The organism is Kocuria sp. LHG3120, assembly GCF_049897445.1.
Classification (GTDB): Bacteria; Actinomycetota; Actinomycetes; order Actinomycetales; family Micrococcaceae; genus Kocuria; species Kocuria rosea.
This window is the reverse complement of the sequence record NZ_JAFCWG010000003.1, coordinates 55,709-104,011: the sequence shown is the minus strand read 5'-3', so window position 1 is coordinate 104,011 and position 48,303 is coordinate 55,709. Positions and strand designations below refer to the sequence as shown.

The 48,303-nt window shown below is 73.2% G+C and carries 44 protein-coding genes, 1 tRNA gene and 1 riboswitch (1 of these 46 running past the window's edge); of the genes, 28 read left to right on the top strand and 17 right to left on the bottom strand.

The annotated features are described in order from the left end of the window. Positions 1 to 126 precede the first annotated feature (126 nt). The 5 genes from ACP7CD_RS07395 to benA all read right to left on the bottom strand — a co-directional run bounded on the left by ACP7CD_RS07395 (position 127) and on the right by benA (position 7,505). Positions 127 to 2,958, bottom strand: coding sequence for an AAA family ATPase (locus ACP7CD_RS07395; protein WP_426119735.1), 2,832 nt, complete (start codon positions 2,956 to 2,958; stop codon positions 127 to 129). A gap of 62 nt (positions 2,959 to 3,020) precedes the next feature. After that, entirely contained in the window at positions 3,021 to 3,848 is an 828-nt protein-coding gene (locus tag ACP7CD_RS07390; protein ID WP_017832657.1) for a 1,6-dihydroxycyclohexa-2,4-diene-1-carboxylate dehydrogenase, read from the bottom strand. After that, positions 3,848 to 5,422, bottom strand: a complete 1,575-nt coding sequence (gene benC / locus ACP7CD_RS07385; protein ID WP_426119733.1) for a benzoate 1,2-dioxygenase electron transfer component BenC — start codon at positions 5,420 to 5,422, stop codon at positions 3,848 to 3,850. Before benC ends, ACP7CD_RS07390 begins: the two co-directional genes overlap by 1 nt. 124 nt (positions 5,423 to 5,546) lie before the next feature. After that, positions 5,547 to 6,083, bottom strand: coding sequence for a benzoate 1,2-dioxygenase small subunit (gene benB, locus ACP7CD_RS07380; protein ID WP_017832655.1), 537 nt, complete (start codon positions 6,081 to 6,083; stop codon positions 5,547 to 5,549). Between the two features lie 39 nt (positions 6,084 to 6,122). Continuing rightward, positions 6,123 to 7,505 (bottom strand): benzoate 1,2-dioxygenase large subunit, encoded by a 1,383-nt coding sequence (benA, locus tag ACP7CD_RS07375; RefSeq protein ID WP_426119728.1) that lies wholly within the window; start codon positions 7,503 to 7,505, stop codon positions 6,123 to 6,125. Between the two features lie 380 nt (positions 7,506 to 7,885). Between benA and catA the strand changes: the two genes are divergently transcribed. Then, entirely contained in the window at positions 7,886 to 8,770 is an 885-nt protein-coding gene (gene catA / locus ACP7CD_RS07370) for a catechol 1,2-dioxygenase (RefSeq protein WP_035928370.1), read from the top strand. Positions 8,771 to 9,170: 400 nt separating this feature from the next. On the opposite strand, the gene ACP7CD_RS07365 is transcribed toward catA, so the two are convergent. Both ACP7CD_RS07365 and ACP7CD_RS07360 read right to left on the bottom strand, forming a co-directional pair. Next, positions 9,171 to 9,653 carry a MarR family winged helix-turn-helix transcriptional regulator gene (locus ACP7CD_RS07365; protein WP_017832652.1) on the bottom strand — a complete coding sequence of 161 codons (483 nt, stop codon included), beginning with the start codon at positions 9,651 to 9,653 and terminating at the stop codon, positions 9,171 to 9,173. 59 nt (positions 9,654 to 9,712) lie between these two features. Next, entirely contained in the window at positions 9,713 to 10,396 is a 684-nt protein-coding gene (locus ACP7CD_RS07360; RefSeq protein WP_426119726.1) for a hypothetical protein, read from the bottom strand. 194 nt (positions 10,397 to 10,590) lie between these two features. Between ACP7CD_RS07360 and ACP7CD_RS07355 the strand changes: the two genes are divergently transcribed. Together ACP7CD_RS07355 and ACP7CD_RS07350 are read left to right on the top strand one after the other, a co-directional pair. Continuing rightward, positions 10,591 to 11,667 (top strand): glutathione S-transferase family protein, encoded by a 1,077-nt coding sequence (locus tag ACP7CD_RS07355; RefSeq protein ID WP_017832650.1) that lies wholly within the window; start codon positions 10,591 to 10,593, stop codon positions 11,665 to 11,667. 122 nt (positions 11,668 to 11,789) lie between these two features. Further along, a complete protein-coding gene (locus ACP7CD_RS07350) occupies positions 11,790 to 12,635 on the top strand; it encodes an HpcH/HpaI aldolase/citrate lyase family protein (protein WP_017832649.1) in 846 nt (281 codons plus the stop codon). Between the two features lie 18 nt (positions 12,636 to 12,653). Here the strand turns inward: ACP7CD_RS07350 and ACP7CD_RS07345 are convergent, their stop codons facing one another. Further along, entirely contained in the window at positions 12,654 to 13,370 is a 717-nt protein-coding gene (locus ACP7CD_RS07345; RefSeq protein ID WP_017832648.1) for an HAD family hydrolase, read from the bottom strand. Positions 13,371 to 13,517: 147 nt separating this feature from the next. Between ACP7CD_RS07345 and ACP7CD_RS07340 the strand changes: the two genes are divergently transcribed. The 14 genes from ACP7CD_RS07340 (at position 13,518) to ACP7CD_RS07275 (ending at position 28,220) form a co-directional block, all read left to right on the top strand. Further along, entirely contained in the window at positions 13,518 to 14,510 is a 993-nt protein-coding gene (locus tag ACP7CD_RS07340) for an LLM class flavin-dependent oxidoreductase (protein ID WP_426119722.1), read from the top strand. Positions 14,511 to 14,619: 109 nt separating this feature from the next. After that, positions 14,620 to 15,666 carry an NAD(P)-dependent alcohol dehydrogenase gene (locus tag ACP7CD_RS07335; RefSeq protein WP_115163015.1) on the top strand — a complete coding sequence of 349 codons (1,047 nt, stop codon included), beginning with the start codon at positions 14,620 to 14,622 and terminating at the stop codon, positions 15,664 to 15,666. Positions 15,667 to 15,724: 58 nt separating this feature from the next. Continuing rightward, complete coding sequence (gene malQ / locus ACP7CD_RS07330) at positions 15,725 to 17,935, top strand: 4-alpha-glucanotransferase (protein ID WP_426119720.1); 2,211 nt, start codon at positions 15,725 to 15,727, stop codon at positions 17,933 to 17,935. 58 nt (positions 17,936 to 17,993) lie between these two features. After that, positions 17,994 to 18,863: an SGNH/GDSL hydrolase family protein gene (locus ACP7CD_RS07325; RefSeq protein ID WP_052133007.1), complete on the top strand. Its 870-nt coding sequence runs from the start codon at positions 17,994 to 17,996 to the stop codon at positions 18,861 to 18,863. A gap of 325 nt (positions 18,864 to 19,188) precedes the next feature. Then, positions 19,189 to 19,425, top strand: a complete 237-nt coding sequence (gene rpmB / locus ACP7CD_RS07320; RefSeq protein WP_017832643.1) for a 50S ribosomal protein L28 — start codon at positions 19,189 to 19,191, stop codon at positions 19,423 to 19,425. 1 nt (position 19,426) lies between these two features. Continuing rightward, positions 19,427 to 19,594, top strand: a complete 168-nt coding sequence (rpmG, locus tag ACP7CD_RS07315) for a 50S ribosomal protein L33 (RefSeq protein WP_017832642.1) — start codon at positions 19,427 to 19,429, stop codon at positions 19,592 to 19,594. A gap of 4 nt (positions 19,595 to 19,598) precedes the next feature. Next, positions 19,599 to 19,904, top strand: a complete 306-nt coding sequence (gene rpsN, locus ACP7CD_RS07310; protein WP_017832641.1) for a 30S ribosomal protein S14 — start codon at positions 19,599 to 19,601, stop codon at positions 19,902 to 19,904. 73 nt (positions 19,905 to 19,977) lie between these two features. Next, positions 19,978 to 20,262 (top strand): HU family DNA-binding protein, encoded by a 285-nt coding sequence (locus ACP7CD_RS07305; RefSeq protein ID WP_031282576.1) that lies wholly within the window; start codon positions 19,978 to 19,980, stop codon positions 20,260 to 20,262. A 212-nt stretch (positions 20,263 to 20,474) separates the two neighbouring features. Then, entirely contained in the window at positions 20,475 to 21,149 is a 675-nt protein-coding gene (locus ACP7CD_RS07300; protein ID WP_017832639.1) for a hypothetical protein, read from the top strand. A gap of 127 nt (positions 21,150 to 21,276) precedes the next feature. Beyond that, positions 21,277 to 21,837, top strand: a complete 561-nt coding sequence (locus ACP7CD_RS07295) for a copper resistance CopC family protein (protein WP_109268227.1) — start codon at positions 21,277 to 21,279, stop codon at positions 21,835 to 21,837. A 147-nt stretch (positions 21,838 to 21,984) separates the two neighbouring features. Beyond that, complete coding sequence (locus tag ACP7CD_RS07290) at positions 21,985 to 22,725, top strand: copper chaperone PCu(A)C (protein ID WP_426119714.1); 741 nt, start codon at positions 21,985 to 21,987, stop codon at positions 22,723 to 22,725. Continuing rightward, a complete protein-coding gene (locus tag ACP7CD_RS07285; RefSeq protein ID WP_251356486.1) occupies positions 22,718 to 23,986 on the top strand; it encodes a Dyp-type peroxidase in 1,269 nt (422 codons plus the stop codon). The genes ACP7CD_RS07290 and ACP7CD_RS07285 overlap by 8 nt, the downstream gene beginning before the upstream one ends. Before the next feature lie 107 nt (positions 23,987 to 24,093). Then, entirely contained in the window at positions 24,094 to 26,250 is a 2,157-nt protein-coding gene (locus tag ACP7CD_RS07280) for a cytochrome c oxidase assembly protein (protein WP_426119712.1), read from the top strand. A gap of 77 nt (positions 26,251 to 26,327) precedes the next feature. Beyond that, positions 26,328 to 28,220 carry an NHL domain-containing thioredoxin family protein gene (locus ACP7CD_RS07275; RefSeq protein ID WP_272026142.1) on the top strand — a complete coding sequence of 631 codons (1,893 nt, stop codon included), beginning with the start codon at positions 26,328 to 26,330 and terminating at the stop codon, positions 28,218 to 28,220. Between the two features lie 6 nt (positions 28,221 to 28,226). Here the strand turns inward: ACP7CD_RS07275 and ACP7CD_RS07270 are convergent, their stop codons facing one another. Then, entirely contained in the window at positions 28,227 to 29,210 is a 984-nt protein-coding gene (locus ACP7CD_RS07270; protein WP_426119710.1) for a hypothetical protein, read from the bottom strand. A gap of 147 nt (positions 29,211 to 29,357) precedes the next feature. Between ACP7CD_RS07270 and ACP7CD_RS07265 the strand changes: the two genes are divergently transcribed. Next, the gene (locus ACP7CD_RS07265) at positions 29,358 to 30,008 is read left to right on the top strand and encodes a hypothetical protein (protein ID WP_426119708.1); all 651 of its coding nucleotides are present in this window, start codon (positions 29,358 to 29,360) and stop codon (positions 30,006 to 30,008) included. 130 nt (positions 30,009 to 30,138) lie between these two features. Here ACP7CD_RS07265 and ACP7CD_RS07260 read toward each other — a convergent pair whose 3' ends face one another. The 7 genes from ACP7CD_RS07260 to ACP7CD_RS07230 all read right to left on the bottom strand — a co-directional run bounded on the left by ACP7CD_RS07260 (position 30,139) and on the right by ACP7CD_RS07230 (position 36,582). Beyond that, a complete protein-coding gene (locus ACP7CD_RS07260; RefSeq protein WP_017832631.1) occupies positions 30,139 to 31,398 on the bottom strand; it encodes an ABC transporter ATP-binding protein in 1,260 nt (419 codons plus the stop codon). 51 nt (positions 31,399 to 31,449) lie between these two features. Further along, positions 31,450 to 32,283: a carbohydrate ABC transporter permease gene (locus tag ACP7CD_RS07255; RefSeq protein ID WP_095650364.1), complete on the bottom strand. Its 834-nt coding sequence runs from the start codon at positions 32,281 to 32,283 to the stop codon at positions 31,450 to 31,452. A 3-nt stretch (positions 32,284 to 32,286) separates the two neighbouring features. Continuing rightward, on the bottom strand, positions 32,287 to 33,279 hold the full coding sequence (locus ACP7CD_RS07250) for a carbohydrate ABC transporter permease (RefSeq protein ID WP_095650365.1): 993 nt from the start codon (positions 33,277 to 33,279) through the stop codon (positions 32,287 to 32,289). Continuing rightward, entirely contained in the window at positions 33,276 to 34,598 is a 1,323-nt protein-coding gene (locus ACP7CD_RS07245; protein WP_426119705.1) for an extracellular solute-binding protein, read from the bottom strand. Before ACP7CD_RS07245 ends, ACP7CD_RS07250 begins: the two co-directional genes overlap by 4 nt. A 283-nt stretch (positions 34,599 to 34,881) precedes the next feature. Further along, a complete protein-coding gene (locus ACP7CD_RS07240; RefSeq protein WP_035928232.1) occupies positions 34,882 to 35,808 on the bottom strand; it encodes an AEC family transporter in 927 nt (308 codons plus the stop codon). Between the two features lie 92 nt (positions 35,809 to 35,900). After that, positions 35,901 to 36,347: an aspartate 1-decarboxylase gene (panD, locus tag ACP7CD_RS07235; RefSeq protein ID WP_017832626.1), complete on the bottom strand. Its 447-nt coding sequence runs from the start codon at positions 36,345 to 36,347 to the stop codon at positions 35,901 to 35,903. Between the two features lie 164 nt (positions 36,348 to 36,511). Next, a tRNA-Gly gene (locus ACP7CD_RS07230) sits at positions 36,512 to 36,582 on the bottom strand. Between the two features lie 133 nt (positions 36,583 to 36,715). On the opposite strand from ACP7CD_RS07230, the gene dcd reads away from it, so the two are divergent. Next, positions 36,716 to 37,291: a dCTP deaminase gene (gene dcd / locus ACP7CD_RS07225; RefSeq protein ID WP_017832625.1), complete on the top strand. Its 576-nt coding sequence runs from the start codon at positions 36,716 to 36,718 to the stop codon at positions 37,289 to 37,291. A 79-nt stretch (positions 37,292 to 37,370) separates the two neighbouring features. Here dcd and ACP7CD_RS07220 read toward each other — a convergent pair whose 3' ends face one another. After that, positions 37,371 to 38,714, bottom strand: a complete 1,344-nt coding sequence (locus tag ACP7CD_RS07220) for an MFS transporter (RefSeq protein WP_426119702.1) — start codon at positions 38,712 to 38,714, stop codon at positions 37,371 to 37,373. 265 nt (positions 38,715 to 38,979) lie between these two features. On the opposite strand from ACP7CD_RS07220, the gene ACP7CD_RS07215 reads away from it, so the two are divergent. The 9 genes from ACP7CD_RS07215 to ACP7CD_RS07175 form a co-directional block, all read left to right on the top strand. Next, complete coding sequence (locus tag ACP7CD_RS07215) at positions 38,980 to 42,090, top strand: Na+/H+ antiporter subunit A (RefSeq protein ID WP_272026139.1); 3,111 nt, start codon at positions 38,980 to 38,982, stop codon at positions 42,088 to 42,090. Further along, on the top strand, positions 42,087 to 42,581 hold the full coding sequence (locus ACP7CD_RS07210; protein ID WP_017832622.1) for a Na(+)/H(+) antiporter subunit C: 495 nt from the start codon (positions 42,087 to 42,089) through the stop codon (positions 42,579 to 42,581). The genes ACP7CD_RS07215 and ACP7CD_RS07210 overlap by 4 nt, the downstream gene beginning before the upstream one ends. Further along, a complete protein-coding gene (locus tag ACP7CD_RS07205; RefSeq protein WP_035928242.1) occupies positions 42,578 to 44,218 on the top strand; it encodes a Na+/H+ antiporter subunit D in 1,641 nt (546 codons plus the stop codon). The genes ACP7CD_RS07210 and ACP7CD_RS07205 overlap by 4 nt, the downstream gene beginning before the upstream one ends. Continuing rightward, positions 44,215 to 44,922, top strand: a complete 708-nt coding sequence (locus ACP7CD_RS07200) for a Na+/H+ antiporter subunit E (RefSeq protein ID WP_035928246.1) — start codon at positions 44,215 to 44,217, stop codon at positions 44,920 to 44,922. The genes ACP7CD_RS07205 and ACP7CD_RS07200 overlap by 4 nt, the downstream gene beginning before the upstream one ends. After that, positions 44,922 to 45,191 (top strand): monovalent cation/H+ antiporter complex subunit F, encoded by a 270-nt coding sequence (locus ACP7CD_RS07195; RefSeq protein WP_172604427.1) that lies wholly within the window; start codon positions 44,922 to 44,924, stop codon positions 45,189 to 45,191. Before ACP7CD_RS07200 ends, ACP7CD_RS07195 begins: the two co-directional genes overlap by 1 nt. Further along, positions 45,188 to 45,655, top strand: a complete 468-nt coding sequence (mnhG, locus tag ACP7CD_RS07190; RefSeq protein ID WP_017832615.1) for a monovalent cation/H(+) antiporter subunit G — start codon at positions 45,188 to 45,190, stop codon at positions 45,653 to 45,655. The genes ACP7CD_RS07195 and mnhG overlap by 4 nt, the downstream gene beginning before the upstream one ends. 60 nt (positions 45,656 to 45,715) lie before the next feature. Further along, positions 45,716 to 45,994 carry a DUF4235 domain-containing protein gene (locus tag ACP7CD_RS07185; RefSeq protein WP_109244103.1) on the top strand — a complete coding sequence of 93 codons (279 nt, stop codon included), beginning with the start codon at positions 45,716 to 45,718 and terminating at the stop codon, positions 45,992 to 45,994. Between the two features lie 137 nt (positions 45,995 to 46,131). After that, a riboswitch (TPP riboswitch) is annotated at positions 46,132 to 46,251 on the top strand. Positions 46,252 to 46,341: 90 nt separating this feature from the next. Continuing rightward, positions 46,342 to 46,962, top strand: a complete 621-nt coding sequence (locus ACP7CD_RS07180) for an ECF transporter S component (RefSeq protein WP_426119698.1) — start codon at positions 46,342 to 46,344, stop codon at positions 46,960 to 46,962. Then, positions 46,959 to 48,303 carry the 5' portion of an ABC transporter ATP-binding protein gene (locus ACP7CD_RS07175; RefSeq protein WP_426119696.1) on the top strand. The gene runs 455 nt beyond the window's last position, so 1,345 of the gene's 1,800 nt are visible here — the first part of the coding sequence; its start codon is at positions 46,959 to 46,961; its stop codon lies beyond the right edge, outside the window. The genes ACP7CD_RS07180 and ACP7CD_RS07175 overlap by 4 nt, the downstream gene beginning before the upstream one ends.

The following is a 48,303-nucleotide window of genomic DNA, read 5'->3' as shown; positions in this document are numbered from 1 at the left end:
GGGCCCCCGGGCCACCCCCCCCCCCGACGTGACGTCCCCCCGCCCCGCCCCGCGCGGGGGCGGACGCCGGCCACCCGGCCACCGGCCGTCGCCGTCGTCCGCCACCTCGCGGTCGTCCCGGGACGGTCAGTCGGGGGTGCGGTAGCGGGCGGCGAGCTCGCTGCGGGAGCGGATCCCCAGCTTCCCGTAGATGCGCGTCAGGTGGTACTGGACGGTCTTCTCCGCGAGGAACAGGGCCCGCGCGGTCTCCTTGTTGGTGGCCCCGCCCGAGACCAGCTCCGCCACCGCCTGCTCCTGGGCGGTGAGCTGCACGGCGGTGCGGCCCACGGCCGCGAGCACCGGGTCGGAGGGGTCCGGAAGGTTCCCGACGTCGAGACCGGTCGCCTTCAGCTCGCGGTCGCAGCGCTCCACGTACGTGGCGGCGCCCAGCGAGTCGTAGAGGTCCCGCGCGGTCCGCAGCACGGTGGACGCCAGGCGCCGCTTGCCCGCACGGCGCATGCTCTGCCCGAAGGCGAAGCTGATCCGGGCGCGCAGGTACGGGCGGTTGAGCCCGCGCAGGTGGCCCAGGGCCGCCTCGAAGTGCTCCCGCGCCGTGTCCGGGTCCCCCTGCGCGGCGAGGATCCGGCCCCGGGCCCAGGAGATGCGGGCGTCGTCGGAGGGGATCCGCCGCTCGCGGCGCACGCGCTCGAACACGGTGAGGAACGCGTCCGCGTCCTCGAGCCGGTCGGTCATCACGAGGGCGTTGACGTAGGTGTCCTGCCACGGCCAGAAGGAGACCCGCTCGTCGGTCCACGGGTCGAGGTCCGTCAGCGGCTGCAGCACCCCCAGCGCGCTCTCGTAGTCGGCGCGGGCCTCGTGGAAGCGGGCCCGCGCGAGACTGGCCGGGACCTGCATGGCCCGGTAGGTGCCCGGCTGCACGGCGGCCTGGGAGACGTAGTGGCGGGCCCGGTCCCAGTCCCCGCGCATCGACCACAGCTCCGCGGCGGTCCAGTACAGGAGCGGGCGGATGAGCGGCATCTGCGAGGTCTCGAGGCGCACCGAGGCGCGGGAGACGGTGGCCGCCGCGGCGTCCCAGTCGCCCAGCACCAGCTGGGTGCGGGCCAGCCAGGCCTCCGCCCACAGGGAGATCCGCAGGGACCCGCCCCGGTACTCGGTGGGGGCGGCCGCCTGGAAGTTGACGAGCGCCGTCTCGACGTCGTCGGCGCGCAGCGCGAGCCACCCGGCGCCCATCTGGACGCGCTGCTTCTGGGCGTTCTCCGCCGCGTGCTCGAAGGCGCGCTCGTAGGAGGCCTCGGCCTCCCGCAGCCGCCCCTGGGCGAAGAGGCCCAGGCCGTAGATCGCCTCGGACTCGATGTGGGCGGGGGTGCCGGGGGCGGTGAGGGACATCGCGGTCTCCGCCCACCGGGTGATGACGGGCCCGTCCCAGGAGGCCACGCCGTGCAGCACGAAGCGCTGGGCGATCTGCGCGGCGGCCGCGGGGTCCCGCTGCCGGTTGCTCGTGCGCCATGCCATCTCGAGCTGGGTCTGCGCGCTGCGGTTCTGCCCGGACACCGTGGACAGGTAGCCGAGCACCGACGAGCGCAGCGGGGAGGAGGGCATGGCGTCCACGGCGGCCGCCCACATGCCGGCCTGGGCGATGTTGCCCGAGCCGACCAGGGCGTCCACGGCCCGGAGCAGACGGTCGTTGCGGGCGCGCGTGTCCGCGGAGAGCCGGGACGCCGAGAACAGCGCCGTGGCGACGTCCTGCCAGGCGCCCACCATCGCCTGCCGCGCGGCGAAGGCCTCGAGCTCCACGGCCAGCGGCTCGTCGGGCCCCGGGGTGGCCGAGACGCGGTGGCCGAGCCGCTCGCCCTCCTCGTGCACCACGGTCGCGGACCGCCGGTGCAGCGCGATCCGCCGGCTCGGCACGATCAGCCCGTAGACGGCCTCCGCGGCGCCCGGCTCGAAGAACTGCACGACCGAGCGGGCCTGGTCCACGGAGAGGTCCAGCAGCCCGGCGCGGTGGCCCTCGTCGAGGGCGTCCATCAGGGCGTCCACCCCGCTGACGTGGGCCACCTCGGACAGGCCCGCGCTGCGCCCCAGCACGGAGACGGCCTCGGCCGTGCGGATCAGGCCGGGCGAGGCCCCGGTGAGGACGCTGTGCACGCGGGCGCGCACCCGGGAGCTCGCCGGCAGGTCCGCGAACCAGGAGTGCCAGGTGTCCTCGGGGAGCTCGCGCAGCAGCTCGAGCACCTGCTGGGGGAGCCCGCCGGTGTGCCGGACGAGCCGGTGCGCGGCGGTCGCGCCGAGGTCGAGGCCGAAGAACTGCCGGGCCGCGGCCCGGACCTCCTCCGCCCCGAGGGGCTCGAGGGGGAGGCGCTGGACCTGGTGGCCGGTGAGGAAGTCGAGCACCCCGGCCGGGACGTGCCACGCCTGCGCCGGGTCGAGGGTCAGCACGAACATGACCCGCTTGCCGTGCAGTCGGCGCATCACGAACACCAGGATCCGCAGGGTCTGCTCGTCCAGCCGGTGGGCGTCGTCGACGGTGACCACCACGCTGCCGCGGGTCTGCAGGCTCTCGAGGTGGGTGCTCAGGGTGGCGGCGTAGTTCACGGCCTGCGCGGGGCTCAGCTCCGCGACCGGGGCCGAGGGCGGCGCGGGCTCGCCGTCGAAGCCCCGGGAGGAGCGCAGGGGCGTGGCCAGCATGAGCTGGCTGTACCCGGCCAGGGCGAGCTGGGACTCCCACTCGTCGCCGGTGGCGCTGAGCACGCGGACGCCGCGCACGGCGGAGCGGCAGTGGTCGAGGAACAGCTCGAGCAGGGCCGTCTTGCCCGAGCCCAGCGGGCCCTCGAGCACCACGGTGTGGACGTGGCCCTTGCGCACGGTCCGCAGGACCTCGAGGAGCTCCTCGAGCGCGGCGGCCCGCCCGACCAGCGGGAGCTCCTCGCCGGGTTCTCCGTGGTGCAGGCCCGCCGTCATGGCCGCGAGTCTACCCGTGGAGGGGGCGCGGCCACGGCGGCGGGCGTCCGCCCGGAGGCGGCTCAGCCGAGGTCCCCGCCGGCGACCGGCAGGACGCTGCCGGTGACGTAGGAGGCCTCGTCGGAGGCGAGGAACACGATGGGCGCGGCCTGCTCGTCGAGCGTGCCGTAGCGCTTCACGAACGAGGAGTCCACGGTCTGGTCGACGATCACCTGGTACCAGGCCCGCTCCTGGGCGCTCTCGGCCTCGGGCCCGCGCTTGACCCTGCGGGGCGGGGCCTCCGTGCCGCCGGGGGCGGTGGCGACCACGCGGATCCCGCGGCCGGCGACCTCCATGGCCAGGGACTGGGTCAGCGCGTTCACCCCGCCCTTCGCCGCGGCGTAGGGCACCCGGTGCATGCCGCGGGTGGCCACCGAGGAGACGTTGACGATCGTGCCCGAGCCCTGCTCGAGCATGGCCGGGAGCACCGCGCGGCAGGACCACAGGGTCGGGAAGAGCGAGCGGCGGATCTCCTTCTCGATCTTCTCCTCGTCGTACTCCTCGTAGGGGCGGGCCCAGATGGTGCCGCCCACGTTGTTGACGAGCACGTCCACCCGGCCGTGGGCCGCGAGCGCGGCCTCGACGGCCTGCTGGGCCCCGGCCCAGGTCTCGAGGTCGGCGGTCACGGACGTGGCGGCACCGCCCGAGCCCGAGGCCTCGGCGGCGCGGACGATGCCCTGCGCCACGTCGTGCACCAGCTCGGCGCGGTCCACGAGGACGACGGCGCCGCCCTCGGCGCCGATCCGCTCGGCCACCTTCTGCCCGATGCCCTGCGCGGCGCCGGTCACGACCGCCACCCTGCCGGCGAAGCGGCCCGGAGTGAGGAACTGTCCCGCGTACGGTGCGCCCATCAGCGGCCGGCCTCCTTGGCGTCGATCGCCGTGGACATGGTCTGCTTGGCGTCGCGGGCGTGGGCCATGATGACCTCGCGGGCGCGCTCCTTGTCGTTGCGCTCGAAGGCCTCGACGACGTCCAGGTGGTCCTGGGCGACCCGGGCGAAGATCTCCGTGCCCCGCTCGAAGGTCGCGGCCATCTGCTCGCGCACGTCGAGCCGGCGGTAGGACTCCAGCAGCGTGGGGTTGTCGCAGACCATGAAGAGGTACTCGTGGTACTCCTCGTTGGTCCGCACGTACTCCTCGGGGTCCTGCACGGTGCCCGCGCCCACGGAGCGCGTGGTGGCCTCGGCGAGGCGCCGGAACTGCTCCAGCTGCTCCTCGGTCAGCCGGCCCATCACGAGCTCGGTGACGGCGAGCTCGAGGCCCATGCGGGCGTCGAGGTGGGCGAAGCTGTCCTCCTTGCGGAACTCCAGCCGGCCGGTCTCCAGCGAGGAGAGCGCCTCGGAGCGGGTCATGGTGTCCCCCTCGGCGGCGATCGTCTCGGGGGAGGGCGGCGCGCCGGTCTCGGCGTCGCCGCCGGTGGTCTCCTTCGGCGCGAAGCGCTCGAAGTAGAAGTTGGCGGGCTCGATCCCCTCGCGGTCCAGCCACGCGGAGACGGCGTTGACCATGGGGGGCGGGCCGCACAGGTAGATGTCGACGTCGCCGTCGTTGAGGTGGGCCGGCTCGATGATCTGGGTGACGTAGCCGGTGTGGGGGGCGGAGGTGCCCTCCTCCGAGGCGATGTGGTCCCAGGTGAAGTCCGGCAGCTTCGCCTCGTAGGCGCGGAGCCGGTCCAGGCCCACGATGTCGGCCTCGCGGGTCACGCCGTAGATCAGGTGCACGGGGGTGCTGGGCGGGTTCTCGGCGAGCTTCTCCAGGATCGACAGGAGCGGGGCCAGGCCGGTGCCCCCGGCGAGCAGCAGCAGAGGGCGCTTGGGCTCGCGCAGGAAGAACGAGCCGTAGGGGCCGCTGAACTCGACGGTGTCGCCGACCCGGGCGCGGTCGCGCAGGTACTCGGACATCGCGCCCTGCGGGGTGATGCGGACCATGAAGGCCGCGCCCTCCACCTCGGGGCCGCTGCTGAAGGAGTAGGAGCGCTCGGCGTCGGTGCCGGGCACCTTGATGTTGACGTACTGGCCGGGCAGGAACGCCAGGTCGTCCCGTTTCTCGACGTCGAGGGTGAAGGAGATCGTCGTCTCGGAGTGCTTGTCCAGCTCCTGGAGCGTGGAGGTGTAGGTGGCCGCGGAGGTCTTCGCGGACTCGGCGGTCGCCGGGATCTGGATGGCCATGTCGGACTCGGGGACGGCCTGGCAGGTCAGCAGGTAGCCCTTCTCGAGCTCCTCCTCGGTCATGGCGTCGTCGATGAAGTCCCCGGGGTCGAAGGAGCCGGAGTCGCAGAAGGCCTTGCAGGTGCCGCAGGCGCCGTCCCGGCAGTCCGCGGGGATGTTGATGCGCGCCTTGTAGGCGGCGTCGAGGACGGTCTCGTAGTCGCCGACCTTGACGACCTTCGTGACGCCGTCCTCGAAGCTGAGGGCTACCTGGTGGCCCATGATTTCCTCCTGGGTGGGGGGCCGCGTCGTCGCGGCCCGTGGGAAGTGCGGGGGTGCTCGGTGAGCACGGGGTGCCGACGGTCCGTCGTGGCCGGCCCCGGTGCGGGACCGGCCACGGCCGGCGTCAGATCATGTAGACGTCCACGACGTGGTGGATGTAGTCGTTCTTCAGGACGACCTTCTTCTTCAGGATCAGCGGCTCGTCGCCCGAGAGGTCGATCGTGTAGAAGCTGGTGCCGAAGTACGTGTCCGTCGTGTTGTAGCGGAAGTACAGCGTGAACCAGTTGAAGCGGACCTGCACCCGGTCGCCGTCGTGCTCGAGGACCTCCACGTCGGTGATGTTGTGCCCGGTGCGGGGGTCCGGCAGGGACGTGGCGGAGGAGCGGTCCGTCTTGATGCGGAACACGCGGTCCTCGATGCCGCCGCGGTTGTCGTAGTAGATCAGGGAGATCTCGTTCTGGGGGTCCTCCGTCAGCCGGTCGTCGTCGTCCCAGGACGGCATCCAGAACTCGGAGTCCGGGTGGTAGCACTCGAGCCACTCGTCGAACTGCCGGTCGTCCAGCAGGCGTGCCTCCTTGTAGAGGAACGCGCGCACGGTCTCGAGGGTCGCGATCTCCTCGGCGGTCTTCAGCGCCGCCAGGGGGTTCAGCAGGTTGGTCATGGTGTTCTGCGCTCTTTCTGTGGTTCGGGGGAGTCCGGGTCAGGCGGTCACGGGGGCGGACTGCGCGGCGGCGCGCTCCTCCGCGGCCAGGCCCTTGTCCATGACGTCCTTCCAGAAGCCGTGCTGGACGGGGTACAGGCCCTCGTCCTCGGTGCGCACACCGGAGGCGATGACCCTGGTCATGCCGAGGGCCTGGGCCTGCTCGTCCGGGCCCTGGATCTCGTGCGCGGCGCCGCGGGACATGTCGTTCCACGGGGCGGAGGTGGCCCAGTAGGTCTTGTTGCAGGAGCGGAACTCCTCGAGGTCGTCCGGGGTCGCCATGCCCGTCGCGTTGAAGAAGTCCTCGTACTGGCGGATGCGCTTGGAGCGGTTCTCCTGGGACTCGCCCTTGGGAGCGATGCAGTAGATGGTGACCTCGGTCTGGTCCGCGGAGATCGGCCGGAAGTGGCGGATCTGCGAGGAGAACTGGTCCATGATGTACACGTTCGGGTACAGGCACAGGTTGCGCGAGATGTTGATCATGAAGTTCGCCATCTCCTCGCCGTACTTGTCGACGAGCTCCTCGCGGCGGTCCCACAGCGGGCGGTCCTGCGGGTTCGTCCACTCCTGCCACAGCAGCAGGTGGCCGTGCTCGTAGGAGTAGAACCCGCCCTTGACCTTGCCCCACTTGCCGGCGTCCATGGCCTTGGTCTTGTTGGCGGAGTCGCCGGCGGTGCGGCGGGCGGTGGTCGCGGCGTAGTTCCAGTGCACCGAGGTCACGTGGTAGCCGTCGGCGCCGTTCTCCGCCTGGACCTTCCAGTTGCCGTCGTAGGTGTAGGTCGAGGCGCCGCGCAGCACCTCGAGGCCCTCGGGGGACTGGTCCACAATCGAGTCGATCACCGTGGTGGCGTCGCCCAGGTGCTCCTCGAGGGGCAGCACGTCCGGGTTGAGGGAGCCGAACAGGAAGCCGCGGTAGGACTCGAAGCGGGCGACCTTCGTCAGGTCGTGCGAGCCCTCCTTGTTGAAGTTCTCCGGGTAGCCGCCGTTGCGGCCGTCCTTGACCTTGAGCAGCTCGCCGGAGTTCTTGAACGTCCACCCGTGGAAGGGGCAGGTGAAGGTGGTGCGGTTGTCCGTCTTGCGCCGGCAGAGCATCGCACCGCGGTGGGAGCACGCGTTGACGATGCAGTTCAGCTTCTCCTCCTTGTCACGGGTGATGACCACCGGGGTGCGGCCGATGTAGGTGGTGAAGTAGTCGCCCACGTTGGGGATCTGCGACTCGTGGGCCAGGTACACCCAGTTGCCCTCGAAGATGTACTTCATCTCCAGCTCGAAGATCTCCTGGTCGGTGAAGATCTCCCGCTTGGCCCGGATGAGCCCGTTCTCGCGGTCGTCCACCACGGCGTCGGAGAGGACCTCGCGGACGTGGGTCAGGTTCTCGGTCATGACGTGCTCCTTCTGGTCGGGCTGCCTGGTCGGGCCGCCTGCTCGGGATGTCTGGGCGGGACGTCTGCTCGGGACGTGCGGGCCGAAGTCTGCGACCGGCTCCTGCCGGACGGTACGGAGCCAGTCTGGTGGACCGTGACTGCGCTCACATCAGGCAAACCCCTAGGAGTAGCCCAGGGGGTGTTTATGCCGTATTGGGTGCAGAAAAGACGCCCAATTGATATTTGTCGCGTCCTGATCGCGCCCCTAGGCTGATGGAGACGTCGACGTGTCTGGTGTCACAGCCGGAGGGCCCGAGCCGGCGGCCGTGAGCCGCGCCGGGAGCGGCGGGCACGAGGGGCGTCCCTGATCACTGTTCAACGAGGAATGTGGAGCACACCATGACGGAGACCCACGCGGCAACGCGCAAGGAGAACGAGGGCACCGCGGTCGAGGCCGGGTCCAAGGCGACCGAGCGGTTCACCGCCTCGGGCAAGCTGGCGAAGCTGGACGTGCCGAAGGAGCGGGTGTCCCTGCTGGCCGGTGCGGCGATCAAGGCGATCAACGACATCGCGGTCGAGCACCAGGTCACCTACGAGGAGTACAACGCGCTGAAGGCGTGGCTGATCAAGGTCGGCACCGACGGGGAGTGGCCGCTGTTCCTGGACGTGTGGCTGGAGCACACCATCGAGGACGTCAACTCCCAGGAGCGCCCCGGCGCCGTCGGCACCATCGAGGGCCCCTACTACGTGCCGGACTCCCCGGTGCTGCCCACTCCCGCGACCCTTCAGATGCGCGAGGACGAGCCCGGCACCCCGCTGCTGTTCAAGGGCCGGTTCACCGACACCGACGGCAACCCGCTGCAGGGCGCCCAGGTGGAGATCTGGCACGCCGACGCCAACGGCTTCTACTCCCAGTACGCCCCGGAGCTGCCCGAGTGGCTCTTCCGCGGCACGGTGAAGGCCGACGAGAACGGGTACTTCGAGATCAACACCAAGCGCCCGGCCCCGTACCAGATCCCCACTGACGGGGCCTGCGGGCAGCTCATCGGTGCGGCCGGCTGGCACGCCTGGCGCCCGGCGCACATCCACATCAAGGTCTCGGCCCCGGGCCACCAGCTGGTCACCCAGCAGCTGTACTTCCCCGGCGACCCGCACAACGCGGACGACATCGCCTCGGCGGTCAAGCCCGAGCTGATGCTGGACCCGAAGCCGCGCACCGACGGCGGCGCGGGCGAAGAGGTCGTCTACGACTACGTCCTCGCCAAGGAGGGCCAGACCAAGTAGGACGCCGGCCGCGGGCGCACCGCCCGCGGCGCACAGGAGCACCCCCGCAGGCCTCGGCCCGCGGGGGTGCTCCCGTGTCCCGGCCGGGCCGTCCGGCCACGGCGCCGAGCGCGCCCGAAGTCGCCTCCCGGGCCGCCGCGGCCGTCGAGGACACAAAACGCACAGGCGGCTTGCTCATGCAGATCACTGGGTCTAAGGTAAATCTGTCGTCGGCGATGGCCCGGAGGTGATCCCCCCATCTGCCTCCGGATGGTTCCTGCCGGCGACTGGTGTCCCATTCCCCCGATCGGGATGCCTGACAGGCCCTGCCGATCCCCCCATGCGGCAGGGCCTGTCCCCTGCTCGGGGCGGTTCCGGGCCGCGGACGGCCTCGGCCGGTGGGCGGCTCAGGCGCCCGGCGTCAGCACAGCCCCAGCTCCTCGAGCCGGGGGAGCACCTTGCCGGAGACGGAGAGCAGCGCGTCCATCTCCTCCCGGGTCAGGTGGTCGATCAGCGCCGCCCGCACGAGCTCCAGGTGACCGGGGGCGGAGGCCTCGATGGCACGCCGCCCCTCCGGGGTGATCCGCACGTCGAGGCCGCGGGCGTCGCTGTCGCACGGCAGGCGTTCGAGCAGCCCGCGCCGGGCCATGCGGGAGAGCAGGTGGGAGAGGCGGCTGCGCTCCCAGCCGAGCTCGTGGAGCAGGTCGCGGGAGCGGATCACGCCGGTGCTGCTCTCGGACAGCTGGACGAGGACCTCGTACTCCGAGCCGGACAGCGCGCTGTCCCGGGACAGCTGGCGGTCCACCGCGGTCTGCATGCCGCGGCTCAGGGCCAGGAAGCCGCGCCAGACGCGCTGCTCCTCGTCGGACAGCCAGTTGACCTCGTCGGTCTCCGGGTGGCTCATGCGGCGGTCCTCTCGTGGCACGGGAAAACCCCCACTATAAATTGACGTGTCAACAAATGTCAACCGCCGACCGGGTCCTCCGGTGGGTCCGGGCGGTCACCGGCGTCGCGGCCGTACCGTGCCGGGCGGCGGTGGATCCACTCCGAGTCGTAGAGGTCGCCGGGTCCGCGCGCGGGCCGCCGGAGCCGCTCGGCGTAGCCGGTGGGGCGCAGCGGGGAGTCGTCGTCGTCGACCGGGGTGAACGAGGACATGGCGACGAGTCCGAAGCCCAGGCCGGCCGCGACGACCAGCGTCATCCCCGAGACGACCAGGACGCTGACGTACTCGTCGGCCAGGTGCGCACCCGTGGTGCCCGCCAGCAGCGGCTGGACCGCGAACACCCCGGCGAGGGGCAGGAGGCCCAGCAGCAGCAGGGCGGCGGGGACGAGCCACAGCTTCGAGCGGCTCCGCAGCGGGGGCACCGAGGCGTCCCGGAGGGCCGGGTGCAGCTGGGCCTGGACGACGACGAAGCCCGCGAGCCCGGGCAGCCCGAGCAGCGCTCCGACCGCCCACCCCCACGCGTGGCCCAGGGCGGCGAGTCCGCCGCCGAGCAGGAGGCCCAGCAGGACGAGGGTGAAGGAGAGCCCGCGCGCCATCCGCCGGGCGGCCCGGGGCGAGGCCGCAGGCCCGCGGGCCGCCCGGGGCGGGACGTGCTGCGGGGGAAGGCGCTGGCCGTACTCGGGCTCGTTGCCGTGGGTGCTCATGGGCGGGCTGTTTCCGTGGTGGGAGGGTGCCGGACGCCTCCACTGTAGACCTCGCCTCCGACGGGAGCTCCCGCTGGCGCCCTCCCTGTGATTGACATATCATCAAAACTGAGGGGCGGGAGGTGCGGCCGTCCCGTCGCCGACCGTCGTCCCGGCCGGTGGCGCCCCGTCCCGCCGCACCGCGAGGAGCCACCATGTCACAGCGCAGCACCCAGCGGTCCGAGCACAGCACCGCCGGCGCCTACGTGCATCCCGGCGAGGAGTTCACCCGGGACACCGCCTACATCGAGGACCGGATCGTCCGCGACCCGGCGCGCGCCGACGTGCCCGAGGGGGCGCGGGCCTGGCCCGTCGAAGCCGGCCGCTACCGGCTCGTCGCCGCGCGGGCCTGCCCCTGGGCCAACCGCACCCTCATCGTGCGACGGCTCCTGGGGCTCGAGGACGCCCTCTCCGTGGGGCTGCCCGGTCCCGTCCACGACGTCCGGTCGTGGACCTTCGACCTCGACGCGGACGGCAGGGACCCGGTGCTGGGCATCGAGCGGCTCCAGGAGGCGTACTTCGCCCGCTACCCCGACTACCCGCGGGGCATCACCGTGCCGGCGGTCGTGGAGATCGCGAGCGGCCAGGTGGTGACCAACGACTTCCCGCAGATCACGGAGGACCTCGCCAAGGAGTGGGGCGCCTTCCACCGCGAGGGCGCCCCCGACCTCTGGCCGGCCGATCTCGAGGACGAGATGCGCGAGGTCATGCAGCGGGTCTACACCGAGGTCAACAACGGGGTCTACCGGTGCGGCTTCGCCGGCTCCCAGCGCGCCCACGAGAAGGCCTACGAGCGGCTGTGGGTCGCCATGGACTGGCTCGAGGACCGCCTCTCGACCCGCCGCTACCTCATGGGGGAGCACATCACCGAGGCGGACGTGCGGCTGTTCACCACCCTGGTGCGCTTCGACCCGGTCTACCACTCGCACTTCAAGTGCTCGCGCAACAAGCTCACCGAGATGCCCCACCTGTGGGGCTACGCCCGGGACCTCTTCCAGACGCCGGGCTTCGGCGACACCGTGGACTTCGAGCAGATCAAGCAGCACTACTTCGTGGTCCACGAGGACATCAACCCGAACCAGATCGTGCCCGTGGGCCCGGACCTGGCCAACTGGGTGTCCGCGCACGGCCGGGAGGCCCTCGGCGGCTCGCCCTTCGGGGCGGGGACCGCGCCGGGCCCCGTCCGGCCGGAGGAGCGGGTTGACGGACGTCACACGCCCCTGACCGTCTGAGCGTTCCGCCGGATCGGCGCGCGGCCTAGACTGGACAGCTCCTACGGCCCGGGCCCGTTCACGGGGACGGGTGCCCAGGGGTCTCCCGTCCCCGCTGACCTCATCCCGGAAAGGACCCTCACGTGGCCCCCTACCGCAACCAGCGCGCCGCCGCGCTGCCCGCCCGCCTGTCCCGCTCCTGGCTGCTCACCTCGGCCGCCGACCCGTCCGTCTTCCCCGCGGCCCTCGCCTCCGAGGCGGACTCCGTGGTCTTCGACATCGAGGACGCCATTCCCGCCGAGGGCAAGGACCAGGCCCGGCAGAACGTCGTCGAGGCCTTCGAGGCCGGGGCGAGCGCGTGGGTGCGGATCAACGACATCACCACGCCGTACTGGGAGCAGGACCTCGCCGCGCTCAGCCGGGTCGGCCACCTGCGCGGGATCATGCTGGCCAAGACGGAGCACCCCGACCACATCACCAAGACGGCCATGATGGCCCCGGCCGGCACCCCCGTGGTGGCGCTCATCGAGTCGGCGGTGGGGATCATGAACGCCAACGACATCGCCCGCGCCCCGGGCGTGTTCCGGCTCGCCTTCGGGGTCGGCGACTTCCGCCGGGACACCGGCGTCAGCGCGGACCCCCTGGCGCTCGCGTTCGCGCGCTCGAGCCTCGTGGTGGCCTCCCGGGTGGGGGAGCTGCCCGGTCCCATCGACGGGCCGACCCTGGGCGCCTCCGAGGAGGGCCTCGCCGAGGCGTGCGCCGTGACGCAGTCCATGGGCATGACGGGCAAGCTGTGCCTGGACCCGCAGCAGACCGACGGGATCAACCGCCACCTCGCTCCGAGCGAGCAGGAGATCACCTGGGCCCGCGAGCTCATCACGCAGCACGACTCCGGGCACGTGGTGGGCGACGGCAGCTATCTGCCCCGCCTGGCCCGGGCCCGCAAGGTCTCCGAGCTGGCGCAGACCTACGGTCTCTGGAACCGCTGAGCGCTCCGGGCGCCCGGCTCAGCCCAGCCAGCGGGTCATGAGCTCCCGGAACACGGGGTCCGTCAGCGTCGCGGCCCGGTGGTGGGCGGGCACGGGGTCCCCGTCCGGGACGGACGGCACGGCCACGACCACCAGTCCCGCCGCCACGGCCGAGGTCGCGCCCACCACGGAGTCCTCCACGGCCAGGGCCTCACCCGGGGCGAAGCCCAGCCGCCGCACCGCCTCGGTGTAGATGTCCGGGGCCGGCTTGCCGCGCGGCACGTCCTCGGAGGAAACCCAGGTGCTGAGGTGGGGGGCGAAGCCGGCCTCCTCCAGCTTCACGCCGAGGATCGTGCTCGTGGAGTTGCTGGCCACGGCCACGGGCAGCCGCTCGGCGAACGCGCGCACCGTCTCGAGCGCGCCCGGCAGGGGCACGATGTGCCCGGTCAGCGTCTCCTCCTCGGTGCGCAGCACGTCTGCGTGGACCGCGGCGCGGTCGGCCCGGGCGGCCTCGGCGATCGCCGTGGCGACGTCCGCCGCGGACCAGCCCATCATCCGGCGCTCCATCGCCTCGGTGAACTCGAGCCCGTAGCGCTCCGAGACGGCGCGCTGGACCCGGGCCCAGTTCGCCTCCGTGTCCATGAGGATGCCGTCGCAGTCGAAGACCACGCACGCCGGGGCCCACCCGGGGGCGGGCGCCGGCAGCTCGGGGGAGGACGTGGGCGGCGACGGCGTGGGGGCGGGGAAGGACGTCATGCTCCCATGGTGCCCCACCGGGCGCCGTCCGGGGCGGGGGTGTGAGCAGGACAACGCCCGGGAGGACGCCCGGAATAAGCACCCCGGCCGGGGGTGTTGCCGCCACCGAACCCCTTCGTGCCATCCCCGACGGAAGAAGCCCCGCCCTTGCCCGCCACGCCCCGCGTCCCGCTGTCCGCCCTCGACCTCGTGCCCCTCTCGGAGGGCCGCTCCACCGCGGACGCCCTCCGCGAGGCGCTGGACCTCGCCCGCCGGCTCGACGCCTCCGGCTACCGGCGCCTGTGGTACGCCGAGCACCACAACACGGAGGCGTTCGCGTCCTCCGCCACGGCGGTGCTCGTCGGGCAGGCGCTCGCCGCCACGGAGCGCCTCAGCGTGGGCTCCGGCGGGATCATGCTGCCCAACCACGTGCCGCTGACCGTGGCCGAGGCCTTCGGCACGCTCGCCAACCTCTACCCCGGCCGCGTGGAGCTGGGCCTGGGCCGGGCGCCCGGCACCGACATGCGCACCGCCCTGGAGCTGCGGCGGGGCCACGCCGGCCACGACACCTTCGAGGCCGACGTGCGCCGTCTGGTGCGGCTGTTCGGCGGGCAGGAGCAGGAGGTCGTCCGGGCGCCCGTGGCCCGGGACACTGACGTTCCCCTGTGGATCCTCGGCTCGTCGACGGGCGGCGCTGAGGTCGCCGCCCGGCTCGGCCTGCCCTACGCGTTCGCCTCCCACTTCGCCCCGGCCAGGATCATGGACGCCATCGCCCTGTACCGGCAGCGCTTCGACGCGCAGGCCCCGACCGCCACGGTCGAGCGCCCGCACGTGATGGTCGCGGCGAACATCCTCGCCGCCGACACCGACGAGGAGGCGCGGCGCCAGTTCAGCACCCACCAGCTGCTGGTGCGCGGGATCGCCCGCAACGACCGCCGGCCGCTCCAGCCGCCCGTCGAGCGCGTGGAGCTCACCGCGGCGGAGGTGGGCATGGTGCAGGAGCACCTCGCCGTATCGGCGGTCGGCACGCCCGAGCGGGTGGTCGCCGATCTCGAGCAGATCGTCGAGCTCACCCGGGCCGACGAGCTGATGCTCAACAGCTACGCCCACGACCCCGAGGTGCGCGCCCGGTCCTACGAGCTCGTCGCCCACGCCTGGTGAGCGCACCGTCCCGGCGCCGGCCGTCCCGCCGGCCGCACGCCCCCGGACCCCACGACCACCGCCCGGCGACCCCCGCCGGGCGTCATCCGCACCACGACAGGAGCACCCCATGACCACCGTCCCCGCCCTCGAGGCCGTCTCCGCCGACTCGGGCTTCCGCCGCACCACGATCGAGCGTCGCCCGGTCGGCCCGGGTGATGTCGAGATCGACATCCACTTCGCCGGCATCTGCCACTCCGACATCCACGTCGCGCGCGACGAGTGGGGCGGCACGCACTACCCCGTCACCCCGGGGCACGAGATCGTCGGCCGCGTCCGCGCGGTCGGGGAGTCCGTGACCGGCTTCGCCCCCGGCGACACGGTGGGCGTCGGCTGCTTCGTCGACTCCTGCGGCCGCTGCGAGTACTGCACCGGCGGCCAGGAGCAGTTCTGCACGGAGGGCGTGACCGCCACCTACAACACGCCCCAGGCCGACGGCACCCCCACCCGGGGCGGCTACAGCGGCGGGATCGTGGTCGACGAGCGGTTCGTCCTGCGCGTCCCCGAGGCGCTCGACCCCGCCCGGGCCGCCCCGCTGCTGTGCGCCGGGATCACCACGTACGCCCCGTTCAAGCGCTGGGGCGCCGGACCGGGCCGGCGGGTGGCCGTCCTGGGCATGGGCGGGCTCGGCCACGTCGCCGTGAAGATCGCCGCCGCCATGGGCGCCGAGGTCACCGTCCTGAGCCAGAGCCTGTCCAAGCAGGAGGACGGCCTGGCCTTCGGCGCGACCGACTACTGGGCCACGAAGGACCCCGAGACCTTCGAGCGCAACAAGGGCCGCTTCGACCTGATCCTCAACACCGTCTCCGCGGACCTGCCGGTCGAGCAGTACCTGTCCCTGCTGCGGGTCGACGGCGTGCTGTGCTCCGTGGGGCTGCCCACCGAGCCGTACAGCGTCCGCCCGGGCGCCCTGATCGGCCCCCAGCGCGTGCTCACCGGGTCGATGGTCGGCGGGATCCCGCAGACGCAGGAGATGCTGGACTTCTGCGCCGAGCACGGCGTGGAGGCCGAGATCGAGCTGATCGGCGCCGACGACGTCGACGCCGCCTACGACCGGGTGGTCGCCTCGGACGTGCGGTACCGCTTCGTCGTCGACGTCGCCCGCACCCTGGCGTAGCCGCCCGGATCATCAGCAGCCTGCGGCTCCGGCCGCGCCGGTGGTTAGAGTGGGGTCCATGGCCCACACCACCACCACCGACGGCGCGCTGCGCCGGCTCGCCGAGGCCTACCGGGTCTCCACGACCTACTCCGGGTTCGACGGACAGGAGCGGGAGGTCCCGGAGCCGACGCTGCGCGCCGTGCTCGACGCGCTGGGCGCGGACGCCGGGGACGACGCCGCGATCGAGGCGTGCCTCGCCCAGCGGGAGCTGGCGCCCTGGCGGCGGGTCCTGCCGCCCGTGGTCGTCGCCGTCGCGGGGGAGCGCACCCGCTTCGCCGTGCACGTCCCGCACGGCTCCACCGTCCGCGTGACCCTCGTGGCGGAGGGCGGCGCCCGGACCACCGCCCCCCAGGTCGACAACTGGCGCTCCCCGCGGGACGTGGACGGCGTCCTCACCGGCCAGGCCACCTTCGAGGTGCCCGAGGGCCTCGCCGTGGGCTGGTACGAGGTCCGCGCCGAGTGCCCCGAGGTCGACGGCGGACGCGCGGTCACGACGCCGCTGGCCGTGACCCCGCGGCACCTCGCCAGCACCGACCGGCTGCACGGCCGGCACCGCTGGGGCTACATGGCGCAGATCTACTCGGTGACCTCCGGGCGCTCGTGGGGCGTGGGCGACGCCTCGGACCTCGCGAGCCTCGCCGCGATCTCGGGCGAGCAGGGGGCGGACTACCTGCTGGTCAACCCGCTGCACGCCGCCGAGCCCGCACCGCCGGTGGAGCCCTCGCCGTACCTGCCGACCAGCCGCCGCTTCTTCAACCCCCTCTACCTGCGCATCGCCGAGGTCCCCGAGTACGCCTACCTGCGCCCGGGCGACCTCGAGGTGGTCAACACGCTGGCCGCCATCCAGCGCAAGGACAACCTCGACACCAGCACCATCGACCGGGACAAGGCGTACGCGGCCAAGCTGAAGAGCCTCGAGCTGCTGTTCACCGTCCGCCGCTCCCCGCACCGCCAGCAGCAGCTGCGCCGCTTCGTGGCCGAGGGCGGGCAGGGCCTGCAGGACTTCGGCCTGTGGTGCGCGCTGCGGGAGGAGCTCGGCGAGGACGCCCCCGAGTGGGACGACGCCGCGGCGCGCCCCGACGCCCCGTACGCGGTGGAGGCGCGGACCCGGCTGTCCGACCGGATCGACTTCCACGTGTGGATGCAGTGGCTGCTGGACGAGCAGCTCGAGGCCGCCCAGCGCGCGGCGCACCTGGCCGGGATGGACATCGGCGTGATCCACGACCTCGCCGTGGGCGTGCACAAGCAGGGCGCCGACGCGTGGACGCTCCAGGACGTGCTGGCCCTGGGCGTCAGCGTGGGCGCGCCCGCGGACATGTACAACCAGAAGGGCCAGAACTGGTCCCAGCCCCCGTGGCACCCGGAGCGCCTGGCCGAGGCCGGCTACCTGCCCTGGCGGGACATGCTGCGCACGATCTTCCGGCACGCCGGCGGCATCCGGGTGGACCACGTCCTGGGCCTGTTCCGGCTGTGGTGGATCCCGGACGGCCAGGAGGCCTCGGAGGGCGCCTACGTCTACTACGACCACGAGGCGATGGTCGGCATCCTCGCGCTCGAGGCGGAGCTCGCCGGGGCGGTGGTGGTCGGGGAGGACCTGGGCACCCTCGAGCCGTGGGTGCGGGAGTACCTCGCGGAGCGCGGCGTGCTGGGCACCTCGATCCTGTGGTTCGAGGTGGACGGCGACGAGCCGCTCCCCCCGGCGCAGTACCGGGAGCTGAGCATGGCCTCGGTCAGCACCCACGACTTCCCGCCCACGGCGGGCTTCCTGGAGGGCGTGCAGGTGGACGTGCGCCAGGAGCTGGGCCTGCTGGCCCGGCCCGTGGAGGAGGAGCGGGCCGAGGCCCGCCGGCAGCTCGACACGTTCTTCGCGGCCGTCGCCGCGGACGGGCTGCTCCCCGACGGGGACGCCACGGACGAGCAGGGCCTGGTCGAGGCGCTGCACCGCTACCTCGCCCAATCCCCGGCGCTGCTGTTCAACGTCTCCCTCGTGGACGCCGTCGGCGAGCGCCGGATGCAGAACCAGCCGGGCACGGGGGACGAGTACCCGAACTGGCGCGTGCCCCTGGCCGACTCCGCGGGCAACCCGGTGCTGATCGAGCAGCTGCCGGACAACGCGCGGGCGAACTCCCTGGTGCGCGCCGTCAACGAGGCGCTCGGCAACCGCTCCCGCCTCCGGTCCGTGGGGGAGCCGGGGCAGCCCGAGCACACCGACCGCACGGCGCCCTGACCGCGCCCCCGCGGCCCCGCCCGCAGCACCCCCCTGCCCCGAACGGAGGAAGCACCGCATGACGGAGCCGACGACGCCCCGCCCGGCCGCCGTGCCGCTCGCACCGCCCATCCGCTACGTCGCCCTCGGCGACTCCATGACCGAGGGCGTGGGCGACCCCGACCCCGCCCGCCCCAACGGGGTGCGCGGCTGGGCCGACCTCGTGGCCGAGCAGCTGACCGCGGCCCACCCGGACACCCGCTACGCGAACCTCGCGGTCCGGGGGCGGCTGCTCCGCGGGATCGTCGAGGAGCAGCTCGAGGCGTGCCTGGCCCTGGAGCCGACCCTGGTGAGCCTCTACGCCGGGGGCAACGACCTGTTGCGCCCCCGCGCGGACGTGGACGCCCTCATGGGGGTCTACGAGCAGGCGGTCGCCCGGCTGCGGGGCTCCGGCGCCCAGGTGGTGCTGTTCACGGCCTTCGACCCCGGCCGGGACGCCCCCACGTCCTGGACCCGCCCCCGGCAGGCGCTCTACAACGAGCACGTCCGGGAGATCGCCGACCGGCACGGGTGCCTGGTCCTCGACTACTGGCGGATGCGCACCCTGCAGGACTGGCGCTACTGGGCGGTGGACCGGCTGCACATGTCGACCGCGGGGCACACCCGCGTGGCCGCCCGGGTGCTCGAGCTGCTGGGCGTGGAGCACGCCCTGGAGCTGCCGCCCACCGACCGGCTGCCGGTCACGGCGAGCCCGGGGGTGCTGAAGGAGGACCTCCTCTGGGCCCGCGAGTACCTGCTGCCCTGGGTCGGGCGGCGGCTGCGCGGGACCTCCTCCGGGGACGCGGTCGCCGCCCGCCACCCCGGGTACACGACGCTGCTCCCGCGCCCGGTGCTCCCCGCCGGTCCCGCGGCCCCCGCGGAGCCGTCGGCCCCCGCCCGGTGCGGCTGAGCAGGGAGTCCCCCGGTTTGCGGGGGTCCGGGGAGCCGGTAGACTGACCCGAAGCTGGTCACACCTGACGTCAGGTTGCGGGGAAGTCCGTCCGGGCCTAGACTTCAAGGCTGTCGTGTGGTGGAGTCCACCTTCCGGCACCTTGATCTTCACCGTCTTCATCGTGGCGAGGCCTTCGCCGGTTCCGGCCGCGGGCCTTACGAGAGGGCCCGGTTGGCGAACGGTGGCAATTCTGAAGGTGGCGGGACGCTCGTTGCCGCAGCTGAGTGATCAACTGCGGCACCCACTGCGTGCCGTCATTTCGTCAACATTGGAGGAGAACACTATGGCAGCGCACTGCCAGGTGACCGGAGCTCAGCCGGGCTTTGGGCACAGCATTTCGCACTCGCACCGCCGTACCAAGCGCCGGTTCGACCCGAACATCCAGAAGAAGCGGTACTGGGTGCCGTCGCTGCGCCGCAGCGTGACGCTCAACGTCAGCGCCAAGGGCATCAAGGTCATCGACGCCCGTGGCATCGATTCCGTCGTGACCGACATTCTCGCACGTGGGGAGAAGATCTAGCATGGCCAAGGACAAGGACGTTCGTCCCATCATCAAGCTGAAGTCCACCGCCGGCACCGGTTTCACCTACGTGACCCGCAAGAACCGCCGCAACGACCCGGACCGCATGGTGCTCAAGAAGTACGACCCGGTCGTCCGCAAGCACGTCGATTTCCGCGAGGAGCGCTGAATCCATGGCCAAGAAGTCCAAGATCGCCAAGAACGAGCAGCGCAAGGTCGTCGTCGAGCGCTACGCCGCGAAGCGTGCCGAGCTCAAGAAGACCCTCGTCGACGAGAACGCCACCGACGAGGCCCGCGAGGAGGCCCGCCTGGGCCTGCAGAAGCTGCCCCGGGACGCCTCCCCGGTCCGGCTGCGCAACCGGGACCAGATCGACGGCCGCCCCCGCGGCACCCTCCAGAAGTTCGGCATCTCCCGCGTCCGGTTCCGCGACATGGCTCACCGCGGCGAACTGCCCGGCATCACCAAGTCCAGCTGGTAATTTCTGACGCAGGAGCGCGATCGGTCCCCCGTGCCGCGCTTCCCCACGACCCCAAGTCCAGGAGGACATGAACATGGCTAAGAACCGCAGTGAACTCGTCGCAGAGGTCGCCGAGAAGGCCGGCACCACCAACGCCGCCGTGAACGGCGTCCTGGACGCGATGTTTCAGGTCTTCGAGGAGTCCGTCTCCGCCGGTGAGAAGATCACCATCCCGGGCTGGCTGGCCGTCGAGCGCACCGACCGTGCCGCCCGCACCGGTCGCAACCCGCAGACCGGCGAGACCATCGAGATCCCGGCCGGCCACGGCGTCAAGCTGACCGCTGGTTCCAAGCTCAAGGCGGCCGTGTCCAAGAAGTAAGGACACCCGCGGGTCCGTTCCGGACCCCGTCCCATGGCTTCGTCCGAAGGGGCGGCCCCGCACCGGGGCCGCCCCTTCGGCGTGCCCGGGCCCCGCGCCGCGGACACGACCGGCAGCGCGGCCCCCGGCACCGCAATTGGTCCGGCGCCGGGGGCGGCGCGCATAATGGGACCACCGGGCCGAGCGGCCGGCGACCAGACGGGAGGTGCGGCGTGAGCCCACGTGCACGGCGCCTCGCCCGCGGCTGGGCCGGAGCGGCCATCGCCACCTCCGCCGCCGCCCTCTCCCACGCGGCCGCCGGCGGGCAGGCCCCGCCCGTCGTGCTCGTGCTCCTCTCGCTGGCCCTGTCCGGGCCGCTGTGCATGGCCCTGGCCGGCCGGGTGCTCTCGCGGTCGTCCCTGCTGCTGGGCGTGCTGCTCAGCCAGTCCGTCCTGCACGCCCTGTTCGCGGCCTCCGGCGGCGCCGGCACGGTCGCCCACGCCGCCCACCCCTCCCTGCACCACGCCGCCCAGCACGGCGCCGCCGGTGGTGCTCCCGGCCCCGTCCTCGTGCTGGACGTCCAGTCCCACGCCGAGCACGGCGGGACCGCCATGCTCGTCTCCCACGTGCTCGCCGCACTGGCCTCCTACGTGCTCATGCGCCACGGCGAGGTCGCGGCCGTGGTCCTCCTGGAGGCGCTGCGGCTGCGCGTGCGCCGCCGGCGGCAGGTCCTGCCGGCCCCCGTGGTCGTCGGCCGCCCGCGTGCCGTGCGGGCCGGGCGCCCGCACGTGCTGACCGACCAGACGCTCCTGCGTCCCGTGCGCTCCCACCGCGGGCCGCCGCGCGCCCGCCGTCGACCCCTGCTGCCGGTCCTCCTCCCGGGACCCGCCACGCTGCCCGCCGGCTGAGCCGGACGGCCGCGGGGCGCCGCCCGGGCCACCGACCTCGGCAGGACGTCCGACGGCCCGTGCCCGCCGCCGGCCCTCCCGGCCCGGCGGCCCCGCCCACCGCCGCCCGGCCCTCCGAGGAGACCCCATGCCCACGTCCACCACCCGCCGCACCGCCGCCCTGCTGGCAGCGGGAGCCCTCACCCTCCTGCCCCTGCTGCCCGCAGCCGCGCACGACGAGCTGACCGCCGTCACGCCGGAGCCCGACTCCGTCCTGACCACCGCGCCGGAGGAGCTCGAGCTCACCTTCTCCGGCGAGATCATGGACATCGGCCACCAGATCCTGGTCACCGACTCCGAGGGACGCTCCGTGACGGAGGGCCCGCTCGAGCCGGAGGGGAACACGGTCGTCCAGCCCCTGGCCGCGGCCGGCGCGGAGGACGAGACCTACCGCGTGGTCTGGCGCGTGGTCTCCGGCGACGGGCACCCCATCGAGGGGACGTTCAGCTACGACGTCGGCTCCGGCGGCGAGCCCTCGGCGGACCCGAGCGCCGCGGTCGAGGACGCCGCCGCGAGCGCCCAGGACGCCGCGGACCGCGCCTCGTCCGGGGACGTCCCGCTCTGGCTCGTCGCGGTCGCGGGCGGGGCCGTGGCCCTCGCCGTGCTCGGCGTGGTGAGCCTCGTCTCGAGCCGGCGCCGCAAGGGCTGAGCTCCCGGGGTCCGCCCCGCTTCCGCACCGTCCGCACCTCCCGGCCGCAGCCCGCCGGGCGCCGCCGCGCCCCCGGGGGCTGCCGCCGTGCACCCTTCTGCGCGTGCCCGCCCCGCGCATCCTCGTCATCGACTCCCAGGAGCACCCATGCCCACTTCCCTGCCCACTTCCCTGCCCACCTCCCTGCCCGCCGCGCTGCTGCGCACCGGCACCGTCCTCGCCCTCGGCGCCCTCGCGCTCACGGGCTGCGCGTCCTCCGCCCAGGAGCCGGCACCGTCCGCCGCGTCCACCTCCGCCTCCGGCGTTCCCTCCCCGCACGACGCCGGGGGCGCCGCCGCGCACGAACCGCTCACCGTGGAGCAGCCCTGGGCGAAGGCGGGCCCCGCCGGGGGGATGACCGGGGTGTTCGGCACCCTCGTCAACGAGGGCGACGCCCCGGTCGTGCTCACCGGCGCGTCCGCCGAGGGCGTCGCCGGGGCGGTCGAGCTGCACGAGACCGTGCTCGACCCCGAGACCGGCAGCACGGTCATGCAGCGGATGCAGGACCCGGTCGGCATCGCGCCGGGGGAGTCCTACGCCCTCGAGCCCGGGGCGGACCACCTCATGCTCCTGGACCTGCGCTGCGGGCTCCGTGCCGGGGACGACCTCGAGCTCGTCCTGCGCTTCGAGGGCGGGACCCAGCAGACGGTCACGGCGGCCGTCCGCGACTACGCGGGCGCCCAGGAGGAGTACGCCCCGGGCCACGGCGAGGACGAGGACGCAGGCGAGGACGCCGGCGAGGACGACCACGCGGACGACGGCGAGGGGCACGCCGGGGGCCACGCGAGCGGGACGGGGTCGCCCTCCGGGGCCACGCCGGCGGCGGACCTGCCGGGCTGCCGTGGGTGAGGCCCGCGGCCTGGACCGGCGGCGCCTGCTCGTGGCGGGCGGCGCCGCCGGCGTCGGCGCCGCCTCCGCCCTGGGCCTGGAGTCGGCCCGCCGCGCCGGGGCCCCCGCCGCGGCCCCGCAGGACACCGCCCGGGTGGCACCGCAGGGGCACGGGCAGGCCGTCGAGCCCTTCCACGGCCCCCGGCAGGCCGGGGTGGCGACCGCGCCGCAGGCGTTCGCCGCCTTCGTGGCGCTGGACCTGAACCGGGACACCACCCGGGACGCGGTGCGGCGCCTGCTGCGGGTGCTCTCCGAGGACGCCGCCGCCCTGACCCAGGGGCGGGCGCCGGTCGCCGACCAGGAGCCGTGGCTCGCCGAGCACCCCGCGCGGCTCACGGTCACCCTCGGCTTCGGGCGGCGGCTGCTCGGACTGGTCGCCCCGGACCGGGTGCCGGCCTGGCTGCGGCCCCTGCCCCCGTTCTCGATCGACCGGCTCGAGGAGCGGTGGAGCGACGGCGACCTGCTGCTGCAGATCTGCGCCGACGACCGCCTCGCGGTCTCGCACGCCCAGCGGGTGCTGCTCAAGGCCGCCCGCTCCTTCGCCGCCGTGCGCTGGGTGCAGGACGGCTTCCGGCACACCGTGGGCTCCGTCCCGGACGGGCAGAGCATGCGCAACCTCTTCGGTCAGGTGGACGGCACCGTCAACCCCCGGGGCGGCAGCGAGGAGTACGAGCGGGTGGTCCACGGTCGGGACGGCTTCGCGCCGTGGGTCCCGGACGGCACGGCCCTGGTCGTCCGCCGGATCGCCATGAACCTGGACACCTGGGACGAGGCGGACACGCCGGCGCGGGAGGACGCCGTCGGGCGGCGCCTGCGCGACGGGGCCCCGCTGACGGGCGGCGCCGAGCACGACGAGCCGGACCTCGCCGCGCGGGGGCCGCTGGGCTTCCCCGTCATCGCGGACTACGCCCACGTGCGCCGCTCCCGCTCGGAGGACCCCCTCGAGCGGATCCACCGGCGGGTCTACAACTACGACCTGCCCGTGGCGGGTGCCTCGGGCACCCGGGGCCGGGGCGCGACCACCGGAGGGGTCAGCGACGCGGGGATGGTCTTCGCGGCGTACTGCGCGGACGTCGACCGCCAGTTCGTCCCGATCCAGCGCCGGCTCGACGAGCTCGACATGCTCAACGCCTGGACCACCCCGGTCGGGTCCGCGGTCTTCGCCGTGCCCCCGGGCTGCGCGGAGGGAGGGTTCGTGGGGGACGTGCTCTTCGAGGACTGAGGACCGCCTGTGTGGGATCCGGCACACGCGCACGGGCCGGTGCGCTCGGGGAGGGACAATGGAGACGGGCCGCCCCGTCGTCGTGGGGCGGATGAAGGAGACTGACCATGAGTTCGAGGACGGCCGAGCGCGCCGACCACGGCACCGCCGCCCGGCCGGGCGACCGGGGGATCGACCCCTGGTGGCTCGCGGCCGTGCCCCTCGTGGCCCTCGCGGCGCTCATCGCGGCGATGCTGTGGACCGGCTCCGGCGCGGCCCGGCTCGCCGCCGACCCCGGGGCGCTGGTCCGCTGGGGGCTGCCCGCCGCGGAGCTCGTGCACAACGGCGCGCTGGTGGTGGTCATGGGGGCCCTGCTGTTCGCGGTGGGCGTCGTGCCGACCACCGTCGACGGGCGCCGCCGGGGCACCCGGGACCGCGCCGCGGCCCCCGAGCACCCGCTGTTCCGCCGCGCCCTGCGCCTCGCCGAGGCCGCGGCCGTGGTCTGGACCGTGGCCGCCGTGGCCGTGCTCGTCCTGTCCTACTCCGACGTCGCGGGCGTGCCCGTGGGCGGGGACGGGACCTACACCCAGCAGCTGCTGCACTACACCACGGACATCCCCACCGGACAGGCCCAGGCGGCGATCGTCGTGGTGGCCGCCGTCGTGACCACCCTGGTCTTCGGCATCCGGGCGCTGCTCGGGCTGCTGCTCACCCTGGCCCTGTCCTGCGCGGCCCTCGTCGCCATGGCCCTCAACGGGCACTCCGCCGGCGGCAACGACCACATGGGCGCCGTCAACTCCCTGGGCCTGCACCTGCTGGGCGCGGGGCTGTGGACGGGAGGGCTCGTGGTGCTCGCCTGGCTCTCCCCGCAGCTGAGCGCCCCGGACGCCGGCACCGGCACGCTCCCCGAGGGTGCCGCCCGGGGCCGTCCGTCCGCCGGCCCGCGGCGGCGGGTGCCGATCGCGGCCGTGGTCCTGCGCCGCTTCTCCGCGGTCGCCCTCGGCGCCTTCCTCCTCGTCCTGCTCTCCGGGACGGTCAACGCGGCCGTGCGCATCGGCTCCTGGGAGCAGCTCTTCAGCGGCTACGGGTGGCTCGTGCTGGTCAAGTTCGTCCTCACGCTGGGTCTGGGCCTGGCGGGCCTCGCGCACCGCCGGTGGCTGGTGCCCGCGCTCGAGGCCGGCCGGCTCACGGCCCGCCGCGCCGTGTGGCAGCTCGTGCTCGGGGAGCTGCTGGTGATGGGCGCCGTCATGGGCGTCGCCGTGGCCCTGTCCCGGACCGCCCCGCCGGTGCCCGAGGAGATCGCCCCGGACGCCTCCCCGGCGCTGATCCTCACCTGGTACGAGCTGCCGCCCGAGCCCACCGCGGCCTCGTGGTTCACCACGTGGCGCGTCGACTGGCTGTGGCTCGCGGTCTGCGTGTTCCTCGCGGCCGTCTACCTGTGGGCGTTCGTACGCGTGCGCCGGCGCCGGGACTCCTGGTCCGTGCTGCGCACCCTCTCGTGGCTCACCGGGGTCGGGGTGCTGTTCTTCATCACCTCGGGCGGGTTCGCCGTCTACGGCCGGGTCCTGTTCTCGGCGCACATGGTCGAGCACATGGCACTGACCATGGTCGTGCCGATCTTCCTGGTCCTGGGCGCGCCGGTCACCCTGCTGCTCAAGGCCCTGGAGTCCCGCCCGGACGGCACCCGCGGGCCCCGCGAGTGGATCCTGCGGCTCGTGCACTCCGGGTTCGGCAGGGTCGTGACGCACCCGATCTTCGCGGCCGTGAACTTCGCCGGCTCCATCGTGGTCTTCTACTTCACCCCGCTGTTCCACTTCACCCTGCACTACCACGTGGGCCACGTGTTCATGGTCGTGCACTTCCTGATCACCGGGTACCTGTTCATGCTGGTGCTGATCGGCACGGACCCCGTCCCGTACCGCCCCGGCCACATGATGCGCCTGGTCCTGCTGCTGGCCACGATGGTCTACCACGCCTTCGTGGGGGTCGCCCTCATGGGCTCCGACACCCTGCTGCAGGCCTCCTGGTTCGGCAACACCGGCCGGGACTGGGGCCGCACCGCGATCGAGGACCAGCAGCTCGGCGGGGCCCTCATGTGGGGGATCGGCGAGTTCCCCACCGTCGTCGTCGCCGTCGTCGTCGCGATCATGTGGGCGATCGAGGGCACCAAGGAGAACCGCCGTGCGGACCGCAAGGCCGACCGCACGGACGACGCCGAGCTCAAGGCCTACAACGAGATGATGGCCGGGCTCGCCGAGCGCGACGACCGCGCCGCCCGGCCCTGAGCACCGTCCCGCCCGTCCCGCCGCCCGTCCCGCCCTGGTCCACCCCGTCCTGCTCCGCCCCGAAAGGATCCCCCTCCATGCGCCTCACCTCCCGCGTCCGCGCCTCCGAGCTGCAGGGCCGTGCCTGGCTCAACACCGGCGGCAGGGACCTCGACCTCGCTGCGCTGCGCGGCAAGGTCGTGGTCCTGGACTTCTGGTCCTTCTGCTGCATCAACTGCCTGCACGTGCTCGACGAGCTGCGCCCCCTCGAGGAGCGCTTCTCCGACGTCCTCGTCACGGTGGGCGTGCACTCCCCGAAGTTCGAGCACGAGGCCGACCCGGACGCGCTCGCGGCCGCCGTGGACCGCTACGAGGTCCACCACCCCGTGCTCGACGACCCCGAGCTGACCACCTGGGACGCCTACACGGCCCGCGCGTGGCCCACGCTCGTGGTGGTGGACCCGGAGGGCTACATCGTGGCGCACCTCTCGGGGGAGGGCCACGTGCAGGGCCTCGTCACCCTCGTGGAGGAGCTCGTGGCCGAGCACGAGGCCCGGGGCACCCTGCACCGCGGCGACGGGCCGTACGTGCCCCGGCCGGCGCCCGAGGGGGACCTCCGCTTCCCGGGCAAGGTGCTGCCGCTGCCGGACGGCTCGTTCCTGGTCTCCGACACGGGCCACCACCGCCTGGTCCAGCTCGACAACGACCTCGAGACCGTCCGGCGGGTGATCGGCGCGGGCAAGGGTCACGCGGACGGCGACCCGGGGACCGCGCGCTTCACCGAGCCCCAGGGGCTCACGCTGCTGCCCGAGGAGGTGCGCGCGGCCGCCGGCTACGACGTGGTCGTGGCGGACTCCGTCAACCACCGGCTCCGGGGCGTGGACCTCGCCACGGGGCAGGTGCGCACGGTGGCCGGCAGCGGGGTGCAGCGGCTGCTCGACGAGGAGCGCGCGCGGGGGGCGGAGCCGAACCACATCGACCCCGAGGCCGACCCGCTGGAGGTCGCGCTGTCCTCCCCGTGGGACGTCGTGTGGTCCGCGCGGGCCGACCGGCTCGTGGTGGCCATGGCGGGCACCCACCAGCTGTTCTCGTTCGACCCCCGGACCGGCCGGCTCGCCGTGCTCGCGGGCACGGGGGACGAGGGGCTCAAGGACGGGTCCGGCGCCGAGGCGTGGTTCGCGCAGTCCTCGGGGCTCGCGGAGGACCACGAGGGCAACGTGTGGATCGCCGACTCGGAGACCTCCGCCCTGCGCGTGCTCCGGTTCGACGACGACGGGGCCGTCGCGGTCGAGACCGCCGTGGGCGAGGGGCTGTTCGACTTCGGCTTCCGCGACGGCGACGCCGGCGGGGCCCGCCTGCAGCACTGCCTCGGCGTGGCCCAGCTGCCCGACGGCTCGGTGGCCGTGGCGGACACCTACAACGGCGCCGTGCGCCACTACGACCCCCGGACCCGGCAGGTGGCCACGCTGGCCCGCGGCCTGGCCGAGCCCTCCGACGTGCTGCTGGACGTCTCGGGGGAGGAGCCGCTGCTCGTCGTCGTCGAGGCCAACGCCCACCGCCTGGTGCGCGTGCCGATCCCCGCCGCCGCCCAGCGCGTCGACGAGGGGGCGTCGCGGACCCAGCGGGCCCGCACCAGGCTCGCCGCGGGCGCGCTCGCGGTCGAGGTGCGCTTCGCGGCGCCGACCGGGCAGAAGCTCGACGACCGGTGGGGGGACCCGACGCAGCTGAGGATCTCGTCCTCCCCCGAGGAGGCGCTGGCCGAGGGCGCCGGCACGGCCCAGGGCCTGCGCCGGCAGCTCGTGCTGGCGGACGGCGTCACCGAGGGCGTGCTGCACATCACCGCGCGCGCCGCGGCGTGCGACGGCGAGCCGGGAGGGGAGATCCCCGACCACGCGGCCTGCCACCTCTACCAGCAGGACTGGGGCATCCCCTTCGTGCTGGACGCCGACGGGGAGAGCGAGCTGGTCCTGGACCTGCGCGGCGTCAACTGAGCGGGCTCAGCCGCGCGGGTCGACCCGCACCGTCGAGCCGTCGATGTCGAGGTCGGCGGCGACCTCGAACGGCACGGTGCGCTCGAGCCGTTCGACGTCGCCGGTGAACAGGTCGAGGGAGTCGAAGGCGATCCGCGCGGTGCCCTGCGCGGGCTCCAGGGCCCAGCCCCGGCCGCCCTCGGCCCCCACGACGATCTCCGGGTCCGGATAGGACTCGATCGTCCACTCCACGTCCCCCGAGACCCGGCCGTCGAACTCGAAGGAGAACGGGCAGCCGGACGGGAAGAGGCTGCCCTGCCCGGCGCAGCCGTCCAGGTGCTCCTTCAGCTGCCGGTCCACCTCCTGCTCGAGGGCCTCGGTCGGCCGGGCCTCCAGGACGATCTCCGCCTGCTGGCCCGGGTCGGTCAGCACGGTGCGCACCGGGTCGGCAGCCACGAGCTCGGACGTGTAGGAGGCCGTGTAGACGCCCGGGAAGAAGGCGGAGAACTCCGCGGAGGACTCCGGCAGGGCCACGGACATGCCGTTCACGTCGACCGAGGTGGCCCCCGGCAGACTGACCGTCACCGTGGGCAGGGGGGTCTTGTCGAACGCCCACACCGTGAAGAAGCCCCACTGGGTGTCCACGGGGTGGAGGGCGAACTCGGAGCTGTGCGGCTGGCCGTCGAGGGTGTAGTCCGCGCGGACCACGGCCCGCTCGCCGTCCTCCGAGACGGTGGAGACCTCCAGGTCCTCGAGGTCCTCGGCCGCGGCCTCGAGCGGGTCGCCGTCCAGCATCGCCGCGTTGGCCTCCGGGACGCGGGCGTTGAGCAGCCCCAGGGCCTCGCCGCCGTCCCCGTCCCGCAGGTCCTCGAGGTAGGCCCGCACGTCCGTCTCCGGACCGTACATGTACTTGTTCACCAGGGCGATGGTGACGGCGGCGGCCGCCACCCCGAGCAGCACGAGGAACAGCCAGGCCCCGAGGGCTTTCAGCACGCGGACGTTGGACTCCATCCGATCACGCTAGCCGATCGCCCCTCGGCCTGCGCGTGCACCGGGCCGGGCGGGGCCCGTCCGGGGCGCGGTCCGCCCCAGGACGGGTACGCTACGTGCCGCACCCCTTCCCCCGCCCGATCGTCCCCCGTCTGGAGCTGACTCCCCATGGCCGACTCCGTCCGCCAGGTCCCCGAGAAGTACGGACCCGTCCGCGCCGTGCTGCGTCCCCGGCTGGGCTCCTACGGCCGCCGCCTGCTCTCCTGCCTGGGCCCGCTGCTGGTGGTCGTGGTGCTCGTGCTGTTCCTCTGGGCGCGGCGGCCGGCCCCCGGCGTGGCGGTGGTGGTGCTCGTGCTCGTGCTCGCCGCCGCCGCCGCGTGCTGGGTCCGGCTGCGTCCCGTGCTGGTCGTCCGCACGGACAGCCACGTCCTGCGCTCCCGCACCGTGGGCTTCGCCGCGACGCCGCTCACGGAGGTGGAGCACGTCGTCACGATCGGGGCCCTGCACCGGGCGGCCGGCGCCCCGCGCTCGGCCGCCCGTCCCCACCTGTGGGCGGCGGGCCGCTCGGGCCGCCGGGTCCTGGGCCTCGACGGCGCGGTGTGGGACGCCCGCGCCCTCGAGGACGTCGCCGTGGCGCTGGGGGCGCCCCGCACCCATCTCGAGCGCGCGACGGCGCGGGAGGCCGCGGCCCGCTGGCCCCGGCTCGTGCCCTGGGGGCTCCGGCACCCGCGGCTGCGCTCGGCCGCGTCCTCCGCGGGTCTGCTCGCCGTCCTCGCCCTCGTGGGGTGGTTCTCGCTCGGCCTGCCGGGCACCGGCTGAGTTCCTGGGCTCGCCGGTACCAGCCGCGCCTCTGGGCTCGCCGGCACCTGCCGCGCCCCGGACGCGCGGGAGCCCGCCGCCCCGGCAGCGGGCGGCGGGCTCCTCGGGCACCGGGCGGAGCGCCCTGTGCTCAGCCGGCGGCGGCCAGCTCCTGGCGGGCCCGCTCGATCTCGGCCTTGCGCTCCTCGACGGCCTCGCGGGTCAGCTCGGCGCCGGCCTCCTCGTCCCGGGTCAGGTTCGCGCCGGTCTCGGGGTCGAAGACGTGCATCCGGCGGGTGTCGACCCAGATCCTGCCCTTCGTCCCCCCGCGGATGCGGGAGGTGGCGTCGAGGGAGACGACGATCTGCGGGTGCATCTCGTCCCCGTCCAGCTCCTGCGCCAGCTCGTCGAGCTTCGCCTTGACCGAGTCGTCCTGCCGGTAGTTGATGTAGCCGTACTGCTCGTTGCCCATCCACTCCGTGTGGGTGAACTCGGTGTCGAAGACGGTGCCGCGGGAGGCGATCGCCTCGTCCACGAACTTGGCGTCGTTGAAGTGCTCGGGGCGCAGGCCGAGCAGCACGATCGACCCGTCCGCGGGCAGCTTCCCGGCGGCCTTCTCGGGGACCGGGATCTCGCCCAGCGGGGTGTCGAACACGCTGCCCTTCACGTGCGCCGGGAGGAAGTTCATCGACGGGGAGCCGATGAACCCCGCCACGAACAGGTTCGCCGGCTGCTCGTAGAGCTCACGGGGCGAGGCGATCTGCTGCAGGATGCCCTTCTTGAGCACCGCCACGCGGTCGCCGAGGGTCATGGCCTCCGTCTGGTCGTGGGTCACGTAGACCGAGGTGATGCCCATCCGGCGCTGGAGCTGGGCGATCTCGGTGCGCATCTGGCCGCGCAGCTTCGCGTCCAGGTTGGACAGGGGCTCGTCGAACAGGAACGCGTCGGCGTCCCGCACGATCGCCCGGCCCATCGCCACGCGCTGGCGCTGACCGCCGGAGAGGTTGGCCGGCTTGCGCTCGAGGTGGTCGTCGAGGTCCAGGGTCGAGGACGCCGTGCGCACCTTGCGGTCGATCTCCTCGTCGGAGAACTTGCCCTTGGACAGCCGCAGCGGGAACGCGATGTTCTCGTACACGGTCAGGTGCGGGTAGAGCGCGTAGTTCTGGAACACCATGGACAGGTTGCGCTCGCGGGGCTCCTTCTCGTTGACCCGCTGGCCGTTGATCAGGAGGTCCCCGGAGGTGATGTCCTCGAGGCCCACGATCATCCGCAGCAGCGTGGACTTGCCGCAGCCGGAGGGCCCCACGAGGATGAGGAACTCGCCGTCGGCGATGTCGATCGACACGTCGTTGACGGCCGGGAAGCCGTCGCCGTACTTCTTGACGAGGTGGTTGAGGGTGATGGATGCCATCTGGGACTCAGTCCTTCGTTCGGTTCGGAAGATGCGGGAGGTGGCGCGGGCTCAGCCCTTGACCGCGCCCTGGGTGAGGCCGGAGACGATCTGGCGCTGGAACAGCAGCACCAGCAGCACCACCGGGATGGTGACGACGATGGCCGCCGCGGAGATCGCGCCCGCCGGGTCCTCGAACTGTGAGGCGCCGGTGAAGAACGCGAGCGCCGCCGGGACGGGCCGGGCCGCCTCGGTGGAGGTGAGACCGATGCCGTAGACGAAGTCGTTCCACGCGATGAAGAACGCGATGATCGCCGTGGTGAAGACGCCGGGCAGGGCCAGCGGCACGATGACCTTGCGGAACGCCTGCCACGTGGTGGCGCCGTCCACCTGGGCCGCCCGCTCGAGGTCCCACGGGATCTGCTGGAAGAACGCGGTCAGCGTCCAGATGGAGATCGGCAGGGTGAGCGAGAGGTAGGGGATGATCAGGCCGGGCCAGGTGTCGTACAGCCCGATCTGGCGCCACAGGTTGAACAGCGGGGTCACGATCGAGACCACGGGGAACATGGACACCGCCAGGGCGACCGTCAGGATCATCTTCTTGCCCGGGAAGTCCAGCCGGGCGATGGCGTAGGCGCAGAGCGTGGCGAGCACCACGGCCACGGCCGTGGCGATCAGGCAGATGCCGATCGAGTTGATCAGGGAGGGCACGAACAGTTCGCGGGCCTGCCCCACGAAGATCGAGGAGTAGTTCTCCCCGACCCACTGCGTGGGCAGGAACTTCCCGGAGGTCAGGTCCGCGGGCGTCTTGAAGGACGTCATGAGGATCGAGGCGACGGGGAACAGGGCGTAGACGAGGACCAGGACCGTGACGACGCCCCATCCGACCTTCTGCTTGGTGGTCATGGGTTACCTTCCCTTCCCGGCGCCGGCGAGGTCGACCTTGAACACCTTGATGGCGACGAAGGCGATCAGCAGCACGCAGACGAACAGGATCACGGAGATCGCCGAGCCGAGCCCGATCTCCAGTCGGCCGATGGAGGTGCGGTAGGCGAGCAGGGACAGGGTCTCCGTGCCGTACTGCCCCTGGGTCATGATGAAGATGTTGTCGAAGATGCGGAACGCGTCCAGGGCGCGGAACACCACGGCCACCATGATCGCGGCCTTCATGTTGGGCAGGACCACCCGGGACATCCGCTGCCACCACGTGGCGCCGTCGACCCGCGCCGCCTCGGTGTACTCGCTCGGCACCTGGGCCAGGCCGGCGAGCAGCAGGAGCGAGATGAACGGCGTGGTCTTCCAGATCTCGGAGGCCATGATCACGAACAGGGCCGGCCACTGGGACGCGAACCAGTTGAAGTCCGGGCCGATGCCCGGGACCCAGGAGAACCAGTTGTTGATGTAGCCGGTCGTGATGTCGAACGCGTAGAACCAGGCGAACGCGGAGACCACGGTGATGATGCCGTAGGGGACCAGGATCGCGGTGCGCAGCAGCCCCTTGGTGCTGCGGATCGCGTTGTTCATCACGAGCGCCAGGGCGAAGCCGAGGACGAGCTCCACGACCACGGTGACGATCGTGATGAGCACCGTGATCCACAGGTCCCGCCAGAACACCCCGTCGGTGAGGACCGTGGCGTAGTTGCCGAGGAAGACGAACTCCTTCTCCCCGGGGGCGGTGAGCCGGAACGAGAAGAAGGAGTCCCACAGCGCCTGCAGGATCGGGTACATCGTGACCAGCAGCATCACGATGAACGCCGGACCGGCGAGCATCCAGCCGAGCTTGCGCTCCGACCGGGCCCGGTCGGACATCAGCGGCTTCGCGCTGCGGCGGCCGGTCACGGGGGCCGGGGAGACCTCCCGGGGCCCGGTGCCGGGGGCGTTGGGGTTGACGACGGTGCTCATAGCAGCCGCTCTCCTCTCAGGACGGACTCGATGAACTCGGCGGTGAGCCGGGGCGTGTCCTCGGTGACGGACGCCGGCGGGGTCCACTCCTGCTGGATGGCGGTGGAGACCTCGTTGTAGAACGGCGTCTGCGGGCGCGGGGCCGCGTTGTCCAGGGACTCGCGGATCGTGGCGTACATCGGGTAGGCCTCCCGGACCTCCGGGTCCTCGTAGGCGGCCTCGGACGCCGCCGGGTTGCCGTTGCTCACGAAGTAGTAGGCCTGGTTCTCGGGCTGGACGATGCACTCGACCGCCTCCCACGCCAGCTCCTGGTGCTCGGACGTGGCGCCCACGCCGATGTTGATCCCGCCCAGCGGGGGAGCGGAGGGCTCGTCCGGGTCCACCCGCGGCCACAGGGCCCAGCCGATGTCCTCGTACACGGACCGGTCGACCGTCCCGCCCTCCACGGCGGCGGCGGTCGCCGCGTAGATGAAGGGCCAGTTGACCATGAAGGAGCCGTCGTCGGACTGGAACTGGATCATCGAGGCGTTCTCGTCGGCGGTCGGCAGGCCGGGGCCGCCGAGCCCGTCCTGGCCGATGGTCCCGACGATCTCGGCCGCCTTCCGGCCGGCGTCGGAGTCCAGGCCGATCGAGATCTCGTCGGAGGGGGCCTCCGGGTTCTCCACGATGGAGCCTCCCGCGGACGCCACGAGGGCGTTCACCCACACGGTCATCGACTCGGCCGACGTGCCCTGCACCCCGAGGTACTTGTCCTGCTCCCGCGCGGCGTCCATGATCTGCTCCCAGGTCACCGGCTCGTCCATGTTCAGACCGGCGGCCTCCGCCACGGACTCCCGGTACCACAGCAGCTGGGTGTTGGCCCAGAACGGCACCGAGACCAGCTCGTCCTTCCACTTCGCGCCCTCGAGGGGCCCCGCCAGGACGTCCTGGGTCGTGGCCTCTTCCACGTCCCCCGGCACGGGGGACAGGAAGCCCGGCTCGGCCAGTTCGGGGATGAAGGGCGGGTCCAGGCTCATGATGTCCATCGAGCTGTCCCCGGCGGCCAGGCGCCGGGCGAGCTGCTCGCGCTGCGACGCGGCGTCGCGCGGGAGCAGCGAGGTCTCGATGTTGTACCGGCCTCCGGACTCCTCGGAGCACTGCTGCGCGAGCTCCGCCTGACCGCCGGCGTCGGGGTTGATGTACCAGGTCAGGGTGGGGGTGGCGCCGGCGTCGGCGTCACCGCACCCCGTCATGAGCAGGGCACCCACGGCACCGAGGGCCGCGGCGGCGCTGAGCCGCCGCCTGCCCGGTGCTCTGTGGGGGTGTGAGGTGGTGGTCAACGGTCGTTCCTCCCCTTCGGCGATGTGGCGGTCCGCGAGGGGCGTCGAGGGGATCCTGTGGGACCCGGTCGGCGGGACGGTCGGCGGCGGGTGCTGCCGGTCGACCACCCCTGCACGGAGCCTTCAGTCTATGAGTGCGCTACCTCACAGACCAGTAACCTGCCGGTTTGCATCGGTGTGCCGCCGTGGGTCCGGGCGTGTCCCGGTGCGCCCGGCTGTTCCCGCCCGGAACGGCGCCGGGTGCGGCTCCGCGCCGGGAGGTTCTGGGGCGCGGCGGGGCGGCTCAGGAGAGCAGCAGGGCCACCACCGCCATGGTCAGCATGGCGACCACCGTGGTGACGAGCACGGTGTCCCGGCACAGCTGCTCCGCCCGGCCGTAGCGCACGGCCGCCACGTAGATGTTCTGGGCGGTCGGCAGCGCCGCCATCACCACCACGGCGTAGAGGAGGTGGCCGTCCAGGCCCAGCACGAACCGGGCGAAGAGGAACGCCAGCGCCGGGTGGAGCAGCAGCTTGAGCGTGCTGGCCAGCACCACGTCCCGGCGCGGCCCGGCACCCCGCCGCAGCGGGGAGGCGCCCACCAGGGAGATGCCGAAGGCCATCAGCATCGCCGGGATGGAGGCCCCCGCCACCAGCTCCACGGGCTCGTGCACCACCTCCGGCAGCCGCCACCCGGTGACGGCGAAGAGGATGCCCAGCCCGGAGCCCACGATCATCGGGTTGGTGACCACGTTGCCCAGGACGCTGCCGAGGCTGGGGCGGCGGCCGTCGGTGAGGGTGTCCATGACGGTCAGGTAGACGGGGGTGTTGAGCGCCAGCTGGAACAGGATGACGGGGACCACCTGGGACGCGTCCCCGAGCACGAAGACGGCGATCGGGATGCCGAGGTTGGCCGAGTTCACCTGGGAGGCGGCCTGGGCGCCCATCACGGTGCTGGCCGCGTCCCGGCGCAGCACCCACCGGGCGATCCCGGCGTAGACGAGGGTCGTGGCCACGGCGGACACGGCGGCCACCAGCAGCGGCGCGGAGAGGATCCGGGCGATGTCCGCCTCGGAGATGGTGAGGAACAGCAGCGGCGGGCTGGCCACGTAGAAGGCGAACTTGCTCAGCACGAGCTGCCCCTGGGGACCCAGCACGCCCCGCCGGCCCACGGCGTAGCCGGTCAGGATGACGGCCCAGACGATGAAGAACCCCGAGAACACTCCGGTCACGGGACCCTCCCTCGCGCTGCTGCGGGTCCGCGTCCGCGGGCCCATACAGTTCTATCCCATTCCCGGCCCGTCCGCGGTCGGGCCGGGGCGGGTCACGCGGCGGGCAGGTCGGCGCGGGCGGCGCTCAGCGTCCGGGAGTGGGGCGGGCGGGCGACGCCGTCGAGCAGGGCCTCGGCGGGATCCGACCCGAGGTCGACGATCCGGTTGTCCGCGTCCACGTGGACCACGGAGGGCACGTGGGCGCGCGCCTCGGCGTCGTCCATCTGCGCGTAGCTGATGAGGATGACGAGGTCCCCGGGGTGCACGAGGTGGGCGGCGGCCCCGTTGATCCCGACGACGCCGGAGCCGCGCTCGCCGGCGATCGTGTAGGTCTCCAGCCGCGCGCCGTTGGTGACGTCCACGATGGAGACGAGCTCGCCGGGGAGGATGTCGGCGGCGTCGAGGAGGTCCTGGTCGACGGTGACCGAGCCGACGTAGTGGAGGTCGGCCTGGGTCACGACGGCACGGTGGATCTTGGCCTTGAACATGGTGCGCAGCATGACGGGAGATGTGCTCCTCGTGAGCGGGGTGCGGGTGACGGGCGCGGGGCCCGGGCGGTCGCCCCGGTGCGGATGCGGGGAACGGGGCGCGGGGACATCCTACCGCGCGGTCCCGGGAGACGACGAACGCCCCGGCCGGGTGGGCTCGGGGCGTTCGGTGCGAGAGCGGCTGACGGGAATCGAACCCGCGTATCAGGCTTGGGAAGCGTGCGCTCTACCATTGAGCTACAGCCGCGCATCCGTGGTCCGTCCGGCGCGAGCACCGGACGAGGACAGCACACACTCTACACCACCCGCCGGGACGGGGGTGGGCACGGGGCGGCGGCGCAGCGCGGTCCGGCGCCCGGCCGTGCGATACCTTGGGGACCGTGCTGATCTCTGACCGCGACATCCGCCGGGAGCTCGACGGCGGCCGGGTCGTCCTCGAGCCCTACGATCCCGCCCTGATCCAGCCCGCCAGCATCGACGTGCGGCTGGACCGCTGGTTCCGGCTCTTCGACAACCACAAGTACGCGCACATCGACCCGTCCGTGGAGCAGCCGGAGCTCACCCGGCTCGTGGAGGTCGACCCCGAGGAGGCCTTCGTGCTGCACCCGGGGGAGTTCGTGCTCGGCTCCACCTACGAGAAGGTGACCCTCCCGGACGACATCGCCGCCCGTCTCGAGGGGAAGTCCTCGCTGGGGCGCCTGGGCCTGCTGACCCACTCCACGGCGGGGTTCATCGACCCGGGCTTCTCGGGGCACGTCACGCTCGAGCTGTCCAACATGGCCACGCTGCCGATCAAGCTGTGGCCGGGCTCCAAGGTGGGCCAGCTGTGCTTCTTCCGGCTGTCCTCGCCCACGGAGCACCCGTACGGCTCCGGCGCCTACGGCAACCGGTACCAGGGGCAGCGCGGACCCACGGCCTCGCGCAGCCACCTCGGGTTCTCCCGCACCCGCATCTGACCCCGCACGGCCCGGCCGCGCCCGGCGGTGTGCCGGCGCCCCGCGGCCCGTGAACCGGCGGGCCCACGAACCGGTCGGCTCACGAAGCGGCGACGCCGTGGTGGGGGGACGCCGCGGTCTTCGGGTCGCGCGCGCGCAGCAGCAGGAGCAGGCCGGCGCCGACCACCAGGAGGATCCCGAGGATCCCCCAGCGCTGCGCGCCGAGCACGGAGACGAACACCGCGAACAGGGTGGGCGCCAGGAAGCTCACGGCCCGCCCCGTGGTGGCGTAGAGGCCGAACAGGGCGCCCTCCTCTCCGGTCCGCGTGAGCCGGCCGAGGAACGTGCGGGAGGCGGACTGCGCGGGGCCCACGAACAGGCACAGCAGCAGCCCGCAGACCCAGAACGCCGCCGTGCCCTCGAGGAACAGCAGCGGGGTCCCGGCCAGCAGGATGCCGACGAGCGACGCCACGATGACGCGCTTGGGCCCCACCCGGTCGTCGAGCCGCCCGCCCACGAGGGCGCCCGCCCCGGCCGCCACGTTGCCGACGATCGCGAAGACGATGACCTCGCTCAGGGTGAAGCCGAACGTGCCGGCCGCGATGACGCCGCCGAAGGTGAACACCGCGTTGAGCCCGTCCCGGAACACGGCGGAGGAGAGCAGGAACCACAGCGTCTGCGGGGCGTCACGGTACAGCTCCCGCAGGGTCTGCCACAGCTGGCGGTAGGAGCGGGCCACGGACGGGCGCGATCCCCGGCGGGTGGGGCGGATCTCGGGCACCACCAGCAGGACGGGGATCGAGAACAGCGCGATCCACAGCCCCGAGAACAGGGCCACGGCCCGCACGTTGAGGGCGTCCTCCTCGGGGATGCCGAGCAGGCCCGGGGTGATGAACCCGAACAGCACGATCGTCAGGGCCACGATCCCGCCGAAGTAGCCCATCGCCCAGCCCTGGCCGCTCACCCGCCCGATGTGCTCGCGGCCCGCGATCCCCGGCAGCATCGCGTTGTAGTTGACCACCGCGAACTCGTCGAAGACGTTGGCCAGCGCCAGCAGGCCCACCCCGAGGTAGAGGTACGGCTGGTCGGGGAGGACCAGGAAGCACAGGGCCGTGAGCAGCGCCGTGAGCATCGTGTTGATCCCGAGCCACAGCTTGCGCCGCCCCGCGCCGTCGCTGCGCTGGCCCACCACGGGGGCCAGCAGGGCCACCACCACGCCGGCGGCCCCGATCCCGTAGCCCAGCACCTCCGAGGCGCGGTCCTCCCCGCCGAAGGGGTCGCTCGTGAGATAGACGGTGAACACGAACGTGGTCATCACGGCGTTGAAGGCGGCGGATCCGGCGTCCCACAGGCTCCAGGCCCACACGTGCGAGCGGCGCGGCACGAACGCCGTCGCCGGGAGGGAGGGGACGGGGGCGGGAGGGCCGGGGGGCGTGGCGTCCATGGCAGTCATGCTAGGCCCGCGGTGCCCGTCGCGGAGGGCGGCCTCGCCGGAGGACCGCCCGGCAATCCGGGTTCCGCCCAGGAAACCGTCCGGGAACGTACAGGTGCTGTCAGGACATGCGAGCGGGAGCGGCAACACCCCTTTGATAGGGTGGAACACCCGGGTGCGCCCCGGCCACCCCGTGCTCGCACAGGTCCTCCGTGCCCGCGTCCGGGCCCCTCGACGCCCGCCCGCCGATCTCTTCCCCGACCCCCGGAGGCGCCTGATGACCGCTGTGCTCCTGCTCCACGCAGTGGTGGCCGCGGTCGCGCCCCTGCTGTTCGCACGGATGGGACGCAGCGCCTTCTACCTCCTGGCGGCGGTCCCGTTCGCCGGCTTCCTGTGGCTGCTGGGCTCCGGCCCGCGGGTCTACGGCCCGGAGGGCGGCTGGACCGAGGGCGGGGAGTGGATCCCGTCCCTGCGCCTGGACCTGGTGCTGCGCATGGACGCCCTCTCGTGGACGATGTCCCTGCTCGTGCTCGGCGTGGGCTCCCTGGTGCTGTTCTACTGCGCCCGCTACTTCAAGTCCGGCGCGAGCGGCATCGGCGGCTTCGGCGCGCAGCTGCTCGCCTTCGCGGGCGCCATGTTCGGCCTGGTGACCGCCGACGACATGCTGGTGCTGTTCGTCTTCTGGGAGATCACCACCGTCCTGTCGTTCCTGCTCATCAGCTACAGCCGGACCCGCCTGTCCGCCCGGCGCGCGGCGCTGCAGGCCCTCGTGCTCACCACCGCCGGCGGCCTGGCCATGCTGGTCGGCATCGTGATGCTGGGCCAGGCCGCGGGCACCTACCGGATCTCCGAGGTGCTCGCGGCGGCCCCCGAGCTGGCGCAGCGCGGGACCGTGGTGGACGTGGCGGTCCTCCTGCTCCTCGTCGGCGCCGTGACGAAGTCCGCGCTGATCCCGCTGCACTTCTGGCTGCCGGCCGCGATGGCCGCGCCCACCCCGGTGTCCGCGTACCTGCACGCCGCCGCGATGGTCAAGGCCGGCATCTACCTGGTGGCCCGCTTCGCCCCGGGCTTCGCCGAGACGGCGCTGTGGCAGCCGACCATCGCGGTGCTGGGGCTGGGCACCATGCTCTTCGGCGGCTGGGCGGCCCTGAAGCAGTACGACCTGAAGCTGATCCTCGCCTACGGCACCGTCAGCCAGCTCGGCTTCCTCATGGTGATCGTGGGCCGCGGCTCCGCGGACACGGCGCAGGCGGGCATGGCCATGCTCCTCGCGCACGGGCTGTTCAAGGCCACGCTGTTCCTCGTGGTCGGGATCATCGACCACCGGGCGGGCACCCGGGACATCCGCCGCCTGTCGGGGCTCGCCGGCCGCGTGCCCGTCCTGTTCGCCGTCTCGCTCGTGGCCGCGGCGTCCATGGCCGGGCTGCCCCCGCTGGCCGGCTTCGTGGCCAAGGAGGCCGTGCTGACCGCCTTCGCCCACGACGTCGAGGGCGCGGCGGGGACCGTGGTGCTCGCCGGGCTCGTGGTCGGCTCCGTGCTGACCTTCGCCTACAGCGCCCGGTTCGTGTGGGGCGGGTTCGCCCACAAGTCCGCCGAGTTCTCCGAGCTCGACGCCGGGGTCGGCGGCAGGGCCGTGGTCAGCGACATGCAGCGGGTGGAGCCCGCGTTCCTCGCCGCGCCGCTCGTGCTCTCCGTCCTCACGGTGGTCCTCGGCCTCTGGCCCCAGCCGGTCGACGCGATGCTGCAGCCCTACGTCGACCAGTTCCCGGCCGTGGAGCACGACTTCTACCTGGCCCTGTGGCACGGGTTCACCCCGGCCCTCGGGCTCTCCGCCCTCATCGTCGCGGGCGGGATCCTGCTCCACCGCTTCCGGAGCCAGGTCGCGGACCTCCAGCGGGCCCTGCCGTCCCTGCCCCCGGGCGAGCTCGTCTACCGGCGGGTCGTCAACGTGCTGGACTTGGCCGCCGTGTGGATCACCGGCCGCACCCAGCGCGGTTCGCTCATGTTCTACCTCTCGGTCATCCTGATCACGGCGATCGTCGTGCCGCTGGTGGCGCTGATCGCGGAGGAGACCCCGCCCCTGGGGGCGCTGCGGGTCTCCGACGGCCCCGGGCAGCTGATCGCCGGCGTGGCCATGGTCGTCGCGGCCCTGCTGGTGCCCCTGGCCCGCAAGCGCTTCCTCGCGGTGCTGCTCGTGTCGGTCACGGGCTACGGGCTGGCCCTCATCTTCGCCCTGCAGGGCGCACCGGACCTCGCCCTGACGCAGACGCTCGTCGAGACCATCCTGCTCGTGGCGTTCGTGCTCGCCCTGCGCTCGCTGCCCGCCCCCCTGTGGCACCGCAACCCGGCCGGGCGCCGGCTGCTGCGCGGCACCATCGCGGTCACCTTCGGGCTGTTCATGATGGCGCTCGCGGCCTTCAGCATCTCCTCCCGCACGGCCGACCCGATCTCCCTGGAGCTGCCCCGCATGGCCTACGAGCTCGGCGACGGCCAGAACGTCGTCAACGTGATCCTCGTGGACATCCGCGCGTGGGACACGTTCGGGGAGATCTCCGTGCTCGTGCTCGCCGCCACCGGGGTGGCCTCCCTGATCTTCGTCACGGGTCGCGGGGACCGCATCGTCCGCTCCGGGGACGATCCCACCACCGACCAGCTGCGGGTGATCCGGCGGCGCAACGCCGCGGCCGTCTCGCCCGGCGGCGAGCCCCTGGAGGTGGGGCTGGCTCGCCGCGACGACGACCTCGAGGACCCCTACCTGCTCGCCGGGCGGACGATGGCCCCCGAGCGGCGCTCGATCGTCTTCGAGGTCGTCACCCGGCTGCTGTTCCACACGTTCATGATGGTCTCCCTCTACCTGCTGATCGCCGGGCACAACGACCCCGGCGGAGGGTTCGCGGGCGGTCTCATGGCCGGCCTCGCCCTGACCGTGCGCTACCTCGCGGGCGGGCGCTACGAGCTGGAGCTGGCCACGCCGATCAACGCGGGCACGATGCTCGGGACGGGCCTGGCGCTCGCCGCGCTCTACGCCGTCACCCCGGTGTTCTTCGGCGGGTCGGTGATGCAGAGCTACACCTTCGAGGCCGAGCTGCCACTCTTCGGGGCGGAGAAGTTCGTGACCGCCCTGATCTTCGACATCGCGGTCTATCTCATCGTGGTGGGGCTCATCCTGGACATCCTGCGCTCGCTCGGCGGCCGGATCGACCAGCGGATCGAGGAGGACGCGGTCCGCCGGCGGCGGCGCACCCCTGGACGCGGCACGCGCATCCGCGTCACGCGGCAGCGGAAGGTGTCCGCCGGCGCCCCCGCGGGAGCGACCGCGGCGGCCTCCGCGACATCGCCGACCGCGATCGCCCGGATCCGCACCGACGGAGGGAACGAGCACCGATGACCGTGAACCTGACCCTGCTGGTCGTGATGGGCGTGCTCTACGCCGTGGGCGTGTACCTGCTGCTCGAGCGCTCGCTCACCCGCGTGCTGCTCGGGCTGATGCTGCTGACCAACGGCACGAACCTGCTGATCCTGCACGCCGGCGGGGCCGCCGGGTCCGCGCCCCTGTACGAGGGGTCGATCGCCGCGGAGGACTACAGCGACCCGCTGCCCCAGGCCCTCATCCTCACCGCCATCGTGATCTCCCTCGCCGTCACCGCGTTCCTGCTGGGCATGATCTACCGGTCCTGGGTCCTCGGGCGCCGGGACGAGATCCAGGACGACGTCGAGGACCGGCGCGTGGCGCGGCAGTCCTCCTACGACATGGAGGACGACGCCGACGTCCCCGCCGACACCACGGAGTTCGACGACGCCCCACGGCCCCAGGACCCCGGTGAGTCCCTGGAGACCCCGGGTGTGCGCGGCGTCGACGAGTGGGGAGGGAGGCGGTGACCGTCGACTTCGCCCAGCTGGCCCCCCTGGCCGTCATCATCCCGTTCCTCGGGGCGGCCCTGAGCCTCCTGCTCCTGCGGCGCAACGCCCTCCAGCGGACCGTGGCCATCGGCTCGCTCGTGCTCACCCTCGCGGTCGAGGCGCTCATCCTCGGGACCACGTGGAACCTCGGCCCGCAGGCCGTCCACCTCGGCGGCTGGGAGGCGCCCTGGGGCATCGTCATGGTCGTGGACCAGCTCTCGTCCCTGATGCTCGTGGTCTCCACGGTCGTCTCCCTCGCCGTGCTCGTCTACGCGAGCGGGCAGGGCGTGGCCGACGGCGACGAGGAGGGGCCGATCTCGATCTTCCACCCCTCCTTCCTGATCCTCGTGGCGGGGGTCTCCAACGCCTTCCTCGCCGGGGACCTGTTCAACCTCTACGTGGGGTTCGAGATCCTGCTGACCGCGTCCTACGTGCTCATGACGATGGGCGGGACCGTGCAGCGGATCCGCACCGGCGTGACCTACGTGGTGGTCTCGGTGATCTCCTCCGTGCTGTTCCTGATCACCATCGCGATGATCTACGCGGCCACGGGCACCATCAACATGGCCGATCTCTCGGTCAAGCTTGAGGGCCTGCCGGTGGGGACGCAGATGCAGCTGCACCTGATGCTGCTCATCGCGTTCGGCATCAAGGCCGCGGTCTTCCCGCTGTCCTTCTGGCTCCCGGACTCCTACCCGACCGCCTCCGCGCCCGTGACCGCCGTGTTCGCCGGCCTGCTGACCAAGGTGGGCGTGTACTCGATCATCCGCACCGAGACCGTGCTCTTCCCCGGGGAGCGGCTCGACGACCTCCTGATGTGGGTCGCGCTGCTCACCATGGTGGTCGGCATCCTGGGCGCGCTCGCGCAGATCGACATCAAGCGCATGCTGTCCTTCACCCTGATCAGCCACATCGGGTACATGATCTTCGGGGTGGCCGTGGGCACCCAGGAGGCGCTCTCCGCCACGGTCTACTACGTGGCCCACCACATCGTGATCCAGACGAGCCTGTTCCTCGTGGCCGGGCTGATCGAGCGCCGCGGGGGGTCCACCAACGTGGACCGGCTGGCCGGGATGGCCAAGATCTCGCCGCTGCTCGCGCTGCTCTACCTCGTGCCCGCGCTCAATCTCGGCGGGATCCCGCCGTTCTCCGGCTTCCTGGGCAAGACCGGTCTGCTGCAGGCCGGCGTGGACCAGGGCGACGGGCTGGCCTACGCCCTCGTCGCCGGCTCCGTGGCGGTGTCCCTCCTGACCCTGCTCGCCCTGATCCGGGTGTGGAACCGCGTGTTCCTGCGCGCCCCGGAGGACGCGGAGTACCCGGACCCCATCCTGCTGGCCCCGGTGCCCGCCGGCTCCCGGTTCCTGCTGACCTCGGGTGCCGTCGACGACCAGGCGGGCCGCTTCGCGGGCAAGGGCGACGTGCGCCTGATGTCCCCCTCGATGCTGGGCGGGGCCTCGGCCCTCGTCGCCGCGGGGGTGGCCCTGACCGTGTTCGCCGGGCCGCTGTTCCAGCTCGCGGACAACGCCGCGGAGAACCTCGTCCGCCCCGAGCGCTACGTCGAGGCCGTGCTGGACCCCGCGTCCGCGCCGCGGCCCGTCGTGGAGGAGGCCCCGTGACCCGCCCCAAGAATTCCCTGCTCGTCGAGCTGCCGCTGCTGGTGTGGCTCGTGGTGGTGTGGGGCGCCCTCTGGGGCGACTTCGGCCCCGGCAACCTGCTGGTCGGACTGGTCCTGGCCCTGCTCGTCACCTGGGTGCTCTACCTGCCGCCCGTCCAGCTGTCCGGCCGGTTCAACCCGTTCCAGTTCGCCCTCTTCGCCGTGACGTTCGTGTGGCAGGTCGCCAAGGCGAGCTTCGAGGTGATGCTCATTGCGATCCTCGTGGGCCCGCGCGCGCGCAACGCCGTGGTCGGCGTCCAGCTGCGCACGCGCTCCGACCTGCTCCTGACGGCCACCGGCCACACCATGACCCTGATCCCGGGCTCGCTCGTGGTGGAGGTGGACCGGGCCTCCGGCACGCTGTACTTCCACGCGCTCAACGTCCGCAGCGCTCAGGAGGCCGAGGACTTCCGCCGGTCCGCCCTCCGGGTGGAGGCGGCCTGGATCCGGATCATGGGCACCCCGGAGGAGCTCGCCGCCCTGCGGGCCGAGCGGGGCGGCGGACGGGCCTCCGGCACGGACCGGCCGGACAGCGCCGCGCTCAGCTCGCCGATCACCGCGAGCCTGCAGATCGTGGGCCGCCGCCGGGACGAGGTGCCCACCGGGTCCCCGGCGGACGCCCCGGGATCCACCCCCACCGACACCCACGAGGAGGACCACCCGTGATGCAGATCGCCGTGGCCGTCGCGGCCGTGCTGCTCAGCGCGGCCGCCGCGGGCACCCTCTACCGCCTCGCCAAGGGCCCCTCCCTGCTGGACCGCGTGGTGGCCACGGACGTGCTGCTGGCCATCGTCGCGGCCGCCCTCGCCGTGGACATGGCCTACCACGGCCACCTCAACAACCTGATCCTCATGGTGATCGTCTCGCTGGTCGGGTTCATCGGCTCCGTGACGGTGGCGCGCTTCGCCACCCAGACCGCCGAGCACGGGCGGTGAGCGCCGTGCTGGACACCGTCCTGGACGCCGCCGCGGCCGTGTGCCTCGTGGTCGGCGCGCTCATGTCCCTCGCCGCAGGGATCGGCCTGGTCCGCTTCCCGGACCTCCTGACGCGCATGCACGCCGGCACCAAGCCCCAGGTCTTCGGGCTGCTCCTCATGCTCACGGCAGTCGCCCTCGAGAACCGCGAACCCGTCATGATCCCGCTCATCGCCCTCGGCTGGATCTTCCAGCTGCTCACCGTGCCCGTCTCGGCGCACATGGTGGGACGCTCGACGTACCGCACCAAGCACCTGAACCGGACCACGCTGACCCAGGACGACCTGCAGAAGGTCCTCAACCGCGCCGCGGAGGGCGGGGCGGAGGGCTCCGCGGAGGGCGTCGCCGCGGGACCGCCGGTGCCGAGCCCGGACGGCCGGCGGGCGGACGGACAGCAGACTGACGGATCGCCGGGGACGCGTTAGGCTGGGCAGGATCGACAGGGCGCACCCGCGTCCCCCTCGGACGACAAGGAGCAGCACTCCATGAACACCAAGGTCCTCGAACTCGTGGGCACCGGCCTCTCGCTCGGCGGCGTGGCGCTCTCGCACAAGGTGCTCGGCGCGGCGTGGACGCGCATCACCGGCGACCCGCCCCCCGCCAAGAACCCGGACCCGGACGAGGCCTGGACGGGCATCATCATCTGGTCGCTCGTGACCGGTCTCGTGGGCACCGTCATCAAGGTCGGCATCTCCCGCCAGATCGCGAAGATGGAGAACAGGCCGCAGACCAACCCCAAGGCCTCGAGCCAGGCCGAGGTCTGAGGCCCGGCGAGCACCTCGCGCAGGGGCCCGTCCGGCCGGACACCGCACCGGTGTCCGGCCGGACGGGCCCCTGCGCCGTTCACCGGCCGTGCGCCGGCAGTGCACGGAGCGGGCGAAGGAGGGGTAGACTCGGTGCCACTGAACGACAGGGGAGCGCCCCGCCGGTGAGACCGGCGCGGCGCTGAGAGTGCGGATCGCCGCAGACCCTCGAACCTGCTCCGGCTAGCACCGGCGAAGGGAGTCGAGCATCTCAGGGGTGCTTCCCCGGGAACGCGCCACCGGCGCGGCCCGCGGGACCCCGTCCCCTCCTGGCACCGACGGCTCGCTGAGCCCAGGAGGAACCCACCGTGAACACCACCACCCACCGCCCCGCCCGCCGCCCCGGCACGTCCCGCGCGTCGTCCTGGCGCGTCGTCGACATCGTCGTGGCCGCCGTCCTCGCCGCCGTGTGCGCGGTCGTCTTCTGGGCGTGGTCGAACCTGCTCTACCCCGTGGTCGGCACGGCCGCGGTCGCCTACCCGCCCGCCGTGGGGCTGATCGCCGGCGGCTGGCTCGTGGCCGGCGTGCTCGGCGGGCTGATCATCCGCAAGCCCGGCGCCGCGCTGTTCTGCGAGCTGCTCGCCGCCGTGATCGAGAGCTTCCTGGGCACCCACTTCGGCCTGCTGGTCGTGCTCTCCGGTCTCGTCCAGGGCATCGGCGCGGAACTGGCCTTCGCCTCCTTCCGGTACCGCCGGTTCGACGCCCTCGTGGCGGCCGTGGCGGGCGCCGTGAGCGGGATCTTCCTCGGCGTCCACGAGAACATCGTCTACAACTACGAGTGGGCGCTGAGCCACCAGTTGGTCTACGTGGTCCTGGCGGCCGTCTCCGGGGCGGTGCTCGCGGGCCTGCTGATGCAGGCCGTGGTGCGGGCCCTCGCGGCCACCGGCGTGCTGCAGGGTCTCGCGTCGGGTCGGGCCGTGCGGCGATGACGGCTCCCACGACCCCGGACCCCGTGGTGCCCGCCGGCCCCGGGGCGCGGGTCGAGGCCCGCGGCTTCGGCTGGCACCACCCCGGGCGGGACGCGGCGGCGCTGCGCGGCCTCGACCTCGTGGTGGAGCCGGGGGAGCGCGTGCTCCTGCTGGGACCCAGCGGGGCGGGCAAGTCCACCCTCCTGCACGCCCTGGCAGGAGTCCTCCACGACGACGACGGGCAGTCCGCCTCCGGCGAGCTGCTGCTCGACGGCATGCCGCCGGAGCAGGCGCGCGGCCGGGCCGGGCTCGTGCAGCAGGACCCCGAGTCCCAGGTGGTGCTGTCCCGGATCGGGGACGACACCGCCTTCGGCCTCGAGAACCTCGCGGTGCCCCGGGAGCAGATCTGGCCGCGGGTGCGCGCGGCGCTCGACGACGTGGGGCTGGACCTCCCCCTCGACCACTCCACCGCGGCCCTGTCCGGCGGGCAGAAGCAGCGCCTGGCGCTCGCGAGCGCCGTGGCCATGAGCCCCGGGCTGCTGCTGCTCGACGAGCCGACCGCCAACCTGGACCCCGCCGGCGTGCGGCAGGTCCGCGACGCGGTGGTGTCCTGCCTCGACCGCAGCGGCGCCACGCTCGTGGTCGTGGAGCACCGTGTCGCCGTGTGGGCCGAGGTCGTGGACCGCGTCGTCGTGCTCGGCCGGGACGGGAGCATCACCCACGACGGCGCGCCGGGCCGGGTGCTCGACGCCGCGGCCGACGAGCTCAGCGGCGCGGGGGTGTGGGTGCCCGGCCGAGTGCCTGCCACGCGTGCGCCCGCTCGCCCCGCCGCGGGTCCCGGCGCAGGCTCCGGTGCACATCCCGGCGGGGGTCCCGCCGGAACCGGGGCCGCCGGCTCCGGGGCGGACGGCGCACCGCTGCTGAGCGCCACCGGTCTGGGCGTCTCGCGCAGCCAGCCCTCGGCGCGGCAGCTGCGCGCCCGGCGGCGGGCGCGGCGGCGCGGCCGCCCGCTGGACGACGCCGCCGCGGGCCGGGACCTCCCCACGGCGGTGGCCGACGTGGAGCTGACCCTGCGCCGCGGCCGCGCGCTCGCGCTGACCGGGCCGAACGGCGCCGGCAAGTCCACGCTCGCGCTGACGCTGGCGGGTCTGCTCGCCCCCGTGCGCGGCACCGTGCGGGCCCACCCGGTCCTCGACCGCGGCGCGGGCTCCGACCCGCTCGAGTGGAGCGGCCGGGAGCTCGTGGCCCGCGTGGGCACGGTCTTCCAGGAGCCCGAGCACCAGTTCCTGCGCGCCACCGTGCGGGCCGAGCTCGAGCTCGGCCCCCGGCTGGCCGGCACGCCGGTGGCCGAGCGGGAGCGCC

What these genes read in the sequence shown, in the direction of transcription:
- ACP7CD_RS07395 (WP_426119735.1), bottom strand. Translation starts at nt 2,958, where the DNA reads ATGACGGCGGGCCTGCACCACGGAGAACCCGGCGAGGAGCTCCCGCTG.
- ACP7CD_RS07390 (WP_017832657.1), bottom strand. Translation starts at nt 3,848, where the DNA reads ATGGGCGCACCGTACGCGGGACAGTTCCTCACTCCGGGCCGCTTCGCC.
- benC (WP_426119733.1), bottom strand. Translation starts at nt 5,422, where the DNA reads ATGGGCCACCAGGTAGCCCTCAGCTTCGAGGACGGCGTCACGAAGGTC.
- benB (WP_017832655.1), bottom strand. Translation starts at nt 6,083, where the DNA reads ATGACCAACCTGCTGAACCCCCTGGCGGCGCTGAAGACCGCCGAGGAG.
- benA (WP_426119728.1), bottom strand. Translation starts at nt 7,505, where the DNA reads ATGACCGAGAACCTGACCCACGTCCGCGAGGTCCTCTCCGACGCCGTG.
- catA (WP_035928370.1), top strand. Translation starts at nt 7,886, where the DNA reads ATGACGGAGACCCACGCGGCAACGCGCAAGGAGAACGAGGGCACCGCG.
- ACP7CD_RS07365 (WP_017832652.1), bottom strand. Translation starts at nt 9,653, where the DNA reads ATGAGCCACCCGGAGACCGACGAGGTCAACTGGCTGTCCGACGAGGAG.
- ACP7CD_RS07360 (WP_426119726.1), bottom strand. Translation starts at nt 10,396, where the DNA reads ATGAGCACCCACGGCAACGAGCCCGAGTACGGCCAGCGCCTTCCCCCG.
- ACP7CD_RS07355 (WP_017832650.1), top strand. Translation starts at nt 10,591, where the DNA reads ATGTCACAGCGCAGCACCCAGCGGTCCGAGCACAGCACCGCCGGCGCC.
- ACP7CD_RS07345 (WP_017832648.1), bottom strand. Translation starts at nt 13,370, where the DNA reads ATGACGTCCTTCCCCGCCCCCACGCCGTCGCCGCCCACGTCCTCCCCC.
- ACP7CD_RS07335 (WP_115163015.1), top strand. Translation starts at nt 14,620, where the DNA reads ATGACCACCGTCCCCGCCCTCGAGGCCGTCTCCGCCGACTCGGGCTTC.
- malQ (WP_426119720.1), top strand. Translation starts at nt 15,725, where the DNA reads ATGGCCCACACCACCACCACCGACGGCGCGCTGCGCCGGCTCGCCGAG.
- ACP7CD_RS07325 (WP_052133007.1), top strand. Translation starts at nt 17,994, where the DNA reads ATGACGGAGCCGACGACGCCCCGCCCGGCCGCCGTGCCGCTCGCACCG.
- rpmB (WP_017832643.1), top strand. Translation starts at nt 19,189, where the DNA reads ATGGCAGCGCACTGCCAGGTGACCGGAGCTCAGCCGGGCTTTGGGCAC.
- rpmG (WP_017832642.1), top strand. Translation starts at nt 19,427, where the DNA reads ATGGCCAAGGACAAGGACGTTCGTCCCATCATCAAGCTGAAGTCCACC.
- rpsN (WP_017832641.1), top strand. Translation starts at nt 19,599, where the DNA reads ATGGCCAAGAAGTCCAAGATCGCCAAGAACGAGCAGCGCAAGGTCGTC.
- ACP7CD_RS07305 (WP_031282576.1), top strand. Translation starts at nt 19,978, where the DNA reads ATGGCTAAGAACCGCAGTGAACTCGTCGCAGAGGTCGCCGAGAAGGCC.
- ACP7CD_RS07295 (WP_109268227.1), top strand. Translation starts at nt 21,277, where the DNA reads ATGCCCACGTCCACCACCCGCCGCACCGCCGCCCTGCTGGCAGCGGGA.
- ACP7CD_RS07290 (WP_426119714.1), top strand. Translation starts at nt 21,985, where the DNA reads ATGCCCACTTCCCTGCCCACTTCCCTGCCCACCTCCCTGCCCGCCGCG.
- ACP7CD_RS07280 (WP_426119712.1), top strand. Translation starts at nt 24,094, where the DNA reads ATGAGTTCGAGGACGGCCGAGCGCGCCGACCACGGCACCGCCGCCCGG.
- ACP7CD_RS07275 (WP_272026142.1), top strand. Translation starts at nt 26,328, where the DNA reads ATGCGCCTCACCTCCCGCGTCCGCGCCTCCGAGCTGCAGGGCCGTGCC.
- ACP7CD_RS07270 (WP_426119710.1), bottom strand. Translation starts at nt 29,210, where the DNA reads ATGGAGTCCAACGTCCGCGTGCTGAAAGCCCTCGGGGCCTGGCTGTTC.
- ACP7CD_RS07265 (WP_426119708.1), top strand. Translation starts at nt 29,358, where the DNA reads ATGGCCGACTCCGTCCGCCAGGTCCCCGAGAAGTACGGACCCGTCCGC.
- ACP7CD_RS07260 (WP_017832631.1), bottom strand. Translation starts at nt 31,398, where the DNA reads ATGGCATCCATCACCCTCAACCACCTCGTCAAGAAGTACGGCGACGGC.
- ACP7CD_RS07255 (WP_095650364.1), bottom strand. Translation starts at nt 32,283, where the DNA reads ATGACCACCAAGCAGAAGGTCGGATGGGGCGTCGTCACGGTCCTGGTC.
- ACP7CD_RS07250 (WP_095650365.1), bottom strand. Translation starts at nt 33,279, where the DNA reads ATGAGCACCGTCGTCAACCCCAACGCCCCCGGCACCGGGCCCCGGGAG.
- panD (WP_017832626.1), bottom strand. Translation starts at nt 36,347, where the DNA reads ATGCTGCGCACCATGTTCAAGGCCAAGATCCACCGTGCCGTCGTGACC.
- ACP7CD_RS07220 (WP_426119702.1), bottom strand. Translation starts at nt 38,714, where the DNA reads ATGGACGCCACGCCCCCCGGCCCTCCCGCCCCCGTCCCCTCCCTCCCG.
- ACP7CD_RS07215 (WP_272026139.1), top strand. Translation starts at nt 38,980, where the DNA reads ATGACCGCTGTGCTCCTGCTCCACGCAGTGGTGGCCGCGGTCGCGCCC.
- ACP7CD_RS07210 (WP_017832622.1), top strand. Translation starts at nt 42,087, where the DNA reads ATGACCGTGAACCTGACCCTGCTGGTCGTGATGGGCGTGCTCTACGCC.
- ACP7CD_RS07195 (WP_172604427.1), top strand. Translation starts at nt 44,922, where the DNA reads ATGCAGATCGCCGTGGCCGTCGCGGCCGTGCTGCTCAGCGCGGCCGCC.
- ACP7CD_RS07185 (WP_109244103.1), top strand. Translation starts at nt 45,716, where the DNA reads ATGAACACCAAGGTCCTCGAACTCGTGGGCACCGGCCTCTCGCTCGGC.